The organism is Kitasatospora sp. McL0602 (assembly GCF_052076145.1).
In the GTDB taxonomy this organism is placed as follows: Bacteria; Actinomycetota; Actinomycetes; order Streptomycetales; family Streptomycetaceae; genus Kitasatospora.
This window is the reverse complement of the sequence record NZ_CP197246.1, coordinates 1,014,590-1,071,446: the sequence shown is the minus strand read 5'-3', so window position 1 is coordinate 1,071,446 and position 56,857 is coordinate 1,014,590. Positions and strand designations below refer to the sequence as shown.

Annotated in this window: 50 protein-coding genes (2 of these 50 cut by a window edge); 30 read left to right on the top strand and 20 right to left on the bottom strand. The window is 73.5% G+C overall.

Annotated features, from left to right (window positions below; translation table 11 throughout):
* Nucleotides 1-467 carry the 3' portion of an oxidoreductase gene (locus ACR68M_RS05050; RefSeq protein WP_441249192.1) on the top strand. The gene continues 430 nt to the left of window position 1, outside the view, so only the last 467 of its 897 coding nucleotides appear in the window; its start codon lies beyond the left edge, outside the window; the stop codon is at nt 465-467.
* A 79-nt stretch (nt 468-546) separates the two neighbouring features.
* Nucleotides 547-1,491, top strand: coding sequence for a hypothetical protein (locus ACR68M_RS05045; protein ID WP_441249191.1), 945 nt, complete (start codon nt 547-549; stop codon nt 1,489-1,491).
* Between the two features lie 31 nt (nt 1,492-1,522).
* On the opposite strand, the gene ACR68M_RS05040 is transcribed toward ACR68M_RS05045, so the two are convergent.
* The gene (locus ACR68M_RS05040; RefSeq protein ID WP_441249190.1) at nt 1,523-2,887 is read right to left on the bottom strand and encodes a cation:dicarboxylate symporter family transporter; all 1,365 of its coding nucleotides are present in this window, start codon (nt 2,885-2,887) and stop codon (nt 1,523-1,525) included.
* A gap of 139 nt (nt 2,888-3,026) precedes the next feature.
* On the opposite strand from ACR68M_RS05040, the gene ACR68M_RS05035 reads away from it, so the two are divergent.
* Nucleotides 3,027-4,748, top strand: a complete 1,722-nt coding sequence (locus tag ACR68M_RS05035) for a sensor histidine kinase (RefSeq protein WP_441249189.1) — start codon at nt 3,027-3,029, stop codon at nt 4,746-4,748.
* Nucleotides 4,745-5,434 carry a response regulator gene (locus ACR68M_RS05030; protein ID WP_441249188.1) on the top strand — a complete coding sequence of 230 codons (690 nt, stop codon included), beginning with the start codon at nt 4,745-4,747 and terminating at the stop codon, nt 5,432-5,434. Before ACR68M_RS05035 ends, ACR68M_RS05030 begins: the two co-directional genes overlap by 4 nt.
* An 18-nt stretch (nt 5,435-5,452) precedes the next feature.
* Here ACR68M_RS05030 and ACR68M_RS05025 read toward each other — a convergent pair whose 3' ends face one another.
* The gene (locus ACR68M_RS05025; protein WP_441249187.1) at nt 5,453-6,040 is read right to left on the bottom strand and encodes a class I SAM-dependent methyltransferase; all 588 of its coding nucleotides are present in this window, start codon (nt 6,038-6,040) and stop codon (nt 5,453-5,455) included.
* A 138-nt stretch (nt 6,041-6,178) separates the two neighbouring features.
* On the opposite strand from ACR68M_RS05025, the gene ACR68M_RS05020 reads away from it, so the two are divergent.
* The 4 genes from ACR68M_RS05020 to ACR68M_RS05005 all read left to right on the top strand — a co-directional run bounded on the left by ACR68M_RS05020 (nt 6,179) and on the right by ACR68M_RS05005 (nt 11,560).
* The gene (locus tag ACR68M_RS05020) at nt 6,179-7,546 is read left to right on the top strand and encodes a diaminobutyrate--2-oxoglutarate transaminase family protein (RefSeq protein ID WP_441249186.1); all 1,368 of its coding nucleotides are present in this window, start codon (nt 6,179-6,181) and stop codon (nt 7,544-7,546) included.
* Nucleotides 7,543-9,021: a pyridoxal phosphate-dependent decarboxylase family protein gene (locus tag ACR68M_RS05015; protein ID WP_441249185.1), complete on the top strand. Its 1,479-nt coding sequence runs from the start codon at nt 7,543-7,545 to the stop codon at nt 9,019-9,021. Before ACR68M_RS05020 ends, ACR68M_RS05015 begins: the two co-directional genes overlap by 4 nt.
* Nucleotides 9,022-9,522: 501 nt before the next feature.
* Nucleotides 9,523-10,326 carry a tRNA-dependent cyclodipeptide synthase gene (locus ACR68M_RS05010; protein WP_441249184.1) on the top strand — a complete coding sequence of 268 codons (804 nt, stop codon included), beginning with the start codon at nt 9,523-9,525 and terminating at the stop codon, nt 10,324-10,326.
* A 40-nt stretch (nt 10,327-10,366) separates the two neighbouring features.
* Nucleotides 10,367-11,560: a cytochrome P450 gene (locus ACR68M_RS05005; protein WP_441249183.1), complete on the top strand. Its 1,194-nt coding sequence runs from the start codon at nt 10,367-10,369 to the stop codon at nt 11,558-11,560.
* 105 nt (nt 11,561-11,665) lie between these two features.
* On the opposite strand, the gene ACR68M_RS05000 is transcribed toward ACR68M_RS05005, so the two are convergent.
* A complete protein-coding gene (locus ACR68M_RS05000) occupies nt 11,666-12,463 on the bottom strand; it encodes an inositol monophosphatase family protein (protein WP_441249182.1) in 798 nt (265 codons plus the stop codon).
* Between the two features lie 159 nt (nt 12,464-12,622).
* Between ACR68M_RS05000 and ACR68M_RS04995 the strand changes: the two genes are divergently transcribed.
* Both ACR68M_RS04995 and ACR68M_RS04990 read left to right on the top strand, forming a co-directional pair.
* Entirely contained in the window at nt 12,623-13,396 is a 774-nt protein-coding gene (locus tag ACR68M_RS04995; protein ID WP_441249181.1) for a DUF2278 family protein, read from the top strand.
* Between the two features lie 63 nt (nt 13,397-13,459).
* Complete coding sequence (locus ACR68M_RS04990; RefSeq protein WP_441249180.1) at nt 13,460-14,068, top strand: GNAT family N-acetyltransferase; 609 nt, start codon at nt 13,460-13,462, stop codon at nt 14,066-14,068.
* Nucleotides 14,069-14,091: 23 nt separating this feature from the next.
* Here ACR68M_RS04990 and ACR68M_RS04985 read toward each other — a convergent pair whose 3' ends face one another.
* From ACR68M_RS04985 to ACR68M_RS04975, 3 genes are all read right to left on the bottom strand, one after another.
* Entirely contained in the window at nt 14,092-15,036 is a 945-nt protein-coding gene (locus ACR68M_RS04985) for a LamG domain-containing protein (protein ID WP_441249179.1), read from the bottom strand.
* 66 nt (nt 15,037-15,102) lie between these two features.
* Nucleotides 15,103-16,329, bottom strand: coding sequence for an MFS transporter (locus ACR68M_RS04980; protein WP_441249178.1), 1,227 nt, complete (start codon nt 16,327-16,329; stop codon nt 15,103-15,105).
* A 136-nt stretch (nt 16,330-16,465) separates the two neighbouring features.
* Nucleotides 16,466-17,302, bottom strand: a complete 837-nt coding sequence (locus tag ACR68M_RS04975; protein WP_441249177.1) for a MerR family transcriptional regulator — start codon at nt 17,300-17,302, stop codon at nt 16,466-16,468.
* A 184-nt stretch (nt 17,303-17,486) separates the two neighbouring features.
* Here ACR68M_RS04975 and ACR68M_RS04970 point away from each other — a divergent pair, with 184 nt between their 5' ends.
* The 4 genes from ACR68M_RS04970 (at nt 17,487) to ACR68M_RS04955 (ending at nt 22,590) form a co-directional block, all read left to right on the top strand.
* Complete coding sequence (locus tag ACR68M_RS04970) at nt 17,487-19,046, top strand: flavin-containing monooxygenase (RefSeq protein WP_441249176.1); 1,560 nt, start codon at nt 17,487-17,489, stop codon at nt 19,044-19,046.
* Entirely contained in the window at nt 19,043-19,984 is a 942-nt protein-coding gene (locus tag ACR68M_RS04965; RefSeq protein WP_441249175.1) for an alpha/beta fold hydrolase, read from the top strand. Before ACR68M_RS04970 ends, ACR68M_RS04965 begins: the two co-directional genes overlap by 4 nt.
* Nucleotides 19,984-20,871, top strand: a complete 888-nt coding sequence (locus ACR68M_RS04960) for an SDR family oxidoreductase (protein WP_441249174.1) — start codon at nt 19,984-19,986, stop codon at nt 20,869-20,871. The genes ACR68M_RS04965 and ACR68M_RS04960 overlap by 1 nt, the downstream gene beginning before the upstream one ends.
* Before the next feature lie 192 nt (nt 20,872-21,063).
* Entirely contained in the window at nt 21,064-22,590 is a 1,527-nt protein-coding gene (locus tag ACR68M_RS04955; RefSeq protein ID WP_441249173.1) for an FAD-binding oxidoreductase, read from the top strand.
* Here ACR68M_RS04955 and ACR68M_RS04950 read toward each other — a convergent pair.
* Nucleotides 22,587-23,690, bottom strand: coding sequence for an acyltransferase family protein (locus tag ACR68M_RS04950; protein ID WP_441249172.1), 1,104 nt, complete (start codon nt 23,688-23,690; stop codon nt 22,587-22,589). The genes ACR68M_RS04955 and ACR68M_RS04950 overlap by 4 nt on opposite strands.
* Nucleotides 23,691-23,737: 47 nt before the next feature.
* Nucleotides 23,738-24,250: a hypothetical protein gene (locus ACR68M_RS04945; protein ID WP_441249171.1), complete on the bottom strand. Its 513-nt coding sequence runs from the start codon at nt 24,248-24,250 to the stop codon at nt 23,738-23,740.
* Between the two features lie 271 nt (nt 24,251-24,521).
* On the opposite strand from ACR68M_RS04945, the gene ACR68M_RS04940 reads away from it, so the two are divergent.
* Nucleotides 24,522-25,295: an SDR family NAD(P)-dependent oxidoreductase gene (locus ACR68M_RS04940; protein WP_441249170.1), complete on the top strand. Its 774-nt coding sequence runs from the start codon at nt 24,522-24,524 to the stop codon at nt 25,293-25,295.
* A 123-nt stretch (nt 25,296-25,418) separates the two neighbouring features.
* Entirely contained in the window at nt 25,419-27,287 is a 1,869-nt protein-coding gene (locus tag ACR68M_RS04935; protein WP_441249169.1) for an ABC transporter ATP-binding protein, read from the top strand.
* Here ACR68M_RS04935 and ACR68M_RS04930 read toward each other — a convergent pair.
* Entirely contained in the window at nt 27,260-27,928 is a 669-nt protein-coding gene (locus ACR68M_RS04930) for a lysophospholipid acyltransferase family protein (protein ID WP_441249168.1), read from the bottom strand. The genes ACR68M_RS04935 and ACR68M_RS04930 overlap by 28 nt on opposite strands.
* Before the next feature lie 237 nt (nt 27,929-28,165).
* Here ACR68M_RS04930 and ACR68M_RS04925 point away from each other — a divergent pair, with 237 nt between their 5' ends.
* The 4 genes from ACR68M_RS04925 (at nt 28,166) to ACR68M_RS04910 (ending at nt 33,259) form a co-directional block, all read left to right on the top strand.
* Nucleotides 28,166-29,761 (top strand): Na+/H+ antiporter, encoded by a 1,596-nt coding sequence (locus tag ACR68M_RS04925; protein ID WP_441249167.1) that lies wholly within the window; start codon nt 28,166-28,168, stop codon nt 29,759-29,761.
* A gap of 118 nt (nt 29,762-29,879) precedes the next feature.
* Entirely contained in the window at nt 29,880-30,413 is a 534-nt protein-coding gene (locus tag ACR68M_RS04920) for a SigE family RNA polymerase sigma factor (protein WP_441249166.1), read from the top strand.
* Between the two features lie 60 nt (nt 30,414-30,473).
* A complete protein-coding gene (locus ACR68M_RS04915; protein WP_441249165.1) occupies nt 30,474-31,697 on the top strand; it encodes a hypothetical protein in 1,224 nt (407 codons plus the stop codon).
* Nucleotides 31,698-31,996: 299 nt separating this feature from the next.
* Nucleotides 31,997-33,259: an MFS transporter gene (locus ACR68M_RS04910; protein WP_441249164.1), complete on the top strand. Its 1,263-nt coding sequence runs from the start codon at nt 31,997-31,999 to the stop codon at nt 33,257-33,259.
* A gap of 51 nt (nt 33,260-33,310) precedes the next feature.
* Here ACR68M_RS04910 and ACR68M_RS04905 read toward each other — a convergent pair whose 3' ends face one another.
* Nucleotides 33,311-33,907 (bottom strand): TetR family transcriptional regulator, encoded by a 597-nt coding sequence (locus ACR68M_RS04905; protein ID WP_441249163.1) that lies wholly within the window; start codon nt 33,905-33,907, stop codon nt 33,311-33,313.
* A gap of 120 nt (nt 33,908-34,027) precedes the next feature.
* Here ACR68M_RS04905 and ACR68M_RS04900 point away from each other — a divergent pair, with 120 nt between their 5' ends.
* Together ACR68M_RS04900 and ACR68M_RS04895 are read left to right on the top strand one after the other, a co-directional pair.
* Entirely contained in the window at nt 34,028-35,221 is a 1,194-nt protein-coding gene (locus tag ACR68M_RS04900) for a glycoside hydrolase family 1 protein (protein ID WP_441249162.1), read from the top strand.
* A 106-nt stretch (nt 35,222-35,327) separates the two neighbouring features.
* Nucleotides 35,328-36,302: an alpha/beta hydrolase fold domain-containing protein gene (locus ACR68M_RS04895; RefSeq protein ID WP_441249161.1), complete on the top strand. Its 975-nt coding sequence runs from the start codon at nt 35,328-35,330 to the stop codon at nt 36,300-36,302.
* Nucleotides 36,303-36,311: 9 nt separating this feature from the next.
* On the opposite strand, the gene ACR68M_RS04890 is transcribed toward ACR68M_RS04895, so the two are convergent.
* A complete protein-coding gene (locus ACR68M_RS04890; protein WP_441249160.1) occupies nt 36,312-38,612 on the bottom strand; it encodes a bifunctional glycosyltransferase/CDP-glycerol:glycerophosphate glycerophosphotransferase in 2,301 nt (766 codons plus the stop codon).
* Between the two features lie 570 nt (nt 38,613-39,182).
* Here ACR68M_RS04890 and ACR68M_RS04885 point away from each other — a divergent pair.
* From ACR68M_RS04885 to ACR68M_RS04870, 4 genes are all read left to right on the top strand, one after another.
* Nucleotides 39,183-40,058, top strand: a complete 876-nt coding sequence (locus ACR68M_RS04885) for a hypothetical protein (RefSeq protein ID WP_441249159.1) — start codon at nt 39,183-39,185, stop codon at nt 40,056-40,058.
* A gap of 234 nt (nt 40,059-40,292) precedes the next feature.
* Nucleotides 40,293-40,550 carry a hypothetical protein gene (locus ACR68M_RS04880; protein WP_441249158.1) on the top strand — a complete coding sequence of 86 codons (258 nt, stop codon included), beginning with the start codon at nt 40,293-40,295 and terminating at the stop codon, nt 40,548-40,550.
* 139 nt (nt 40,551-40,689) lie between these two features.
* Nucleotides 40,690-41,130, top strand: coding sequence for a YjbQ family protein (locus ACR68M_RS04875; RefSeq protein WP_441249157.1), 441 nt, complete (start codon nt 40,690-40,692; stop codon nt 41,128-41,130).
* A gap of 70 nt (nt 41,131-41,200) precedes the next feature.
* Entirely contained in the window at nt 41,201-41,419 is a 219-nt protein-coding gene (locus tag ACR68M_RS04870; protein WP_441249156.1) for a hypothetical protein, read from the top strand.
* Between the two features lie 66 nt (nt 41,420-41,485).
* Here ACR68M_RS04870 and ACR68M_RS04865 read toward each other — a convergent pair whose 3' ends face one another.
* Nucleotides 41,486-42,697, bottom strand: a complete 1,212-nt coding sequence (locus ACR68M_RS04865) for a glycosyltransferase (protein ID WP_441249155.1) — start codon at nt 42,695-42,697, stop codon at nt 41,486-41,488.
* Nucleotides 42,698-42,738: 41 nt separating this feature from the next.
* Between ACR68M_RS04865 and ACR68M_RS04860 the strand changes: the two genes are divergently transcribed.
* Complete coding sequence (locus ACR68M_RS04860) at nt 42,739-43,479, top strand: hypothetical protein (RefSeq protein WP_441249154.1); 741 nt, start codon at nt 42,739-42,741, stop codon at nt 43,477-43,479.
* A gap of 203 nt (nt 43,480-43,682) precedes the next feature.
* Here ACR68M_RS04860 and ACR68M_RS04855 read toward each other — a convergent pair whose 3' ends face one another.
* From ACR68M_RS04855 to ACR68M_RS04835, 5 genes are all read right to left on the bottom strand, one after another.
* The gene (locus ACR68M_RS04855) at nt 43,683-45,134 is read right to left on the bottom strand and encodes an amidase (RefSeq protein WP_441249153.1); all 1,452 of its coding nucleotides are present in this window, start codon (nt 45,132-45,134) and stop codon (nt 43,683-43,685) included.
* 147 nt (nt 45,135-45,281) lie between these two features.
* Entirely contained in the window at nt 45,282-46,112 is an 831-nt protein-coding gene (locus ACR68M_RS04850) for a hypothetical protein (protein WP_441249152.1), read from the bottom strand.
* Between the two features lie 234 nt (nt 46,113-46,346).
* Complete coding sequence (locus ACR68M_RS04845; protein ID WP_441249151.1) at nt 46,347-46,925, bottom strand: hypothetical protein; 579 nt, start codon at nt 46,923-46,925, stop codon at nt 46,347-46,349.
* An 89-nt stretch (nt 46,926-47,014) separates the two neighbouring features.
* A complete protein-coding gene (locus ACR68M_RS04840) occupies nt 47,015-47,653 on the bottom strand; it encodes a nucleotidyltransferase domain-containing protein (protein ID WP_441249150.1) in 639 nt (212 codons plus the stop codon).
* 48 nt (nt 47,654-47,701) lie between these two features.
* Nucleotides 47,702-48,547, bottom strand: coding sequence for an oxidoreductase (locus ACR68M_RS04835; RefSeq protein ID WP_441249149.1), 846 nt, complete (start codon nt 48,545-48,547; stop codon nt 47,702-47,704).
* Between the two features lie 67 nt (nt 48,548-48,614).
* Between ACR68M_RS04835 and ACR68M_RS04830 the strand changes: the two genes are divergently transcribed.
* Nucleotides 48,615-49,322 carry a DNA-binding response regulator gene (locus tag ACR68M_RS04830; RefSeq protein ID WP_441249148.1) on the top strand — a complete coding sequence of 236 codons (708 nt, stop codon included), beginning with the start codon at nt 48,615-48,617 and terminating at the stop codon, nt 49,320-49,322.
* Between the two features lie 61 nt (nt 49,323-49,383).
* Nucleotides 49,384-49,914: a chloramphenicol phosphotransferase CPT gene (gene cpt / locus ACR68M_RS04825; RefSeq protein ID WP_441249147.1), complete on the top strand. Its 531-nt coding sequence runs from the start codon at nt 49,384-49,386 to the stop codon at nt 49,912-49,914.
* Nucleotides 49,915-50,192: 278 nt separating this feature from the next.
* Here the strand turns inward: cpt and ACR68M_RS04820 are convergent, their stop codons facing one another.
* From ACR68M_RS04820 to ACR68M_RS04810, 3 genes are all read right to left on the bottom strand, one after another.
* Nucleotides 50,193-52,001, bottom strand: coding sequence for a CocE/NonD family hydrolase C-terminal non-catalytic domain-containing protein (locus tag ACR68M_RS04820; RefSeq protein WP_441249146.1), 1,809 nt, complete (start codon nt 51,999-52,001; stop codon nt 50,193-50,195).
* Between the two features lie 125 nt (nt 52,002-52,126).
* A complete protein-coding gene (locus ACR68M_RS04815; protein WP_441249145.1) occupies nt 52,127-55,165 on the bottom strand; it encodes an AAA family ATPase in 3,039 nt (1,012 codons plus the stop codon).
* Nucleotides 55,162-56,331 carry an exonuclease SbcCD subunit D gene (locus tag ACR68M_RS04810; RefSeq protein ID WP_441249144.1) on the bottom strand — a complete coding sequence of 390 codons (1,170 nt, stop codon included), beginning with the start codon at nt 56,329-56,331 and terminating at the stop codon, nt 55,162-55,164. The genes ACR68M_RS04815 and ACR68M_RS04810 overlap by 4 nt, the downstream gene beginning before the upstream one ends.
* Before the next feature lie 70 nt (nt 56,332-56,401).
* On the opposite strand from ACR68M_RS04810, the gene ACR68M_RS04805 reads away from it, so the two are divergent.
* Nucleotides 56,402-56,857, top strand: partial view of a hypothetical protein gene (locus ACR68M_RS04805; protein ID WP_441249143.1) — the 5' end (the start) only. Its footprint extends 495 nt past the window's final position; 456 of the gene's 951 nt are visible here — the first part of the coding sequence; the start codon lies at nt 56,402-56,404; its stop codon lies off the right edge, out of view.

Sequence of the window (56,857 nt, the reverse complement as noted above, 5' to 3'; positions counted from 1 at the left end):
CCGGTTCGATCGCCGAGCACTTCGGTGCGCTGGCCGAGCTGCGGGAGGCGGGGCTGATCCGCCATCTCGGCCTCTCCAACGTCCAGGCCGATCAGCTCGCCGAGGCGCAGGCGATCGCGCCGGTGGTCTGCGTGCAGAACCGGTACAGCGTCGACTCCCGTCCGGCCGGGTCCGACGAGCTGCTGCGGCTCTGCGGTGAGCAGGGCATCGCGTTCGTCCCGTTCTTCGCCATCGCGGGGGAGGGTCGGGAGGACGGCGCGGGCGGCGTCGAGCCCGAGGCGGTGCAGGCCGTCGCCGACGCGCACGGCGCGACTGCGGCGCAGGTCCGCCTCGCCTGGACGCTGCACCAGGGCCCGCACGTGCTCGCCATCCCGGGTACCGGCAACCCCGACCACCTGGACGAGAACATCGCCGCCGGGGCCCTCCGCCTCACCGACGACGACCTCGCACGCCTGACCGCTGCGTGACGGCTGCCGGACGGCCGCCTGATCCGAGCCTCGGCCGCGCTGCGAGCTGATCCCGCATCAGGCGCCGTACGCTGAAAATGTGATCACCTACGAGGACCGCAGGCTGCGGACACTGGCTGACCAGGAGCGTTGGACGGAGCTGCTCGGCCTCTACCGGCGGGCCAGGGCCGCCGGAGGGGTGACGGAGGCTGCACCCGCCGGGCATCTGCTCGCGTACGGGGCTCCGCCCGAGCTGGCCGCGCGGCTGTTCGATCCGGACGGCGGGCCGGGCACCGCGGCCGACGAGGCGGACCACGACGCCGGGCCGCTCTGGGAGGTGCTGGCGACCAGGCACTCCTGGCGGCGGCTGGCCCCGCTGCTCGGTCCGCCGCCGGTCCGGCGGCTGGTGCTGCACACCCGGGCGCTGCTCGGCGAGGACCTGCGGCACGGGGCCGAGCCGGACGAGGAGGGCGTACCGCTGGAGCTGGCGCCCTGGGAGATCGCGGGCTGGGACGAGCGCAGCCGGGTCCGGGAGTACCTGCGGACGGGCGGTGCCCGGCGGGCCCTGCTCGCGCTCCCGGCCGGACGGGAGGGCCTTGGCCCGGTGGAGCTTCCGGAGCCCGGGGAGCCGGTGCGGGGGCTGGCGGCGACCAGGCTGCTGGCCGCCTGCGCGCCCTGGTTGCAGGTGGTCTGCGTACGCGGCTCGGGGCCGGACGCCGCCGCGCAGCTGGCCCCGGGCGGTCGGGTGACCGGCGGGTACCTGCCGTTCGGCCAGGCCTACCCGGGGCTCGTCCAGGCCGCGTCCGACACCCCGGCCGTCGGGTCGGCCCAGGGCCGGATCGCGCTCTGGCGGGTGCTGGCGGCGATGACGGGCGAGCGGACGGTCGACCTCCGGGAGGTCACCGCCCTGGTCGCCCGGTTGCGCTGCTTCACCTGGTCCGAGCCGACCGACGAGCTCCGCTACCTCCACCTCGCCGTCGAGGACCCGGCCACCGGCCTCGCCTGGGCGATGAGCGGCTGCACCCCGGAGCCCAGCTACGTCTGACCCCGGCCCAGAGCTCGAGAGGGCCCCGGTCTCAGGCGGTGACGGTCTCCGTGGATCCCGGCTGGGCGGGGATGCCCGCCGGAGCGGCCGGGGTGTCGACCATCGTGGTCTCGTCGAAGGGTGCCTGGCCCGCGAGCACGCGGTGCAGGCGCTCGTGGTCGAGCTCCTTCGTCCAGTGGCCGATCAGGACGGTCGCGACGGCGTTGCCGGCGAAGTTGGTGAGGGCACGGGCCTCGGACATGAAGCGGTCGATGCCGACGATCAGGCCGACGCCGTCGACCAGTTCGGGCCGGTGGGACTGGAGGCCGCCCGCGAGGGTGGCCAGGCCGGCGCCGGTGACCCCGGCCGCGCCCTTGCTGGCGATGATCATGAAGAGCAGCAGCGAGAGCTGCTGGCCGAGCGACATCGGCTTGTCCATCGCCTGCGAGACGAAGATCGAGGCCATCGTCAGGTAGATCGCGGTGCCGTCGAGGTTGAAGCTGTAGCCGGTCGGGACGGTGATGCCGACGACCGGACGGCTGACGCCCAGGTGCTCCATCTTGGCGATCAGGCGCGGCAGTGCGCTCTCGGATGAGGAGGTGGAGAGGATCAGCAGGAACTCGCGGCCGAGGTAGCGCAGCAGGGCGAAGATGTTCACCCCGGCGACCAGGCGCAGCAGCAGCCCGAGCACGACGACGACGAACAGCGCGCAGGCCAGGTAGAAGCCGACCATGATCACGGCCAGGCTCTTGAGCGCGGCCGTGCCGGTGGCGCCGACGACGGCCGCCATCGCGCCGAAGGCGCCGACCGGGGCGACCCACATGATCATCGACATGATCCGGAAGACCAGCTTCTGGAGGTGCTCGACGCCGCGCAGCACGGGCTGCCCGGCCGGGCCCATCGCCTGGAGGGCGAAGCCCGCGAGCAGCGCGACCAGCAGGGTCTGCAGCACCTTGCCCTCGGTCAGGGCGGAGAACATGCTGGTCGGGATGGTGCCGAGGAGGAAGTCGGCGGTGCCCTGCGAGCCGCCCGCCGCCTGGGCGTGGCCGGATTTGGCGAGGGCCTGGGTGAGGTGCAGGCCGGAGCCCGGCTCGATCAGGTTGCCGACGACCAGGCCGAGCCCGAGCGCGACGGTGGACATCAGCAGGAAGTAGCCGAGCGCCAGCCCGCCGACCCGGCCGACCTTGGCGGCCTTCGAGACCGAGCCGATGCCCAGCACGATGGTGCAGAAGATCACCGGGCTGATCATCATCTTGATCAGGTTGACGAAGCCCGTCCCGACCGGCTTCAGCTCCTTGGCGAAGTCCGGCGCCGCCAGCCCGACCACGATGCCCGCGACCACGGCCAGCAGGACGGCGAGATACAGGCGGTGGGTGCGGTCGGGCCGTCTGGCGGCTGCTCCGAGGGTCGTCGTCACGTGCGGCTCCTTCGTCTCCTGGCGGCCCCGGGGGGAGGGCCGATTCGTACTATGGCCACTGCGGTGACGCGGGTCACGTTTACGTTCATAGAGTTCACGGCCTGCCGTGCGGCACCCCGCACGGGGCACACTGGCTGGCATGACCGCGACCCCGTTCCGCCTGCCGCACCGCCTGCCGCGCCGCCTGCGCGCGCTCGCGGGCCGCAGCCTCGCCGGTCAGCTCTTCGCCGTGCAGATCGTGATCGTCGCCGCCGTCGTCGCGGGCGGCGCCGTGCTCGGGTACCTGTTCGCGGCCGACCGCGCCGAGGTGACCGCCCGCCGCCAGGTCACCGCCACCGCCCGCGCGGTCGCCGACGCGCCGACCGTCCGGGACGCCGTCACCCCCAGCGCGCAGGGCGCCGTCGCCGGGGTCGGCCCCTCGGCGGTGCTCCAGCCGTACGCCGAGCGCGTCCAGCGCGACACCGGGGTCTCCTTCGTCACGGTCATGGACACCCACGGCCTGCGCTGGACGCACCCCGACCCGGCCCGGATCGGCAGGCCCTTCCTCGGGCACTACGAGCAGGCGCTCTCCGGCGAGGTCGTCCAGGAGACCTACACCGGCACCCTCGGCCCGTCCGTCCGGGTGGTCGTCCCGGTGCTGGACGACCGGCAGCGGGTGGTCGCCCTGGTCAGTGCGGGCATCACGGTCGAGTCGATCAGCGCCGGGCTCCGGGCCCCGCTGCTCGCGCTGGGCGGCATCGCGCTCGGCGCGCTGGCCCTGGGCGCCGTCGCCAGCTTCCTGGTCGGGGCCCGGCTGCGGCGGCACACCCACGGGATGGGCGCGGCCGAGCTGAGCCACCTCTACGACTACCACCAGGCGACGCTGCACTCCGTACGGGAGGGCCTGGTGCTGCTCGACCAGCGCCACCGGGTGGTGCTCTGCAACGACGCCGCCCGCGAACTGCTCGGCCTGCACGGCGAGTTGGACGGCCTCCCGGTCGACGCCCTCGGCCTGCCGGAGTCACTCGCCGAAGCGCTCGCCCGGCCCGCCGAGGTCCGCGACGAGGTGCACCTGACCGCCGAACGCGTCGTACTGCTCAACACCTCCCCGGTCGGCGCCGGTCTCGGTACCGTCGTCACCCTCCGCGATCACACCGAACTCCAGTCGCTCACCGGTGAGTTGGATTCGGTACGCTGCTTCGCCGACGCGCTCGGCGCCCAGGCGCACGAGGCCGCCAACCGGCTGCACGCCGTCGTCTCGCTGATCGAACTCGGCCGCACCACCGAGGCGGTGGACTTCGCCACCGCCGAACTTGCCCTCGCCCAGCAGCTCACCGACCGGGTGGTCGCCGCCGTCAGCGAACCGGTGCTCGCCGCGCTGCTGCTCGGCAAGGCCGCCCAGGCCGCCGAACGCGGCGTCGACCTCACCCTCACCGAGGACAGCCAGATCGACGACGGCGTGATGCCGCCCGGCCTCACCCCGCGCGATCTCGTCACCCTGCTCGGCAACCTCGTCGACAACGCCGTGGACGCCGCGATCGAGGCCGCCGCCGAGCGGTCTCCCGAAGTCACCGTCACCGCACGGGTGGACGGCGCCGAACTGCTGCTCCGGGTCGCCGACACCGGGCCCGGCATCGGCCCGCAGGCCGTGACGGAAGTCTTCGAACGCGGCTGGACGACCAAGAGCGGCGGGCGCGGCCTCGGTCTGGCGCTGGTGGCCCAGACCGCCCGCCGCAACGGCGGCACCGTCGAGGTCGGCCGCGACAGCGGCGCCGTGCTGACCGTCCGCCTGCCCCTCCAACGGGAACTGCCCCAGCGAGATCCCCTCCAGCGAGAGACCGTCCAGCGAGAGACCCCCCAACGAGAGCCCGCCGCACGATGATCGACGTACTGGTGGTCGAGGACGACCTCGTCGCCGCCGACGCCCACACCCTCTACGTGCGGCGCACCCCCGGCTTCCGCGCGGCCGGTACGGCGCACAGCTGCGCCGAGGCGCTGCGCCTGCTGGACCGGGCCCGCGCGGCCGGCCGCCCCGTCGACCTCGTCCTGCTCGATCTCCACCTGCCCGACGGCCACGGCCTTCAGCTCTGCCGCACGCTGCGCGCGGCCGGCCACGGCGCCGACATCATCGCGGTGACCTCCGCCCGCGAGCTGGTGACGGTCCGTCAGGCCGTCTCGGCGGGCGTGGTCCAGTACCTGCTGAAGCCGTTCAGCGGCGCCGCCCTCGGCGAGCGGCTCGAACGCTACGCCCGCTACCGGGACACCCTCGCCCGTGCCGGCCAGGCCACCGGCCAGGACGAGGTCGACCAAGCCTTCGCCGTGCTCCGCGCCCCCGACCGCACCGCCCTCCCCAAGGGCCTCACCCCAGCGACCCTCGACACCCTCGCGGCGATCCTGCGCAGCGCGGCCGACGGCCTCTCGGCCGCCTCGGTCGCAGCCACCGCCGGAGTCTCCCGGATCACCGCCCGCCGCTACCTGGAGCACCTGGTCGACACCGGCCTGGCCGTCCGCGAACCCCGCTACGGCCAGGTGGGCCGCCCCGAACTCTGCTACCGCTGGCGCGGTTGAGCCCAGTACTCGACGGGGTCAGCGCTCGGCCGTGGCGAGGAAGCGGTCGTCCGCGTCCAGGTAGCCGGTGAGCCGCCAGCCGGTGGCGGCGAGCAACGGCCGGAGGTTGGGCTCGGCGCGGAGGTCGGCGGGGGTAAGGGTGCGGCCGTGCCGGGCGGCGAGCGCGGCCCGGCCGATCGGGTAGAAGAGCGCGAGGAGGCCGCCGGGGCGGCAGACCCGGGCCAGTTCGCGGAGGTTGGCGGCCGGGTCGGGGAAGTGCGAGAAGAGACCGCCGCCGAAGACCACGTCGACGGCGCCGTCGCGCAGTGGCAGTCGACCCACGTCGCCGGTGACGAGCCACTCGCCGTGCCCGGCCGCCACCCGCAGCATCTCGGGCGTCAGGTCCAGCCCCAGCACGGTGCCGGAGGCGCCGACGGCGGCCCGCAGCAGCGGCAGCGCGCGGCCGGTACCGCAGCCCGCGTCCAGTACGAACTGCCCTTCCTTGAGCCCGAGTTCGGCGATCGCTGCGGCGTAGCGCGGCCCGTCGTCGGGGAAGCGGGCGTCCCAGTCGGCCGCTCGGGTGGCGAAGAACTCCCGGGTGCTCGCCAGCTCGCTCTCGTACGTCACCCGACGGAGCGTACGTGACCTCGGGGCCTGTCGGTCGTTGAGGGGGTGTCACTCGGTCGGGTGGAGTTCGGGGCGGCAGGGCATCGGGCGAGCTGCGGTGAGTAAGGTTAGGGTTACCTAACTCAAAGGGAGCCCGTCTTGACCCTCACTGCCGAGACCGCCGAGACCGCTGCGGCCGCCGTGCCCGGTGAAGCGATCCTGCGCCGCCAGCGCGTCCGCGAGTCGGCCGCCCGCACGTACGCCCGCTCCTTCCCGATCGTGCCGGTGCGGGCCAGCGGGATGACGGTGGAGGGCGCCGACGGCCGCCGCTACCTCGACTGTCTGTCCGGCGCGGGCACCCTGGCCCTCGGTCACAACCACCCCGTGGTGCTGGAGGCGATCCGTCGCACGCTCGACAGCGGCGCCCCGCTGCACCTGCTCGATCTCGCCACCGCCGAGAAGGACGAATTCACCAGCGCCCTGTTCGCCAGCCTGCCGCCCGCCTTCGCGGAGGGCAGCAAGGTGCACTTCTGCGGCCCGGCCGGGACGGACGCGGTGGAGGCGGCGCTCAAGCTGATGCAGACGGCCACCGGTCGGCGCGGCGCCCTCGCCTTCACCGGCGCCTACCACGGCATGACGGCGGGGGCGCTGGCCGTCACCGGCAGCGTCGCCGTCAAGTCCCCGCTGCCGAGCGGCGGCGAGGTCACCCGGCTGCCCTACCCGTACGCGTACCGCTGCCCGTTCGGGGTCGGCGCGCAGGGGGCCGAGCTCTCCTCGACGTACGTCGAGCGGCTGCTGGACGACCCCTCGGGGGGAGTGCTGCCGCCCGCCGCGATGATCCTGGAGGTCGTCCAGGGCGAGGGCGGCGTGGTGCCCGCGCCGGACAGCTGGCTGCGCGAGATGCGGCGGATCACGGCAGAACGTGGCATTCCGCTGATCGTCGACGAGGTGCAGACCGGCGTCGGCCGCACCGGCTCGATGTGGGCCGTCGGCCACAGCGGCATCCAGCCGGACGCGATGGTGCTCTCCAAGGCGATCGGCGGCAGCCTGCCGCTCGCCGTCGTGGTCTACCGCGAGGAGTACGACGGCTGGCTCCCCGGTGCCCACACCGGCACCTTCCGGGGGAACACCCTCGCGATGGCCGCCGGGGTCGCCACCCTCCGGTACGTCGGCGCCAACGGCCTGGTCGAGCGCGCGGCCCGGGTCGGCGCCAGGATGTCGGCCCGGCTGCGGGCGCTCAAGGACCGGCTGCCGGTGATCGGCGACGTCCGGGGGCGGGGCCTGATGATCGGCGCCGAGCTCGTCGACCCGAGCGGGCCACCCGACAGCTGCGGCGCCCACCCTGCCGACCCCGCGCTGGCCCGGCGCGTCCGGGAGGCCTGCCTCCAGCGCGGCCTGATCGTCGAACTCGGCGGCCGCCACGACGCGGTGCTGCGCCTCCTCCCGCCGCTCACCATCACCGATGAACAGGCCGAGGCCGTCCTCGACCGCCTCGCCGACGCCGTCGAGGCGGCGAGCGCCGCGTGAACCGCATCGACAACGACGGCCCCCTGAGCGCCACGGCCCTCTCCGGCGGCGTCGCCGGCCCGGACGCGCTGCGCCCGCTGCTCGACCTCGTCCTCACCGGCCTCTCCGTCGGCGCCGCGCACCGGGCCGGGCCCGTCCCCGCCGGAGGCCCGGAGCTGATGGCCGACCGCACCGCCGCCGCGCTCAGCCTGCTCCACGACGAGGACGCCCTGCTCCGGCTCACCGAGTTCCTCGCCTACGGCAGCGCCGACCCCGCCGACCCGGCCTGCGCCGCCCACCTGCACTGCCCGCCGCTCGCCATCGCCGTCGCCGCCGACCTCGCCGTCAGCGCCCTCAACCCCTCGCTCGACTCCTGGGACCAGGCGCCCGTCGCCACCACCCTGGAGACCACCCTGCTCGGCGAACTCGCCGCCCTGGTCGGCTTCCCGCCAGACCAGGCCGCCGGGGTCCTCACCTCCGGCGGCACCGAGTCCAACCTGATGGGCCTGATGCTGGCCCGCGACCAGATCCTGCCCACCGAGGTCGAGTTGGACGGCCTGCCCGCCGACGTGCGGCCGAGGATCATCGCCTCCGAGGCCGCCCACTTCTCCGTGCAGCGCGCCGCCGCCCTGCTCGGCCTCGGTGAACGCGCCGTCCGCAGCGTCCCCGTCGACCGCGAACTGCGGATGGACCCGGCCGCCCTCGCCGACGTCCTGGCCGAGACCACCGCCGAGGGTGGCACCCCGATCGCCGTCGTCGCCACCGCCGGGACGACCGACACCGGCGCGATCGACCCACTGCACCGGGCCGCCGACCTCGCCGCCGAGTACGGCACCTGGCTGCACGTCGACGCCGCGTACGGCGGCGGCGCGCTGCTCTCCGACCGCCTCGCCCCGCTGCTCGACGGCATCGCCCGCGCCGACTCCGTCTCGCTCGACTGGCACAAACTCGGCTGGCAACCCGCCGCCGCCGGCGTCTTCCTGGCCCGCCGCGAGCAGACCTACGCCTCGCTCGCCCGCCGCGCCGTCTACCTGAACCCCGAGGACGACGAGCAGGCCGGATACCCCAGCCTGCTCGGCCAGTCCCTGCGCACCACCCGCCGGGCCGACGCCTTCAAGATCGCCGTCACGCTGCGCACCCTCGGCCGCAGCGGGCTCGGCCGTCTGGTCGACGCCTGCCACGACCTCGCCCACGCCGCAGCCGCAGCCGTCCGGGCCGACCCCGCCCTCGAACTCCACTGCGACCCCGTCCTCACCACCGTGGTCTTCCGCTACCTCCCCGCCTCCGGCGACCCCGCCGACGCCGACCGCTGCAACGCCGAACTGCGCCGCCGACTGCTCCGGGAGGGCCGCGCGGTGGTCGGCCGCACCGAACTCCCCGGCCGGGGCCCCGGCCGAGTCCGGCTCAAGCTCACCCTGCTCAACCCCCACACACCGCCGACGGCCGTCGAGGCGCTGCTCACCGCAGTCGTCCGCGCGGGCCGCGCCGTCGAGTAGTCGGACGGTCGCGCCCCCGAATCCGCAGGAGGCGCGGGGCGCGGGCCATCCGTGAACATACCGTCTGACGCAATGTCCAGCCCCTTTCGGTCATGCTGGCGATCAGTTCAAGCCATCACCAAGATCGGGCTTGCGCACCCACCGCGCATCAGCGGTAACTTCGGGTAGCCGCCGCCACACCAGGAGCACACGGCCCCTCGGGACTAGCGGCGCAAAGGGGGCTCGCCATGCGCGCCCGTGTTCACGCCGCCACCACGGCATGTCGTCCCATGACACGCCGTCCGGCCTCACTCGCGCTGCCGTTCGGGCCGCGACCTCTCAGCTAGACCCTCTCTCCGGCACTCACCACCGGCACCCACCACCGGCCCGACCGGCGCGGCACCCTGCCCCGGCGCGGTCGTACGTCCGCCCTGCCCGCTGATCGGCCCTGGCACGGGCGTGCCCTCTTCGGCTCCCCACTCGCGGTGAGCCCCGCTCCACGCACCCATGTCCTGCACACCCATGCCTGCACACCCATGCCTGCACACCCATGTCCTGCTCCAGTCCTGCGACGCGAAGGCCCGCGCCATGAGCGACCTGCTCCTGAGCACCACAGCCAGCTCCCTCGACGACCCGCACGTACGCTTCGAAGCCCTGCCCTACTCCGGCCGCTGCCACCGGGTCTGGCAGCGTGGTGACCACCTGCTGATCGGCGTCAGCCCCGGAAACAGCTACTTCAGCAGCCAGCGGATAGCCCAACTCCTGCGGTGGGCTTCGGAGTTCTTCCGATCCATCGACATCGTGTACGCCGACCTGCATGTCGACACCCAGTTCGCCGCCGGTGGCTACAGCCCCGAGAACGCCCAGCGCCGGGCGGCCAAGGAGATCAAGACCACCCATCGCCGCATCCAGCGCGGCGTCGAGGAGGCCGCCGTGCCGGGCGTCGGTATCCACGGGCTCTCCGAGTTCCGCGACGACCCGGTGTACCAGCGGCTGCACCGCAGCGTGCTCGACGCGCTGGCCGGTGACGAGGTCTTCCGGGAGGCCACCGAAGGCATGGCCCGTGGCTTCCTCGCGGCCCGGGGCGGCGAGGTCTCGGATGCCCAACTCGCCGCCGGGGTCGCCTACATAGCAGCCGAGCTGCCGTTCTTCCTGGACACCCCGGCGCTGCTCCGGGTGTCCAGCTCGGTCTCCTGCTACCACGTCCAACTGCCGCTCACCCCAGTCCTGTTCGGCCGCACCGAGGGTCTGCGGGCACAGCCCGCGCAGGCGTACGCCGTGATCCGCCCGCTGCCCGCACTGCCGCACGCCGCCGCAGCGGCCTGAACCCACCACCACCGCCACCATCACCAGGAGTGAAAGCCCCATGATCCAGGCCGATTTCACCTTCCCGCTGTCCCGGCGCGGCGACGTGCTGCCGGAGGAGGCGCAGCTGCTCTGCGCCAAGCACCCCGTCGCCAAGGTCCGCACCATGACCGGCGACGACGCGTGGCTGGTCAGCAACTACGCCCTGGCCAAGCAGGTGCTGGAGGACGAGCGGTTCAGCCTCAAGGACACCGCCAACGCCGGCGTGCCTCGGCAGTACGCGCTGACCATCCCGCCCGAGGTGGTCAACAACATGGGCAACATCAACAGCGCGGGCCTGCGCAACGCCGTGATGAAGACCCTCTCTCCGCGCGCGGACCACGAGTTGGGCGGCTGGCTGGAGGCCGAGGCGCACCGGCTGCTCGACGTGCTCGTCCAGCAGGGCCCGCCCGCCGACCTGCGCGACGGCTTCACCGAGCCGTACTCGGCCGCGCTGCACTGCCGCCTGCTCGGCATCCCGACCGACGACTGGCGGCGTCTGATGTCGGGCATCGACCTGGCCTTCGTCACCAGCCCCGCCGTCTTCGAGGGCTCCACCCCCAACTGGTACCGCGACCTCGGCTACATGACCGCACGGCTGAACGCCGACCCCGAGCCGACCGAGGGCCTGCTCGGCCGCTTCGCGGAGCTGCGCCGCTCGCCGGACGTCTCGGACCGGGTCAGCGACGAGCTGCTGGCGACGGTCGCGCTGTCGCTCTTCGGGGCCGGTGCGGTCTCCACCTCCTCGTTCCTGCTGCACGCGATCATCCACCTCGCGCAGCAGCCGGAGCTCGCGGAGCGGCTGCGGCAGGAGCCCGCCGTGATCGGCCGGGCGGTGGACGAGCTGCTGCGCTACAACCTGTCGATCGGCGACGCGCTGCCCCGGCTGGCGATGGCCGACGTGCAGGTCGGCGAGGTGCTGATCAAGGAAGGCGAGCTGGTGCTGGTCCTCGTCGAGGGCGCCAACTACGACCCGGAGGTCTTCCCGCACCCCGAGAAGATCGACTTCGACCGGACGGAGAACCCGCACCTGGCCTTCGGCGCGGGCCGGCACTTCTGCCCGGCCTCGGCGCTCGGCCGTACCCACGCCGAGATCGCCCTGACGGCGCTGGTCTCGCGACTGCCCGAGCTGCGGCTGGCCCTCCCGGTCGAGCAGCTGGCCTGGCGGCCGGGCTTCATCAAGCGCCTGCCGGAGCGGCTGCCCGTGATCTGGTAACCCTCACGCAGTGTGGGGCCCCAAGGGGCGCGGGGAACTGCGCGATTCGGGAGTGACGGGCCCGTGCCTTCCGCTTCGCGCAGTTCCCCGCGCCCCTGGACGGTGCTAGGCCAGCGCGCCGCGGACGCGTTCCCAGGTCGCCGGGTCGGCGGCCACCAGCAGGCCGTCGGGGCCGCCCGGCGGCTCGGGCTGGTAGGGGGTGCCGTCGAGGCGGGCGCAGACGCCGCCGGCCTCGGTGACGAGCAGGCCGCCGGGGGAGTGGTCCCAGGGGAGGGTGCGCCAGTAGAGGATGAAGTCGAGCTCGTCGTCGGTGATCATCGGGTACTCCATCCCGGCGGCGCTGCGGCCGGGGGTGACCTCACCGAAGACCCGGGCGCCGGTCTGCAGCCGGTGCTGGGTGGCGGGGTCGAGGAAGCGGGTCTTCAGGACGCCCCGCCACTTCTCGGGGTCGCCGCCCGCACCGGCCCGGCTGAGCGGGCTGTCGTTGCGCCAGGCTCCGGCGCCCAGCTCGGCCGCGTACGCCGTGCCGGTCGTGGGCTGCCAGATCCAGGCGGCGACGGTCCGCCCGGCGCGGACGAGGGAGGCCATCACGGCGAAGTCGGGGTGGCCCGCGACGAAGTTCGAGGTGCCGTCCACCGGGTCGACCAGCCAGGCGGCGGGCTCCGAGAGCAGGGCCCGCGCCAGCGCGGGGTCGGCCGAGACGGCCTCCTCGCCCACGACCGGAACGGGCAGCAGCTCCCGCAGCCGGCGGGAGATGATCGCCTCGGCCTCCCGGTCGGCGACGGTGACCACCTCGCCGGGGGCCTTCTCCATCACCTCGCCGGACGCCAGTGCGCGGAACCGGGGCTCCACAGCCTCCGCCGACGCTTCGCGGAGGATCTCGGCGACCTTCTCCATCAGCATGTGCCCGCTCCCTTCGGTCGTTACCACTCTCGCACGTCGGTGCGGCCCCGACCTGCGGCGGGTCAGGTCGCCGCAGCGGGGCGCCGAGCGGAGAGTGGAAGAGGGGGCGAGCGGCCTGCCCGCCGCCCGCCGTGCGGAACGTGCCTGCGAGGGACAACCATGCCTCTGCCCAACTACGGCGTCGTCGTCGGCAGCTACCACGACTTCAACCGCGACCCGACCCACGACTTCGGCCACTGGTACCACGGCCACCTCTTCCTCGACACGCCCGAAGGCGTCTACCAGGCGGCGCTGGACGTGGACGCGCCCGCCAGTGTCGGGGTCAGCTACCGCGTCGTCGACGACCTCCGGGTCGCGGACATCGCCACCGTGCACGGCCTCCCCGACGGCTTCCACGCGCTGGCCTCGATCGGCTCCTCGGGGGCACTCGACTACGCCCGCAGCCCGATCCTCCAGGACCGGATCTGGTTCCGCTGCATCGCCCAACTCGTCGGACGTCTGCACCAGTTGGTCGGCCGCCACCCGCCGGGCGGGCCGGTGTACGGGCCGGACGCGGCCGACGACCTGGCCGAGCTGGTCCGGAAGCTGCGCGCGGAGCTGGGCCGCCGGGACATCCTCACCACGCTCTGGCCGCAGCTGCGGTTCTTCCCGTGGGTCTCCAGCGACGGCGACAACGCGCTGGACGTCCTGGTGCCCCACCTGCAGCCCGCCGCCCGGATCTACTGCTTCGGCCAGCGCTTCACCACCGGGCTCGGCGTCCACGACGTGCACTGCAACCAGGGTGACCCGCCCGGCACCCAGTGGTACCCGACGGACGGCATCCGGCAGGACGGCGCGGTCGTCTGCGAACAGGCCGACGGCAGCGTGGTGGCCTGGCAGATCAAGTTCAACACGCAGACGCTGAACACCGACGGTGCCGGGCATCCACGCTGAGGATTCTTCAGTTGATCATCTGCTCGTAGGCTTGGCCCACAGACGCCGAGCCGAGGAGCCGCTGTGACCACGATCGCCGACCCGATGTTCACCTTCCCGCTGGGCCCCGACGCGGTGCTCATCCCGCGCACGGCCGACCTCGCCGAGCCCTACCACGCGGTGCTCACCGCCAATCTGGAGCGGCTGGCCCGCTGGGAGCCCTGGGCGCTCGGGGAGAACGGCCTCGCGGACACCGCCGCCTTCATGAAGGCCCGCTCGCACGACTGGCTGGACGGAAAGATGCTGCCGGTGCTGATCGGCGTTGCCGCCGAAGGGGGCTGGCAGCTGGTCGGCAGCGCCGGCGTGAGCATCGACGCCGGTGCCCGCTCGGCGGTGGTCGGCTACTGGATCGACGCCGCGTTCGAGGGGCACGGCCTGGTGAGCCGTACGGTCGGCGCGCTGCTCGACCGCTGCTTCGGGCCGCTCGGCCTGGAGCGGGTCGGGCTCTACACCGAGACCGCCAACACCCGTAGCCGTGCTCTCGCCACCCGCCTCGGCTTCACCGAGGAGGGGGTGCTGCGCGGCGCCATCGCCTTCCCCGGGGAGCGCCGCGACCAGGTGGTGTACGGGATCCTGGCCGAGGAGTGGCGGGCGCGGCGGCTCGCCGAGCAGCCCGAGCAGCCCGAAGCCTGAACAGCCCGATCAGGCGGCGGCGGTCAGGGCCTGATCCAGGCCCCGCGGACGGGGACACCGGCCGAGCCCGTCCGGGCCAGCTGGGCGACCTTGTCCCCCGGCAGTGGCCGGTCCCAGACCTGGACGTCGGCGATCGCGCCGTCCCAGAAGTCGACCCAGTGGGCCTTGTACCGGGCCCGGCCGATCTCGATCGGGCCGGTGGTCACGAGGATGCCCGGCACCGGGGTGGTCTGCGCGAGCACCCCGTCCACGTACAGCGAGATCGCCTTGGCGGAGGCGTCGTACACGCCGGTCAGCGTCGTCCACCGGCCGGCCGCCGCCGGGGTGGGGGAGAGCGCGAGCACGCTCTTGCCGGTCGCGGCGGCGGTCTGCACCTTGAACACCCACTGGTTGTGGGCGCCGCCCGCGTAGTCCTCGCGGCCCAGGTAGAAGGAGAAGAAGCCGTCGCTGCCCTGGGAGACCACCGCCCGGGTCTCCGCCGGGGCGTCGTTCCGGACCACGGCGGAGACGGTGAAGCTCGCGGCGGTGTCCAGCACGACCGACTTGACCTCGGCGTATCCGTCGTGGACGCCGTGCGTGGTCAGCGCCGGGCCGCTGTGCCCGTCGACCGGGTCGAGCCGGTCGGAGGCGCCGAGCCGCAGGTCCTTGCTGCCCCGGGGCGGGGTGGCCGATTTCGTACCGGTGGGCTTCGTACTGGTGGGCTGGGAGGCTGGGCCCGAGGCTGTGGGCTGCGTGCGGCCGGAGCCCTGCCAGGCCACCGCACCGGCTGCGGCGCCGCCCAGGGCGAGCGCGCCCGCCACGCCGACGGCGATCCACCGCTTCCGCTTCCTGCGGCCCTCGCGTTCGTGCGCCTCGGCCATCGCGGCCCAGTCCGGCCCGCCGCCGACCACGCCGGGCTGGTGCCCGGGTGCGCCCCAGCCGCCGTTGCCGTTCTGCCCGCCGCCCACGCCAAACCCAGCACTTTCCACGGGCTGAAACTCTAGGTGACGCCGGTCGGCGCGTCGGCACCGGGTGTGACAGGGGCGGGACAACTGCTAGACCCGGACGGCCGACTCCGGGGCCAGGACGGCGAGTTCGCGGCGGCGGTAGCGGCTCTCGGTGGCGGTCAGGGCGGCGAGCAGCAGGGCGGCCAGCGCGGCAGCGGCGGTGACGCGGAAGGGGGCGGTCGGGCCGTACTGTTCGGCGACCCACCCGGCGGCCAGGGTGCCGGCCGACTGGGCGAGCGTGATCGAGCTGACGAGTGCGGCCATCGCCTCGCCGAGCCGCCCGGCCGGGACGGTCCGCTCGACCAGGCCGAACATCGTGATCATCTGCGGCGCCACCGCGACCCCCAGGCAGCCGATCGCCAGGGCCAGCCCGCCGACGCCGCTGACCGTCAGCAGTGGCAGCGCGGCGCCGAGCAGCAGGGCCGTGCCGATCCGCAGCCGCGCCGGCAGGCCCACCCGGGCGGGCAGCGCGGCTGTCGCGACCCCGGCGAACGCGCTGGTGCAGCCCAGGAATCCGTAGATCAGCCCGGCTGCGCCCGGGTGCCCGAGCTCGGTGGTGGTCGCCGTGACGCCGACCTGCACCGAGCCGAAGCACACCCCGAGCAGCGCCATCCCGGCCAGCAGCAGCGCGTACGGGGTGCTCAACAGCGGGCCGCCGGTGCGGAGTCGGGCCGGTGCGGCCCCCGGTGCGGTGGGGTGCACGGCGAACAGCGTGCCGCAGACGCCGACCAGGGCGGCGGCGAGCAGCAGTCCGGCGGCCGGGTCGAGCAGGGTGGCGAGTACGCCGATCAGTGCCGGGCCGGTGGTGAAGCTGATCTCGTCCACGGTGCCGTCCAGGGACAGCGCCGCCGACGTCAAGTCGCAGTCCCCGTCCGCGAGTCGGAGCCACCGGCTGCGGGAGAGCGGGCCGATCAGGGGCACCGAGGCGCCGATCAGGGCGGCTGCGGCGAGCTGCACCGGCAGCGGCATCCCGGCGCCGGAGGCGAGGACGAGAGCCACGATGGCAAGGGAGTTGACCCCCGCCGCGACCAGCCCGACGGTGCGCTGCCCCCGGCGGTCGGCGAGCCGGCCGACCAGCGGCCCGCCCGCCGCCTGGGCCACGGCGAGGGCCCCGGTGACGGCCGAACCCTGCCACACGCTCCCGGAGTTGTGGGTGACCAGCAGCAGGGCGCCGATCGGGCACATCGCGTTCGGCAGCCGCCCGAGCAGCGACCAGAGCAGCACCCGGCCACCGGTCAGCCTCGCGGCGGTACGGAACGTGCGGACAACAGCCATCGGAGGACGCCCCCAACGGGCCGGTCTCGGGGCGCCCGCCTCCCGTCCACCGACCCAGCAAGGTAGTAACCGTCCTGCGGGTGAGGACTCGAAGTTATCACCTGTACGCAACCGGCCGACCACAGCCAGGCGTCACTCAGGCGACCGGCCGGCCACCGCCGGGGGTGCCGCCTGCCGGTTGGTCGGCCGGCTGGCCGGGCCGTTCTTGGCACAGGCTGTGCTCGTCCACGAAGCTGCCGTACTCGGCCATCACCCGGCGGTCCATCGCGAGCGCGAACTGCGCGTCGGCGACGGTGCGGGCGAGCGGGCGGACGCGCTGGATGAGGTCGGTCAGCCGGGTGGCCTCGGCCGGGGGGAGCTCCTCGGCGTGGGTGAGCGCGCCGAGGAGCTCGTCGCGGATCAGCGTGGTGAAGACCCCGGCGACGGCGTCCGCGTAGTCCTGGGCCTTTCGGCTGGCGGCGAGGACGGCGGCGAGCGGGACGCCCTCGGCGATCAGGGCGGTGGTGGCCTCCATCAGGCGGCGGCTGACGTGGGTGATGCCGTCGTCCTCGACCGTGATGTAGCCCTGGGCGACGGACTCGGCGGTGTTGGCGTCGGTGAGTTGGTCGCCGAAGGCGTCGGCGAGTTCGGTCCAGCTCAGGTGCACGGGGGTCTCGTCCGACCAGGGTGCGGTGATCGCGGCCTGGAGGCCGATCAGCTCGGCGACGTCCTGCCCGCTCTCCCCGGCGCCGATCAGCTCGGCGATGCCGCCGAGGGTGTGGCCGCGCTCCAGCAGCTCGCCGATCACCCGCAGCCGCTCCAGGTGCTCGGCGCCGTACCAGGCGATCCGGCCCTCCTTGCGGGGCGGCCCGAGCAGCTTGCGCTCGCGGTAGAACCGCAGGGTGCGGGTGGTGATGCCGGCCGCCCGAGCGAGCTCCTCGACCCGGTACTCCTGCGCCACGTCGCTCCCCGGCGATCCGCTGATCTTCTCCACGCCGCCCAGCATAGGGCTGCCCGGCCCCGCCGAGCAGAGCCGAAACAGAGGCTGTCAGCCTCCTTCCGCGCGGGTCGCGCAGCGGCTACCCTGCCAATCGTGCCAGTGATTACTGGCGCGGTTCTAATGGACGTGGGCTCCCTGCGTGGGCTCCCCACCCCCACCCCCTCAGGAGGCCGGCCCGATGGCATCCAGCCCCAAGCGCACCAAGCAGACCGCCGAGCGGCCCGAGCCGACCCCGCACGTCCGGGTGGCGGTGATCGGCTCCGGCTTCGGCGGCCTCGGTGCCGGTGTCCGGCTGCGCCGGGCCGGGATCACCGACTTCGTGATCCTGGAGCGCGCCGCGTCCGTCGGCGGCACCTGGCGCGACAACAGCTACCCGGGCTGCGCCTGCGACGTGCCCTCGCACCTGTACTCCTTCTCCTTCGCGCCCAACCCCGAGTGGCCGCGCAGCTTCTCCTTCCAGCCGGACATCCGCGCCTACCTGGAGCGGGTCGCCGACACCTTCGGCCTCCGCCCGCACCTGCGCTTCAATGCCGAGGTCACCGAGGCCCGTTGGGACGAGCAGCGGAACCAGTGGCAGGTCACCACCGCGGCCGGGCAGTGGACGGCCGACGCCCTGGTCTCCGCCGCCGGTCCGCTCGCCGACCCGCAGATCCCCGCCGTCCCCGGGCTCGCCGACTTCCCCGGCAAGGTCTTCCACTCCTCCCGCTGGGACCACGACTTCGATCTCACCGGCAAGCGCGTCGCGATCGTCGGCACCGGCGCCTCCGCCGCCCAGATCGTCCCGGCGATCCAGCCGAAGGTCGGCAGGCTGACGGTCTTCCAGCGCACCCCCGCCTGGGTCCTGCCCAGGGCGGACCGCGAGATCAGCGGCGTCGAGAAGTGGCTGCACAGCGCGGTCCCGGCGACGGGCAAGCTGCGCCGGGCCGTGCTCTTCGGGCTGCGCGAGCTTCAGGTGGACGCCTTCGTCCGCCGCCCCGGGGCGCTGCGGCTGGTCCAGCAGCTGGCCGTTCGCAACATCGAACGCGGCGTCAAGGACCCGGAGTTGCGCGCCAAGCTGACCCCGGACTACCGGATCGGCTGCAAGCGCATCCTGCTCAGCAACACCTACTACCCGGCGCTCGCGGCGGCGAACACCGAGGTCGTCGCCGCCGGCCTCGCCGAGGTGCGCGGCTCGACCCTGGTCGACGCCCAGGGCGGCGAGCACGAGGTCGACGCGGTGATCTTCGGCACCGGCTTCCACGTCACCGACATGCCCATCGGCGAGCGGGTGTTCGGGGTGGACGGGCGCAGCCTGCGGGAGGAGTGGAAGAACGGCATGGAGGCGCTGCGCGGCTCGACAGTGCGCGGCTTCCCCAACCTGTTCTTCGTGATCGGCCCGAACACCGGCCTCGGCAACAGCTCGATGATCCTCATGATCGAGGCCCAACTGAACTACCTGATAGACGCGTTGAAGACCCTCGACGGCACCGGCGCGGCCGCCATGCAGCCCACCGCCCAGGCCCAGCGCCGCTGGAACCTCGAACTCCAGCACCGGATGACCCGCACGGTCTGGACGACCGGCGGCTGCCGCAGCTGGTACCTGGACGACCAGGGCAAGAACACCGTGCTCTGGCCCGGCTCCACCAGCAGCTTCCGCCGCGCCACCCAGCAGGTCGACCTCGCCGAGTATGAGCTCATCAAGCACACCGCCCCCGCCACCCCCGCCACCCCCGTCTCCCCCCAGGAGGTCTCCGCGTGAGTCTCGCCACCGCTCCCGCCATCGCCGCCGACTGCGTGCCGCCCGCCCCGGCCGAGGTCTACCGCATCCGCTCGGCCGACGGCCACTGGGTGCACGCCGAGGCATTCGGGCCCGAGGGCGCGCCGCTGGTGGTGCTGGCCCACGGCTGGACCTGCTCGATCGCCTTCTGGGCCCCGGTGATCCGCCAACTCACGCCCGAGTACCGGGTGGTGGCGTACGACCAGCGCGGCCACGGCGGCAGCGACCTGCCCGCCACCGCCGCCGGGTTCTCCACCGCCAAGCTCGCCGACGACCTGGAGGCCGTCGTCACCCACGTCGTCCCGGCGGGGGAGCGGGCGGTGCTGGCGGGCCACAGCATGGGCGGCATGACGATCATGGCCGCCGCCGACCGCGCCGAGGTCGCCGCCCGGACGGCCGCCGCCGTGCTGGTCTCCACCGGCGCGGGCGATCTCGTCGCCGAGCTCAAGGTGGTGCCCGCCTTCGTCCGGGGCGCCGGGCTGCGCCGGGTGCTGCACCGGCAGATCCTGGAGTCCCGGCTGCCGCTCGGGCCGGTCAACGGCGCCAGCTCGGCCGTGCTCAAGTACGCCGTGATGGGCCCCGAGACCCCGGCCGACCGGGTCGCCGCCGCCGCGCACGTGGTGCACGCCTGCCCGACCCGCGCCCGCCACCGCTGGTCCAAGGTGCTCGGCACCCTCGACGAGTACCACCAGCTGCCGAGGCTGGCCGCGCCCACCTCGGTGATCGTCGGCAGCCACGACAAGCTCACCCCGCCGGTGCTCGCCCAGCGCATCCTGGCCGCCCTGCCCGACCCGCAGGGGCTGCTCGAACTCCCGGGCGTCGGCCACATGTCACCCGTCGAGCGGCCCGCCGAGGTCGCCGCCGAGATCCGCCGCCTCGCCGCGATCGGGGCCGCCGCCAACCAGAGGAGCGCCAGCTGATGCCCGCCGCACCGCCGCTCTCCGCTCAGGTCGTCGTCGTCACCGGTGCCGCTCGCGGCGTCGGCGCCCTGACGGCGCGCAAGCTCGCCCAGCGTGGCGCCAAGGTCGCCCTCGTCGGCCTGGAGCCCGAGGAGCTCAAGGCCGTCGCCGCGCTCTGCGGCCCCGCCGCCTCGTACTGGGAGGCGGACGTCACCGACATCGAGGCGCTGACCGCCACCGCGCGCGCCATCCAGGACAGGTACGGCCGGATCGACACTGTCGTCGCCAACGCCGGGATCGCCATCGGCGGCCCGCTGCTCGACAGCGACCCCCGGGCCTTCAACCGGGTGATCGAGGTCAACCTGCTGGGCAGCGTCGCCACCGCGCGGGCCTTCCTCCCGGCGCTGGTCGAGAGCGGCGGCTACCTGCTGCAGATCGCCTCGCTGGCCGCGATCACCCCGGCGCCACTGATGGCCGCGTACTGCGCCAGCAAGGCCGGGGTCGAGGCCTTCGCGCACTCGCTGCGCGCCGAGGTCGCCCACCAGGGCGTCAAGGTCGGTGTGGGGTACCTGAGTTGGACCGACACCGACATGGTGCGCGGCGCCGACCAGGACGACGTCCTGCGGCAGATGCGGGCCCGGCTGCCCTGGCCCGCCAACAAGACCTACCCGCTCGCCCCCGCCGTCGACCGACTGGTGGCGGGCATCGCCCGGCGCTCCGCCCACGTCTACGCCCAGGCCTGGCTGCGCGGCATGCAGCCCGTCCGGGCGCTGCTGCCCACCCTCATCGCCGCCGTCGGCAGCCGCGACATCGCCAAGCTGGCACCCCAGTTGAAGGCCACCGCAGGCTCCCGGCTCCGGCCGGTCGGGGCGGGCGGCGACGCCGACACCGCCGCCCACGGCGGCTGAACCCGGGCCCCGGGCCGGGCCGGGCCGCGCCGTTCGTGACCGCTGTCGTGATCCCCGGCCGAGGGGCACGGCCGAGGGGCACGGCCGAACGGCGCAGCCCGGCAGGCCCCGGCCGGGGCCGCAGGTGACGATGGCGGCGAAGCCGGCCGCGCGGGTGGCCGGTGCGAGCGGGTCACCTGGGAGAAGCGGCACATGACGATCGACCGACGGCAGTTCCTGGCGGCCCTGGGGGCCGGTGGCGCGATGGTGGTGGCCGGGGCCCGGGGAGCGGCGGCCCGCGAGGGCCACGGCCGGCCGCCGACGGTCGACGCCTGGCCGGCGCGGGCCCGCGCCTCGGACCTGCCGCCCGACTGGCAGGCCCTGCGGAGACGACTGGACGGGCGGCTGCTGCTGCCCGACGACCAGGGCTACGGGGTGGCCCGGCTCGGCTACAACGAGCTGTACGACGATCAGTTCCCCGCCGCGGTGGCCCGGTGCACCTCACCGGCGGACGTCCAGGCCTGCCTCGAAGTGGCCCGGGGCCACGGCGTGCCGATCGCGGCGCGCAGCGGTGGGCACAGCTACCTCGGCTACAGCGTCCCGGGTGGCGGGCTGGTGATGGACCTGCGCTCGATGGCCCGTGTGCAGGTGCGGCCCGACGGGACGGCGGTGGTCGGCGCGGGCGCCCGGCTGATCGAGGTCTACGCGGCGCTCGCCCAGGCCGGCCGGCTGCTCCCGGCCGGGTCCTGCCCGACGGTCGGCGTCAGCGGGCTCACCCTGGGCGGCGGGATCGGCGTGCTGACCCGCAAGTACGGCCTGACCTGTGACCGGCTGGCCGAAGCGCAGGTGGTCACCGCCGACTCCTCGCTGCTCACCGCCTCGCCCGGCTCGGAGCCCGATCTGTACTGGGCCCTGCGCGGTGGCGGCGGCGGCAACTTCGGCGTGGTCTGCGAGTTCACCTTCCGGACGGAGCCCGCACCCGGGCTGACGGTCTTCTCGCTGGCCTTCCCCGCAGGCTCGGCCGCCTCGGTGGTCGGGGCCTGGCAGGAGTGGATGCAGGGCGCGCCGTTCGAGCTGTGGTCCACCTGCCAGATCTCCGGGGGCGAGCCGCCGAGCTGCCGGATCGTCGGCTGCTACGTGGGCACCGAGAGCGACCTGAACCCGCTGCTGGACGAGCTCTTCGCGGCGGCCGGTGTGCAGCCGAGCTCCCGCAGCGTGCAGCCGAAGGACTACCTCGACGCGATGAAGTACATGGCCGGGTGCGCCCACGACACCATCGAGCAGTGCCACCTGATCTCGGAGGGCGGCGTGCTCCCGCGGGCCTCCTTCGTGGCGGTCTCGCGGATGCTCGGCCCGACCCCGCTGGACGCGGGCCGGGTGGCGGACCTGATGGCCGGGCAGACCGGGGTGGACCTGCTGCTGGACTCGCTCGGCGGTGCGGTCGCGCAGCTCGCCCCGGACGCGACGGCCTTCCCGCACCGCTCCTCGCTGGCGAGCGCCCAGATCTACGCGAGCACCACCCTCGCCGGGCAGCACGCGGCCACCGCCACGGTGGACGCGATCCGCGACGAGCTGGCGGCCCTGGGCGCGGAGGGCGCGTACGTGAACTACATCGACGCGTCCCTGCCCGACTGGGGGAGGGCGTACTACGGCGCGAACCTCGACCGGCTCAAGGCGGTCTCGCAGCAGTACGACCCGGACGGGGTGTTCGCCTTCCCGCAGTCGGTGATGTGCGGCTAGTGCCGCGCCTGGCACCGAGGCTTTGACGTCCGGCCGGGCGGCCAGGCCCGCAGCAGCCGCTCGGCCGGGCGCTCGACGGCGTGGTGGCAGAGCGCCGCCAGCGCCGTCCCGGCCGCCAGCCAGCACAGCCAGAGGGCGGCGGACCGCCAGGGGTCGTACGCGGAGTCCCCGTACGGGCCGATGCCGAGGCTGCGGGCGGTGAGGTGCAGCAGCGGGTAGTGCACCAGGTAGAACGCGAAGGACCACTGCCCCAGCAGGACGAACGGCCGCCGCCGCAGGCCGAGCTGTGGGCGGCCGCGCAGTTCGCCGGCTGCCACGGCGGCGATCAGGACGGCGAAGCCGGGCGCCAGCGCCTGGTCCGACCACCAGTAGCCCCACCAGCCCTGCAACTGGCCCGCCCAGACGGCCGGCAGGGCGCAGCCGAGCGTGCAGAGCACGGTCGGCACGCCGCACCGGGGCCGCCACCCGCTGCGCATCGCCAGGGCGGCGGCCATCCCTAGGACGAACGCCGTGATCCGGTAGACCGGCAGCCGCAGCACGAGGATCAGCGTCGGCGTCGGCATCGGCTCCAGCTGGTGGAAGGCCAGCCACCGGTAGGCCCAGGCGGCCGCGACGGCCGCCACCGCCACGCCCGCCAGGGCACGGCGGGACAGCCGCATGCCGCAGGCCGCGAGCAGCGGGAACAGCGCGTAGAAGTAGGCCTCGCAGGACAGCGACCAGCTGACCGGGTTGCCGGCGGGTGGCCCGCCCGGCAGCCACGCCTCCAGCAGCAGGAGGTTGCGCACGACACCCGGCCAGGCCGTCGACCACACCTCGCCGAGGGCGGGCACGGCGAGCAGCGTGCCGAGCGCGAGCATCGGCCAGATCCGGGCGAACCGCCTGCGGTAGAAGACGCCCGTGGGTGTCCCGGGCTGCCACGACCAGGCCAGGACGAAGCCCGAGAGGACGAAGAAGAACGTGACGCCGCCGTCGCCGCACATCTCGGCGAACGACGAGGGCCTGCTCGCCGTCAGCTCCCAGGCGTGGCAGGCGAAGACCGCCAGCGCCGCGAACCAGCGCAGCGCGGTGAGCGAGTCCAGCCGCCCGCCCGGCCCGGACACCTCGGTGCCCGGGTCACGGACGGCGGCTGTACGAAGGGTGGCGAGGCTCAGCGCGAGCCGGCCTCGGCCACGGCGGCGACGGTCGCCTGCGGGTGGGCAACCGCGACGGTGGCCTGCGGGCGCGCTGCGGCGACGCTGGTGGCCATCGGGTGCGCGACCGCGACGGTCGCCTGCGGCTGTACGGCGGCGACGGTGGCCTGCGGCTGTACGGCGGCGACGGTGGCCTGCGGCTGTACGGCGGCGACGGTGGCCTGCGGCTGTACGGCGGCGACGGTGGCCTGCGGCTGTACGGCGGCGACGGTGGCCATCGGGCCCGCAACGGCGACGGTGGCCTGCGGCTGCGCTGCGGCGACGCTGGTGGCCATCGGGTGCGCAACCGCGACGGTGGCCTGCGGGTGCACGACGGTGACGGTGGCGTGCGGCTGCGGGGCGCCGTACTGGCCGGCGTGCGGCTGCGGCGTGGCGGCGAAGGCCGCAGCAACGTTCCCGGACAGGAAGCCGAGCGTGGCGAGGGTGGCCGTGCCGACCCCGGCCACGATCAGGCCGGCTTTGATGCGCATGGGGAATCCTCCGTCAGATGTCGCCGGGCACCCGACTCCAGGGCGGTGGGCCCGAGTCGTCCCACCGGGCGGTGTACGAACCGGCCGAGGTGACGGCCGCTGCTCGGCAGCCTAGTTGATCTCCACAGGGCCGCCCGCACCGCTGCCCGTCCGGCCCCGAGGGTCTGCCTGACCAGGCATTTCGTCTCGATCCGGGCCGGAGGTGACGGGCCGTCGGCGGGCCGGACCGTTCTGGCTGCGCGGCAGCGTTACCGCGCAGTACGGTCAACGCATGACCACTGCTCTCATCACCGGCGCGACCGCCGGAATCGGCGCCGCCTTCGCCCGTCGCCTCGCCAAGGACGGGCACGACCTCGTGCTGGTCGCCCGCAGCACCGAGCGGCTCGCCGCCTCCGCCGACGAACTCGGCCGCGCGTACGGCGTGCAGGTGGAGACCCTGGCCGCCGACCTCGCCACCGACGCGGGCATCACCGCCGTCGAGGAGCGCCTGCGCGACGGCGAGCGGCCGGTCGGCATCCTGGTGAACAACGCCGGCTTCGGCCACAAGGGGGCCTTCCTGGCGGTGCCGCTGGCGGAGGAGCTCGACATGCTCAAGGTGCACGTCGAGGCGATCCTGCGGACCACCACCGCCGCACTGCCGGGGATGCGCGAGCGCGGCTTCGGCGGCATCGTCAACGTCGCCTCCGTCGCGGCCTTCCTGCCGCGCGGCACCTACGGCGCGTCCAAGGCGTGGGTGGTGAGCTTCACCCAGGGCATCGCCCGGGATCTGGAGGGCAGCGGCGTGCGGCTGCTGGCGCTCTGCCCGGGGTTCACCCGCACCGAGTTCCACGAGCGGGCGGGTATGGGCACCTCGAACATCCCGTCCTGGACGTGGCTCTCGGCGGAGCGGGTGGTGGACGACGCGCTGCGCGACCTCGCGCACGGCCGCTCGCTGTCCGTCCCGGGCAAGCGGTACAAGGCGCTGCTGGCGGTGGCCCGGCTGCTGCCCGCCGGCAAGCTCGGCGGGGTGTCGTCGAAGGCGGCCCGCACCTACCGTACGAACTGACCCGGCTGTGCGTGCGGCCCAGCAGCGGAGAGCAGCTCATTATTAGCTTGCCTAACTATGAGCTATTCTCTGTATGCTGGGCCGTGCCGGTCACCCCGGCATCCGACCACCGGGAGGACGCCCTTGAGGCCTGAAGGCATCGAATGGACGGCGCCCCAGCGCGCCGAGGGCGAGGACCGCCCGCCCGCGCAGCTGCGCCGCATCATCGCCCTGTTCCGCCCGTACACCGGGCGGCTCGGCCTGGTCGGCCTGCTCGTTGCGGCCTCGGCCGTGGTCTCGGTGACCACGCCGTTCCTGCTCCGGGCGGTGCTCGACACCGCCATCCCGCAGGGCCGCACCGGGCTGCTCAGCCTGCTCGCCCTGGGCATGATCGCGGCGGCCGTCGTCAACAGCATCTTCAACGTGCTGCAGACGCTGATCTCCACCACCGTCGGCCAGCGCGTCATGCACGACCTGCGCACGGCCGTCTACAGCCACCTCCAGCGGATGTCGCTCGCCTTCTTCACCCGCACCCGCACCGGCGAGGTGCAGTCGCGGATCGCCAACGACATCGGCGGCATGCAGTCGACCGTCACCTCCACCGCGACCTCGCTGGTATCCAACCTCACCGCCGTCGTCGCGACGGTCGTCGCGATGGTCGCCCTCGACTGGCGGCTGACGCTGGTCTCGCTCGCGCTGCTCCCGCTCTTCGTCTGGATCAGCCGCCGGGTCGGCAGCGAGCGCAAGCGGATCACCTCGCAGAAGCAGAAGCAGCTCGCCCTGATGAGCTCCGCCGTGCAGGAGTCGCTTTCCGTCAGCGGCATCCTGCTGGGCCGCACGATGGGCCGCTCCGACTCGCTCTCCCGCGAGTTCACCCAGCAGTCGGACGAGCTCGCCGACCTCCAGATCCGCTCCAGCATGGCCGGGCGCTGGCGGATGTCGACCATCGGCATCGTGATGGCCGCGATGCCGGCCGCGATCTACTGGGCCGCCGGGCTCGCCTCCGCCGGGGGCGCGCCGATCGTCTCGATCGGCACCCTGGTCGCCTTCGTCTCGCTCCAGCAGGGCCTCTTCCGCCCGACGGTCAGCCTGCTCTCCACCGGCGTCGACGTGCAGACCTCGCTCGCGCTCTTCCAGCGCATCTTCGAGTACCTCGACCTGCCCGTCGAGATCTCCGAGGCGGCCCGGCCCGTCCGGCTCGACCACATCCGGGGCGACGTGACCTTCGAGAACGTCGAGTTCCGCTACCAGGGCGACCAGGCCGAGCCCACCCTCACCGGCATCGACCTCAAGATCCCGGCGGGCAGCTCACTCGCGGTGGTCGGCGAGACCGGCTCCGGCAAGACCACGCTCAGCTACCTCGTGCCCCGGCTGTACGACGTCACCGGCGGCCGCGTCACCATCGACGGCACCGACGTCCGCGAGCTGTCCTTCGCCTCGCTCGCCGACGCCACCGGCGTGGTCTCCCAGGAGACGTACCTCTTCCACGCCTCGGTTGCCGACAACCTCCGCTTCGCCAAGCCGGAGGCCACCGACGCCGAACTCGTCGCCGCAGCCGAGGCCGCCCAGATCCACGCCATGATTGCCGCCCTCCCGGAGGGGTACGACACGGTCGTCGGCGAACGCGGCTACCGCTTCTCCGGCGGCGAGAAGCAGCGGCTGGCGATAGCCCGCACCATCCTGCGCAACCCGCCGGTGCTGATCCTGGACGAGGCCACCAGCGCACTCGACAACCAGACCGAGCTGGCCGTCCAGCAGGCCATCGACGCCCTCGCGGCCGGGCGGACCACCATCACCATCGCGCACCGGCTCTCCACCGTCCGGCACGCCGACCAGATCGCCGTCCTCGACCACGGCCGGGTGGCCGAGCTCGGCACCCACGACGAACTCCTGGCCCTGGACGGACGCTACGCGGCGCTGCTGCGCAGGGCCGACCAGCGAGGCCTGGTGAAGCCCGAGCCCGAGCCCGAGCCCGAGCCCGAGTCTCAGGCGGCCAGCGGGCGCTCGTTGTAGACCTCGGCCGGCTCCTGGCCGGAGAGCTGCTGGATGGCGGCCATCACCTCGTCGGTGACCTGGCGGCGGGCCTTGGCGTTGCGGGCCTGGCCGTGGAGGTCGGAGAAGTCCAGCGGCGCGCCGAAACGGACCGTCACCTTGCGCAGCCGCGGAATGCGCTTTCCTACGGGCAGGATCTCGGCAGGGCCCTCCAGCGCCACCGGCACGACCGGCACACCGGCCGTCAGTGCGAGCCAGGCGACACCGGTCTTGCCCCGGTAGAGGCGGCCGTCGAGTGAACGGGTGCCCTCGGGGTAGATGCCGAAGGCCTTGCCGTCCCGGAGGATCTCCAGCGCCGACTCCAGCGAGGCCTGGGCCGAGCGGTAGGTGCCGCGCTCGACCGGCACGGCGTTGATCGCCTCGAAGAAGGAGCGGGAGAGCGCACCCTTGAGCCCGGTGCCGGTGAAGTACTCGGCCTTGGCGAGGAAGAAGACCTGGCGCGGCGCGGTCAGCGGGATGACCACGCTGTCGATGAAGGAGAGATGGTTGCTGGCCAGGATCACCCCGCCACCGCGCGGCACGTTCTCCAGGCCTTCGATGACGGGCCGGTAGACGGCCTTCGCCAGCGGCTTGAGCACAAGCTTGGTGATGAGGTTGATCATGGACCCTCCCTGGCCGGTGACTTCCCCGGGCACACACCGGGGCCGAGGTCAGACCGCAGATTACGTCATTCCGCTAGCGGCTCGCCCCCGTGACGGTAGTGCGCGGACTGCGATCCTGGTCACGCCCCGCATATGGTTGTGCGCAGAAGTGACGAGCAGTCCGGCGCGTCGCCCGGACGGGTGACGCCGCGTCGGCCGGATGACCGTAAGTGCCCAGACGACCGGAGGCCCGCACGGGTGAGTGGTGTGACAACAGTCCTGTTGCTGGTGGTGCTGGCCACCGCCGTAGCCACCGGAGCCCGGCGGTGGAGCGTCCCCGCGCCGTCGCTGCTGGTGGTGGCAGGCGTGCTGGTCGGGATGGTTCCGTTCGTCCCGAGCATCGAGGTGCCGCCCGAGGTGATCAGCGTGGCGGTGCTGCCGCCGCTGCTGTACGCCTCCGCCGAGGACATCTCCTGGCGCGAGCTGCGCGCGGTCTGGCGGCCCGTCACGGTGCTCGCGCTCGGGCTGGTGCTCGCCTCCGCCTTCGCCGTCGGCGCGGTCGCGGCCGCCGTCACCGCACTGCCGGTGTCGATGGCCTTCGTACTCGGCGCGGTGCTCGCCAGCACCGACCCGGTCGCCGTCACCGCGCTCGGCCGCAAGCTGTCGCTGCCGCCGCGCATCCAGACCCTCGTACAGTCCGAGAGCCTCTTCAACGACGCCACCAGCCTGGTGCTGTTCAAGATCGCGGTGGCGGGCGCGGTGACCGCCGGCTCCATATCACTCCCGGCCGCCGCCGGGCAGTTCGTACTGCTGGCGGGCGGCGGAGCGGTAGTCGGCGGAGCCGTCGCGGCGGTCGTCGCGTTCATCCGCAGCCGCACCGAGGACCCGGTGCTGGAGACCGTCACGGCCCTCGTCACCCCCTACGCCGCGTACGTCCTCGGCGAGGACCTGCACACCTCGGGCGTCACCGCCGTGGTCGTCGCCGGGGTCGCCCTCGGGGCGCACGGCCACCGGCTGACCAACGCGCAGATCCGGCTCCAGGTGCACGCCGTGTACGGCACGGTCGTCTTCATGCTGGAGAGCGTGGTCTTCGCGATCATCGGACTGGAGCTGCCCGGCACCATCCGCGACCTGCCCGGCGAACGCTGGAGCTGGGTCTGGCAGGCCGTGCTGATCGCGCTCGCCCTGATCGTCGTCCGGCTGCTCTGGATCGGGCCGACCGCCTGGTTCATGCACCGTCACCGCGCCCCCGCCGAGACCGCCGGCCGACCGCTGTCCTGGCGGGTGCCCGCCGTGATGACCTGGGCCGGCACCCGGGGCGTGATGCCGCTCGCCGCCGCGCTCACCATCCCGCTGCTCGGCGACGACGGCGCACCGCTGCCCTACCGCGAGCTGGTGCTCGTCCTCACCACCTCGGTGGTCGCCTTCACCCTGATCGTCCAGGGCTTCTCGCTCGCGCCGGTGGTCCGGGCCTCCGGCATCGCCTTGGAGCCCGAGGACACCGCCCGCGAGGAGGCCGAGACGGCGGGCCTGCTGCTCACTGCAGCCCTCGACCGGCTGGAGGAGATGGTCGCCACCGACGCGGTGTCACCCGTCGTCGCCGACCGGATGCGCCGCGATCTGGCCGCCCGGCTGGAGCAGGCCCGCCACTCCCACCCCGACCAGGACGGCACCCGCCCGAGCGTCGAGGACGAGGCCACCGTCACCGCCTACCGCCGCCTGCGCCGCGACCTGATCGCCGTCGAGACCGAGACCCTGCACCGCCTCTACACCGAACACCAGGTCAGCGACGCCGTCCGGGCCGGCCTCCAGCACGCCCTGGACCTGGAGGAGGCCGGGCTCGGACGGCTCTGAAACTCATCTCCCGCCACCTGTAACATCGCCCGCCCGTCATCGCGTCATCAGAGTGTCGGCCGAGGGTCGGCCAGGGTCGGCCGAGAGTGATCGGCGCGCGTGAGCAGGGGGAGAGACAGTGTCGAGGAGCCGCACGGCGCGTGAGGCCGAGTACCTGGAGTTCGCCGCCGCCAGGACGAGCCACCTCTACCGCTCGGCCTGCCTGCTGACCGGCGGCGACACCCACCTCGCCGAGGACCTGGTGCAGGAGACGCTCGGGCGGATGTACGTGCTCTGGCGCCGCAGCGCCTGGTTCACCGGCGGCACCCGGATAGACAACCCGGCGGCGTACGCGCACACCGTGCTCGTCCGCACCTTCCTCACCCACCAGCGACGGCGCAGCAGCACCGAGAGCCCCGTCGGCGAACTCCCCGACAGCCCCGGGCGCGAGGGCGACCCGGCGCTGCGCCTCACCCTCCTCGATGCCCTGGCCCGGCTCTCGGCCCGGGACCGTGCGGTGCTGATCCTCCGTTACTGGGAGGACCGCAGCGTGGAGGAGACGGCCGAGGTGATGCGGGCCGGCTCCGGCGCCGTCCGCACCCAGAGCGTCCGGGCACTCGCCCGGCTGCGCGCCCTGCTGGGCGACTCCCTGGTCGACTTCGCCGACCGCTGACCCCTGCTGCTCCTGCTTCCCTTTCTGCTTCCGCATCAGACGAGAGACGGTGATTTCGGTATGTCCGTAGAGATCGATGCCCCCCGGGGCGAGTTCGAGGACGCGTTCGTGCGCTCGCTCTCCGAGACGGTGGAGGGGTTCGAGACCGACGCGGAGCCGCTGATCGCCTCCGGCCTGGCGATCGGCCGCCGCACCCGCCGCCGCAGGCGGGCCACGGCCGGGGCGGCCGCACTCGTCGTCCTGGTCGCCGTCGGCGGCGCACTGACCACCGGCCTGCCCGGCAGCCGCTCTGCGGTGGCCCCTGCCGCGCCGAGCCCCTCCGCCGCCACCTCGGAGAAGCTGCTCAGCCCCGAGGCGCTGATCTCCAACCTCCGCCGCCTGCTGCCGCACGGCGCCGTCACCGCAGGCGCCGGCCGGGTGGACGACCCCGGCGTCAGCACCGCCGCCCGGTACGACGACGGCCACGGCGTGGCCGGGCTGACCCTGAGCGTCCTGCGGTACGACGTGCACCGCGCGTCGCAGCTCCAGCTGTGCGGCGAGGGCGACACCTGCCAGACCGGCAAACTGCCGGACGGCTCCACGTACACGCTCGTCAAGCGCAAGCCGGTCGGGGTGCTGCCGCTCGACTGGTCCGCCGAACTGATCGGCCCCGACGGCCGGCTGGTCACCCTGCACGAGTACAACGCCCCCGACGACCAGGGCACACCGGCCACCCGCGCCGAGCCGCCGCTCACCCTCCAGCAGCTCACCGACGTGGTCGCCGACCCGGCCTGGAGCCGCATCGCGCTCGCCGTCCCCGCCGCCCAGGCCGTCCGGCAGCACGGCACCGTCTCCGGTCAGCAGATCCTCGACACCCTCGCGCGCCTCCTCCCCGCCGGGCTCACCCGCCGCACCGTCGAATCCAACGAGGGCTTCGCGAGCCTCACCCTCGACGACGGCCACGGCCGCCGCCTCGTCCAGATGAACGCCGAGGACTGGGGCGACACCGCCGCCCACGAACACACCGACGAGCCCACCGAGGTGCTCGGCTGGCAGAAACTCCCCGACGGCACCCGCATCACCACCACCGAAGGCCCCGACACCCTCGCCGAGGGCGGCAAGCACCTCGTCCTCCGCGCCGTCCAGGTACTCCGCCCCGACGGCCTCCGGATCGCCATCACCGCCATCAACAGCCCCAGCCACGGCCAGAGCGCCACCCGCCCCGACCCCGCCCTCACCCTCGACCAACTGAAGACGATCGCCCTCAGCCCCGAATGGAAGCTCACCTACGAGGCAGGCGGCTGAGCGGCGAAACCCGGCCGGCCCACGATTCGCCGATTCCCGAGGTGAGACGCCCCGTGTTGACCGGAGGGGCCCCCGTGGATGGGGGTCAGCGTGTGCTCGACACCGCGCTGGTCCTTGGCGGTACGGGCGAAACCTCTCGCGGCTCCGAGGCTGCTCGGCTACCCTGCGTTCATGACTCTCTCCGGACCGCACTGACTGATCGTCAAGTCCGCCCCTGGTTGCCGGGGCGGCGCGTCGATCCGTCATGCCCGTGCGTCACCAGGCGGCCGCCGCCGGTGCGTTCACTTCCGGAGATTCCCATGCCACGCCCCGAAGGGGGCAGTGCGTCGTATCGCGCTGTCCTTGCACTGCCCTATGCCCGCAGGCTGTTCGCCGCCGCCATGCTCGCGCGGCTCTGTTATGCGCTGCTCGGCCTGCCGCTGCTGCTCGCCATGCGCGATGGCACCGGCTCGTACACCGTCGCCGGAGCCGCGACGGGCCTCGCCGGTCTCGGCACGGCGCTGCTCGGCCCGTACCGGGCCCGGCTGGTGGAGCGTCACCATGCCGCCCTGACCGCCCTCGCCTGGAGCTATGCGCTGCTGCTCGCCGCGCTGGCGGCGGCCTGCGCCGGGCGCGCACCTGTGCCGCTCACCGTCGGGCTCGCGCTCCTCGCGGGTGTCTGTCCGCCGCCGGTCGGTCCGCTGATGCGGACGCTCTGGGGTCGGCTGACGGTGGGTGAGGCCCAGCGGCAGTCCGCGCTCAGCCTGGACACTGCAGCGGAGTCGACCGTCTTCGCGCTCGGCCCGGTCGTCGGCGGCCTGCTGGCTGCCGCCAGCTCCGCGCCCGCCGTGCTGGCGGGCTGCGCCGTCGTGGTCGTCACCGGTTTCGGTCTGCTGGCGAGGGCCCTGAGGCTCGTCCCGGAGCGTACGGCTCCCGGGCCCGCCGCGAGCCGGAACCCGCTCAGGGCGCCCGGTTTCGGTCCGCTGCTGCTACTCGTGGCTGCCGCCGCAGCCGCGCTCGCCGGCACCGAGATCGCCGCTCTCGCCGCCTGGGGCAAGGTCACGGCGGGGGTGCTGGCCACGCTGTTCTCGGTCGGCGGCGTCCTCGGTGGTCTGCTGTACGGGCGCCGCTCCTGGCCCGGCCCGCTCACCCGGCGCCCGCTCGTGCTGGCTGCCGCGTGCGCCGCCTGCTATGCGCTGCCCGCCCTGCTGCCGGTCGCCCCGGCGGCCGGCGTGGCGCTGCTGCTGGCCGGGGCCTGCACCGACGTCCTGCTGATCACGGCGTACCAGCTGGTGGACCGGCTCGTCCCCGAGGGCTCCCGTACGGAGGCGGGGGCGTGGGTCAACACGGCCTACAACCTGGGGGCGGCGTTGGGCGCGGCCGCCGGAGGTGCCGTGACCGACCGTTCGGGCCCCACGACGGCCTTCGCGGGGACAGCGCTCGTGCTGACGGCTGCCGCCACCACAGCCGTGCTCCCAGGCCGCCTAGGGTCCGTCCTCAAACCCCCACGTGCGGGCCGGCGCCGGGGCACGCACCCCACTTGCCCGCCAGTGGGCAGCAGGGGCCCTGAACGACCGGCCTGATCCCCTGGGCCGACGGCGCCCCGGGCCCCGGCCGGGCCTCCCGGGGTGCCCTCACCCCTGCGCCGTGCCGTGCAGTGCCGCGAGGAGCACCTCCCGCAGCCGGGCGATGTCCGCCGCCATGTCGATGGACGGTTCGAGCAGCCACTGCACCTGCAGCCCGTCGGTGGCGGCCAGCAGCACCCGGGCCGCCCAGGCGGCGTCCGCCTCCCGCTCCTGCGGTGCGCCCGCCCGGCCGTCGGCCAGCGCTCCGGTGTAGCGGGCCCGCAGGGTCTCGTACCGCTCGGTGAAGAACTCGTGCGCCGGGTGGCCCGGCTCGGCCCCGGCCGCCGCCAGATCGACGAACAGTTTGACCAGCCCGGGTGTCCGGGCGTTCTCCGCGAGCAGGTCGGGGCGCCACAGCGACTCCTCCTCGCCGTAGCGCTCGGCCGCCGCGACATCCCGGGCCGCCAGCACGGCGGTCAGCAGCGCCTCGCGGCTGCCGAAGTGGTGCAGCACCCCGGCGTCGGTCAGACCGACCCGTTCGCCGATGTCGCGGACCGACACGCCCCGGCTGCCCGCCTCCGCGTAGGCCGCCAGGGCGGCGTCGAGGATCAGCTGCCGCTTGGCCGCGCTCTTGGCATAGGGGCCCCGGGGGCCACGCGTACTCACCTTCGCACTGTAGCCGGGCACCCGTTTCTTCAAAACCTTGCTTCACTAGGTTTTCAGATTTACCGTGGCAGGACCGGACGGTTCCCACCCCGCCCGCCCCCACCCCAAAGGACCCCTGCCATGCTCGCCTGCGCCCAGGGCACCCCCTTCCCGGCCGGATTCCTCTTCGGCGCCTCCACCTCCGCCCATCAGACCGAGGGCAACAACACCAACAGCGACCGGTGGCCGCTCGAACACGGCGGCGCCCTGCTCCCCGAGCTCAGCGGCGACGCCGCCGACAGCTACCACCGCTGGCCCGTCGACATGGACCTGCTCGCCGAACTCGGCTTCACCGACTACCGGTTCGGCATCGAGTGGGCCCGGATCGAGCCCGCCCCCGGCCGCTTCTCCCGGGCCGCCCTGGCCCACTACCGCCGGATGGTCGACGGCTCCCGCGAGCGGGGCCTGCGCCCGATGGTCACGCTGCACCACCTCACCGTGCCGCGCTGGTTCGCCGAGCGCGGCGGCTGGCGGGCCCCGGACGCCGTCGAGCGATTCGCCCGGTACGTGGCCGCCACGGCACCCGTCCTCGGCGAGGGTGTCGAGTACGTCTGCACCGTCAACGAGCCCAACGTGGTGGCCGCCTTCGCCGCCGGGGCTGCTGTCACCTCCCCGCCAGTCGGCCTCCCGCTGCCCGACCCGGAGCTGACGGCCGTCCTGATCGAGGCCCACCGGGCCGCCGTCGCCGAGCTCAGGGCGATCTCCCCGCAACTCAAGGCCGGCTGGTCGGTGGCGAGCCAGGTCTGCCAGGCCGTCCGGGGAGGCGCGGCGGCCACGGCTGCCTACCGGCGCCCCCGCGAGGACGTCTTCCTCGAAGCCGCCCGGGGCGACGACTGGGTCGGCGTGCAGGCGTACACCCGCACCCGGGTCGGCCCGGACGGGCCGCTGCCGCCGCCCGCCGGGGCCGAACTCGCCCTCAACGGCTGGGAGTTCTACCCATCCGCGCTGGGCGAGGCGCTGCGCCACGCCGCCGCCGTGGTCGGCAACGTGCCGATCGTCGTGACCGAGAACGGCATCGCCACCACCGACGACGAGCGCCGCATCGCGTACACCCAACAGGCACTGAGCGGCCTCGCCGAGGCACTCGCCGACGGTCTCGACATCCGGGGCTATCTGCACCGGAGCGCCCTCGACACCCACGAGTGGGGCACTTCCCGGCCCACCTTCGGCCTGATCGCCGTCGATCCGCGGACCTTCCTGCGCGCCCCCAAGCCCTCCGCGCGCTGGCTCGGCCGGATCGCCCGCAGACGCACTCTCCCGGCGTGGCCGTTCTGACGCTGCGCCCAGAGCCGTCCGGGCGGTTCTCCCCGACTCGCCGCCCGCGCTGCCGTCGCCGCTGCGGGCCGGGGGACACGATCCGTCCGAACCGAGAGGAATCTCCATGCCCGAGCAGCAGCCGATCCGGCCCGACGCACCCCTGCTGCCGCCGGCCTACCTGCCGCCGCCCGCACCGGTGGTCGCGGCCGACGGGAGCCGCCGCTTCGACGGTGCCACCTACGCGGCGGTCTCCGGCTACCGGCCGCTGCTACTCGACATCCACCTTCCGCCGCGCGGGCCCGAGCCGGTACCCGTCGTCCTCTGGATCCACGGCGGCGGCTGGGCCGAGGGCGACCGCCGCTACCCGCCGCCGACCTTCCCCGCGGAGCTACTCTTCGGGGCCTTCCTCGCCGTGGGCCTGGCCGTCGTCTCGCCCGACTACCGGCACAGCCTCGAAGCCCCCTTCCCCGCGCAGCTCCACGACGTCCGCGCCGCTCTCCGCTACGTCCGGCACTTCGCCGCCGACCTCGGCCTCGACCCCGGCCGGATCGGCCTGTTCGGCGAGTCGGCCGGTGCCCACCTGGCCGTCCTGGCCGCCCTGGCCCCGGCCACCTCCCCGGCGGGCCTCGACCTCGAAGGCGATGCCGGCGTCACCGGTACCGTCGACGGCGGCCTGCGGGCCGTCGTCGACTGGTACGGCCCGGTCGAGATCGTCACCGCTGCCGCCGCCTTCCCCGAGGCCCTGTGCCATCCCCCGGTCGGCAACCCGCTCCACGCCCTGCTCGGCGGCAGCCCGGCGGACCGCCCCGAGATCGCCGCGGCCGCCAACGCGATCGACTACGCGGACCACCCGGTCCCGCCCTTCCTGATCATCCACGGCACCGCCGACCAGGTCGTCCCGTACCACCAGAGCGAGCTCCTCGCCGAACGCCTCCGCCCCCACACCGAGGTGGAACTGGTGACCGTCCCTGGCGCCGACCACATCTTCATCGGCGCCCCCGACCCGCGCGCCCTCCTCGACCGCACCGTCTCGTTCCTCGCCCACCACCTGAAGGGCGATGGTGACGGCGGCTCGGCAGGATTCGTGGGTCAGCTCTGAAGACGACCGCTAGGACTTCGACGAGCTGCTCGACAGCGGAGCTGACGCCGAGGCCGATGTCGTGCCGCCGCCCAGCTCCTCGTGCCCCTGGCGGGCCCCCGGGCTCACCGGGAAGACCTTGCGGACGACCCGCTCCGCCGCGTGCCCGTCGTCCCAGGGGCAGAACCGGTCCCGGAAGGCCCGGCGGGCGGCCGGGGCCGGGTCGCCCGCGAGGAGGGCCTCGGCGAGCTCGGCCGGGTCGGTGGCGACCGCGCCGGGGGGAGCGGCGAGCAGGTCGAAGTAGACGCCCCGGACGCGGCGGTACTCGTCCCAGTCGGGGGCGAAGACGACGATCGGGCGGTCCAGGACGGCGTAGTCGAACATCATCGACGAGTAGTCGGTGACCAGCACGTCGGCCGCGAGGTAGAGGTCCTCGACGGTCGGGTGCGCGGAGACGTCGACGATCGCCGCCGAGCCCTCACCGGCCGTCAGGTCGCCCGGCCCGCCGGTGTGGAAGTAGTGGGTGCGCACCAGCAGGGTGTACGAGGGGCCGAGCGCGGCGGCCAGCTCACCGAGGTCGGCCAGCGGTACGTACCCGCCCTGGCCCTCCCGGTGGGTGGGGGCGTAGAGGACGGTCCGCTGCCCGGGTGCCAGGCCGAGCCGTTCGCGGACGGCGGCCGTCTCGGCGGCCGTCGCGAGGGCGAGCCGGTCGTTGCGCGGGTAGCCGGTCTCCAGCATCTCGTACCGGCCGGGGAAGGCCCGGCCGAAGTGCTCGCTGGTGTGCGGGTTGGGGGAGACCAGGTAGTCCCAGCGCCCGACGGCCTCCAGCAGCCGGTCGAAGTCCATGCCGTCGGCGGCGACCGGATGGTCCCTCAGGTCCATGCCCATGGTCTTGAGCGGGGTGCCGTGCTGGGTCTGGAGGTGCACGGTGCCGGGCCGCTTCGCCATGGTGTGCGGGAAGTTGACGTTGTTGACGAAGTACTTGGCGGTGGCCATCGCCCGCAGGTAGCCCGGCGAGTTCAGTAGCACGTACGGCACCCCGGCGGGCAGCGTGGCGGCCTGGGCCCTGGTCTCGACCACCCAGACACCGCGAACCTGCGGCGCCAGCTCGCGCGCCTTCTCGTAGATCGCGGCGGGGTTGCAGGCGTAACCCCGGTGCCAGTACGCGGCGTAGACGGCGAGCTGCCCGTCCAGCGGCAGCCGCCGGAAGGCGTTGTACGCGGTGAAGCGGGCCCCGCTGCGCACTCCACGGCGCAGCACGGGCGCGACGGCGCGGGCCTGCCTGCGCAGGGCGCGCGGGAGGCGCCCGGTGCGGCGCAGTTCGCCGTACGCGCGCCGGGCGCCGATGGCGGCCAGCCGGTACTGGATGCCGCGCAGGCCGCTCGGGTAGCGGTACCCCGCAGGGCGGTGGCGGCCGATGTGGTCGGCGATCCGGGCGAAGAAGTCGGCGCGCAGGCCGGTCGGCACCAGCCCGGGGGTGTCGTAGACCGTCAGCGCCTGCTTGACGGTGCGGTCGAAGACCAGCCGCGCGGTCAGCGGGTCGACGGGCCGTCGGGCGAGGAAGGCGAAGATCGCGTCGTACTGGGCGAAGGCGTCCGCGTGCTTGGGCGAGGCGGTGTTGGTGATCGCCCCGGGGCGGCCCCGGCGGTAGTTGTAGCAGGGGCGGTCGAGGTAGCGCAGGCGGCCGGCGGCCAGCAGGGCGGGGTAGGTGACCGAGATGTCCTCGTAGTAGCCCCGGCCGAAGGAGACGTCGAGGCCGAGCAGGTAGTCGCGGCGGAAGATCTTGTTCCACACCGCCATCACGGTCTGCAGCAGCGCCGGGTGCTGGGCCGCCGTGCAGCCCCCGACCAGCGGGGAGCCGCGCAGCAGGTGGCGCCAGGGGTTCGGTTCGCTGCTGCCGTCGGGGTAGTGGTGGCTGAAGTCGGTGAGCAGGACGTCGGTGGGCTTCTCCCGACTCTCGGCCTCGCCGTCCTCGCGCAGTGCGTCGAGGAGGGCGGCGACGGTGTCCTCGGGCAGCCAGTCGTCGCTGTCGACGAACCAGACGTACCGGCCGGTAGCCTCCGCCAGTCCGGCGGTGCGGGCGCCGCCGAGGCCCTGGTTCTCGGCCAGGTGCAGGACGCGCAGCGCGGGGTTGCGGGCGGCGTACGCGTCGAGAAGCGCGCCACAGCCGTCGGGTGAGAGGTCGTCGACCGCGATGATCTCGACCTCGTCGAGCGCTGCGTCGGTGCTGCCCGGCCGCCCCGGGCCGGTGAGGCCGAGCGAGTCGAGGCAGCGCGGCAGGAAGCGCTCCACGCCGTGGACTGGCAGCACAATGCTGAGGAGAGGACTCACGCTCGTTTCACTCCGCGAAGGGTCCTGGGTTTCGGCAGGTCGCCCGGTGGAGGACACTCTACCGACCTTGGATGAACTGCCGGTTCGCGCCCGTGGGTGACCGAGTGAACGCCTTGCGTGGAGGTCGCGTGGAGGGCGGGTGGAGGCGTAGGTCGGCCCGGGGGTGCGACCGCCGGTGCCGCGCCGTGCGAGCGGCGACACCGGCAGTCTGGTTGGCGACCGGACCGACCCTCAACGGTCGGCCGCCGTCCGTCCACCAGGGAAGCCGGGCCGCCGCAACGTCGAGACGGCCGGACAGTGACTTGCCCTGGTGTCGGAAGTACTGACGATCGCTTCTGTGGCCGTTGGTGTTCAGCTGTCGAAGCGGATCTTGGTGCATTGTGCCGCACTGGGTCGGGAGCTCCCGGCCTTCGTGCGTCCTTAGAGATATTGCTTGTAGGTTTCGACCGCGTCAATCCCTCGGATGTGTTCAATTCCTGAAGCCTGTCAGGGTCATTGCCGGAGGGCGCCCCGGCTCCTATATTGACGCGAAGTCTCATAAGGGTAGCCGCCACCCCCGCAGGAGTCTCCGTGAGCCAGCAGCCCCAAGCCCACCGGCCGGTCAGCCGGGCCCTCAAGGCGCTGATGCTGGCACCGCTGGCCTTCGCCGCCGGCTGCACCTTCCTTGCCCTCACCTTCTTCAGCGGCAGCACCGCGAGCTACTTCGCCTGGCCGATGAGCGGCCCCACCGCCACCCTCCTCGGCGCGGCGTACGGCGGCAGCGCCGCCATGCTCGCCCTCGCCCTGCGAGCGGGGGAGTGGGTCAAGGTGCGCGTCGCCACCGCCACCAGCGCGCTCTTCATGCTGCTCATGCTCGGCGCCCTCCTGGCCGGGCACGGCACCCTCCAACTCACCGGTGGCACCCTGGTTGCCGTCCTCACCGCCTGGGGCTGGCTCGGCGTCCACACCGTCGCCCCGCTGATCGGCCTGGCCGCCCTCGCCGCCCAGTGGCGCACCCCCGGCGCCGAGCCGCCCAGGCCGCCCCGCCTGCCCGGCTGGGTCGCCGCCCCGATGATCGGCAACGGCACCGTCGTCACCGCCGCCGGAGCAGTCCTCTACGCCTTCCCCGACGCCACCGCACGCCACTGGCCCTGGACGGTCACCGCACTCGACGTCCGGGTCCTCGGCGCCTGGTGCCTCACCTTCGGAATCGCCCTGCTGCTCAGCGTCCGAGAGGCCGAACTCCGGCGCGTACGCAGCGGGATGGCCGCCCTGGTCTGCACCGGGTCGTTCGGCCTGCTCGGGCTCCTCCGGTACGGCGACCGGATCAGCTGGAGCTCGCCCGGCGCCTGGGCGGTGCTGCTCGTCCTGCTCTCCTTCACCGGCCTCGGCCTCTCCGGGTACGCCGCCTCCGCGCTCCTCGACCCGCCCGAGCCACTGGTGGTGCGCCCCACGCGCACGGCCTGAGCTGCACGCCGGTCCGTGCTGCCGGCCTCCGACTCCGGGTTTGATCCGGGCTCCGCGCCGCACGCTGATGCGCAGTCGTGACCGAGGCCACGGGATTCTGGTGAAGCGTCAGTTCGCTTCGCACGATACGGTGGCAGAACACCAGGACGGTTGCGCGAAGGCCGTCTCTCACGGATAGTCTTCGCCTCACGGCCCTGGCGCCTCGTAGGGGTGGGAAAACTGATGGAACACGTCATGCAAGTGCGGAGTCGGCCCCGGGTGCCGGCGATCCAGTGCGGTGTCGGCGCGACCGGCCGTCGGATCGAACGTCACCTGGCCGTGCTCGGAGCACCGGCGATCTCGGTGGTCGAAACCACCGAGGCACTGGGGCTCATAAGGGAGCTGACGCCGCGAGGCGTGAGCACCCACGCAGCTCCGCGCCGTACGGCGCGGGTGCTGCTGCTGGCGCCGCTGAGGCGGCTGAAGCGAAGCCTGTTCGGCGGGCGCGGCTAGGGCCCACCGGCCTCGGCCAACCGACCCGATGGATCCAACAGTCCATCGGGTCTGTGGCATGCCCGGCTCCGGTCAGCCCTCCCGCCGCCCGCCGTGGTGTCGGCTGCACCGGCCCGCCGCTCTGGGCCAGGATGGGCCCATGGCGGACAACACCTCCCACACCAGCACTTTTCACACCATCACCTTCGAACTCACCACCGGCAGCCAAGAGGTTGCGCTCGACATCACCGACCGCTGCGCCGCGTTCCTCGACAGCACGGCACCCGGACGTGACGGACTCCTGAACATCTTCGTCCCGCACGCCACCGCCGGGATCGCCGTGATCGAGACCGGCGCGGGCAGCGACGACGACCTGCTCGCCGTCCTGCGCGACCTCCTCCCGGCCGACAGCCGCTGGCGGCACCGCCACGGCACCCCCGGCCACGGCCGCGACCACGTGCTCCCCGGCCTGGTGGCCCCGCACGCCACCCTCCCCGTGGTCGGCGGCCGGCTCGCCCTCGGCATCTGGCAGTCGATCGTCCTGATCGACACCAACGGCGACAACCCCCGGCGCACCGTCCGGCTCTCCTTCCTGGGCTGACAGCCGGGGCGACAGCCGGGGGCCAGTCGGGCTGATGCTGGGCCGGCGGCCAGGCTGGCAGGATGGGCGCATGACGGATGACACCCCGAGCTCCCGCCCGGCCCCGAGCTGCGACCTCGTACCGACCATCGACCCCGTCCTCGCCCTCACCCCCGCCGAGGACGACGGCCCGCGCGCCGACTGCGTCCACTGCGGCGAGCCCACCGAACTCCCTGCCGACCACCCCGGCCTCACGCTCTGCCCCGTCTGCACCTGGCAGGAGGCCCAGCGCATCGCCTGCTCCGGCTGACCCCGGTGGTTCCCCCCACGGCCCGGCCGGTACGAACGAGGCTGCTGCTCGGCGCCCGCGCCTCGGCTATCCGCCGTACCCGGTGGCGATGTGGGCGAGCACCGCGGCGGCGCCGTCCTCTTCGGCGATGTGGCGGCCGAGTTCGGCCGCGCGGTGGCGGTGGGCCGGCTCGGTCACGCAGGCCGTGATCGCGGTGCCGAGGGATTCGGCGGTGAGATCCTCGAACGGCACGGGCCGGGTAGCAACTCCCAGCCGGTGGAGCCGGGCTGCCCAGAACGGCTGGTCGGCCATGACGGGCACCGGTACGGCGGGCACTCCGGCCCGCAGCCCCGCCCCGGTAGTTCCCGCCCCGGCGTGGTGCACGACGGCGGCCGTGCGTGGGAAGAGCCAGTCGTGCGGGACATCCCCGATCGCCAGGACGTCGTCGCCGCCACCGCTCAGCCCGGCCCACCCCGCCTGCACCACCGCACGCACCCCCGCCCGCTGCACTGCTGCGGCCACCAGCTCACCGAGCCGTTCCCCCTGGCCCGGTGCCATGCTGCCGAACCCGATGAAGACCGGCGGCGGGCCCGCCTGGAGGAAGTCGACCAGATCGGCCGGAGGACGCCAGCCGTCCGGCCGGGACGGCCACCAGTACCCCGTCACCTCGACCTGGGACGGCCAGTCGGCCGGCCGCGGCACCACCAGAGGGCTGAAGCCGGCGAAGACGGGCCGGGGGTCCCCTCCCGGCGGCGGGCCTGTGGGCAGCCCGAGGCGGTCGCGCAACCGGGAAACGGCACCTGCGAACAGGCCGTCCCGACCCCGCACCACCGCCTGACCCGCAGCCAGGTAGCCCTCCGGCCCCGAGCCGTCGGTGTCCGCTGCGCCGGGCAGCGCGAACTCCCTGGTGGCGACCGCCGGTACGAGGTGGGTGTCGATGACGGGGACACCGAGAGCCTCACCGGCCGCCTGGCTCAGCGGCGCCGGAGCGAAGGCGGTGAGCACCAGGTCGGTGCCGTCCGCCACGGCCGTCGCCACACCGTCGGCGAGGCCGTCGACGTACGCCCTCGTCAGCGCCCGAGCCTCCTCCCGCGACCCTGCCTGGGCCCAGCCACGGATGAGCTCCTCCGGGTCTCCCGGCAGCGGCCGATGCTCGAGGCCGCACCCGCCGACGAGGGCGGCGAACAACTGATGAGCAGCCACGGCGACCTCGTGCCCGGCATCGAGCAGGCGCCGCCCCAGCCCGGTGAACGGCGCGACGTCTCCCCGGGAACCGGCGGTGATGATCAGAATCCTCATCCGGCGATTCTCCTCGTACAGGGTTGCTAGTGTCGGACCCCATGTCAGAGGATCGTGGATCGCACCAGGTCGGATCGTTGACGGCGCGGGCGTTGGTACCGGGGTCGGGGTCGGGGTCGGGGCTGGTCACGGCGGCCGATGTCGAGCTGTCCGTCCGGAGTGCAGTCACGGCGCTGACGAGCGCCTTCTCGGCGGACTGGCGCGTCCCGGCCGGTGAGTTGGCGTGGGACTGCTGGGAGACCTTGGAGCACACTGCTGACGGGCTGTTCGCGTATGCGGCGCAACTCGGCCCGGAGCGACCGCCGTTGGACGGCTTCGTACCGCTGCGTTGGCAGCGTGACCGGCCGGACGGGCCGCCCAACGTGGTGTTCGTGGACCGTGCCGCCGGCCCCGCCGGGCTGCTGCAGGTCCTGGAGACCGGCGGTGCGCTGCTGGCGGCCATGGTCCGAACCGTGTCCCCGCAGGTCCGGGCCTTCCACGCCTACGGGGTGTCGGACCCCGAAGGGTTCGCCGCGATGGGGGTGGTGGAGACCCTGGTGCACACCCACGATGTCGCCGCAGGTCTCGCGCTGCCCTGGACCCCGCCCGCCGACGTGTGCGACCGGGCCCTGGCCCGGCTCTTCCCCGAGGCGCCCACGGACACCGACCGGTGGCCCACGCTGCTCTGGGCCACCGGACGCGCCGAGCTGCACGACCACCCACGGCGCGCCTTCGAAAGCTGGCACAGCGCTCCGCTGGGGGACAGGGCTCCGGTGATCGAGAACCGCCCGGTTCCCGGCTGATTCGGGCCAGGGCGGCGGTGCGCTCGCGGGCGGCGCTCGCGCTGCGGCGGCCCGCAGGCTGGACCACCGCAGCCCTACCGCCGCCGTTGTCGCCAGCGACGGCGGGCAGCAGCGTCCCGTCGTCCAAGGGGAGGCGGGCGAGACCAGTTCTGTGGCCTCGACCGCCGGCTCGCCCATCCTCGACGGACGTCCGGTGGTCGGCCCTACTCCGGTGCCTGGAAGCCGCCGATCTTCTGCTCGAGCAGTTCGGCCAGCCGCAGCGGGGTGCGGTCCTCGAACATCGGGCCGATGAGCTGTACTCCCACCGGCAGGCCGTCGGAGGCCCGGCCCGCCGGTATGGCGGTGGCGGGCAGGCCGGGCATGGTGGCCAGGCCGGCCCAGACGAGCTGGTCGAAGTACGGGTACTCGACGCCGTCGATGTCGATCCGGCGTGCCAGCGGATTGGGGTCGTGGTCGTGCGGGAACGCGGGGGTGGGCGTGATCGGGCACACCACCACATCGAACTCCGCGAACAGTTGCCGCCAGCCGTGGCGGTGCAGTTCGCGGCGGTGGTTCGCCTGGAGCCAGTCGCCGTGGCTGAACACCATGGCGCGCAGCCGTGCCGCGTCGAGGCTCTGGTCGTCCGCGCCCAGTCCGGCGACGCGGGCCCGCAGCTGATCGTACGAGTCGACGGGAAAACGTGCGACGGAGCCCGAAACCAGCAACTGGCTGTAGACCGTCCCGGCCTCGGCCAGATCGGGTAGCAGCGGACTGTGCCGTTCGACATGGGCGCCGCCGTCGACGAGCGCGTCGGCGACTCGCTTCACGCCGGCCCGTACCGCCGACCCGGTTGGGATGAGCGGATGTTCGTCGAGGATCAGCACCCGGAAGTCGCTGAGCCGTTCGTGGCGCGCGGGCGGCAACCTCAACTGGTGCGCCACGCCGAGCGTCAGCGGATCCGGTCCGGCCATGACGTCGAGCAGGAGGGTGAGGTCGCGGGCGGTGCGCGCCATCGGACCGACGACGGCGAGGTCGAGGTCGACCGGCAAGGCCGGTGCGGTCGGCGGGACCATCCCGCGGCTGGCCGCCAGCCCGAGTGTCGGCTTGTGTGCGTAGACACCGCAGAAGTGCGCGGGGGTGCGCAGCGAACCGCCGATGTCGGAGCCGATCGACAGCGCGCCGAATCCGCACGCCAGAGCCGCCGCTGATCCGCCGGAGGATCCGCCCGGCGTGCGGGCGTGGTCCCACGGGTTGTTGGTGGTGCCGTAGATCTCGTTGAAGCTCTGGATGTCCTGCAGCCCCAAGGGCACATTGGTCTTGCCGAGGACCACCGCGCCTGCTGCCCTGAGCCGCGACACCTGCACCGCATCCTCGGCCGGCACATAATCCCGGTGTTGCGGCATCCCCCAAGTCGTCGGCATCCCGGCGACGTTGTAGGACTCCTTGACCGTCACCGGAATACCCAGCAGCGGCCGGTCCTCGCCGCGGGCACGCGCCTGGTCGGCGTCACGCGCGGCGGCCCGCGCGCGGTCGAAGTCCGGCACACAGATCGCGTTGACCGCCTTGTCGTCCCGCTCGATACGGGCGATCGCCTCGTCGGTCAGTTCCGCCGACGTCACTTCACCGGCACGCATCGCGGCTGCCAACTCTTCGGCTGTCTGAAAGCTCCATTCCATGAATCCGACCATAATGTCCTCTCGAACAGGCCATGAAATGATGGTTCGCGCAATGGAATTGATGCCTCAACTCGTCATGTGTTCTCCGCCGACAGAGGATTCGCCCGACCGCCGACCAGGCGATATGGCGCGGGGGTCTCTGGAGCTTCAGGAGGCTGTGAGGCGTCCGAGGGTCAGGGCGGCCTTGGCGTCGTGCAGGGCAGCGCGGACTCGGGCGATGCCGCCGGGGGTTGCTGCTGCGCCGCCGCCGACCCCGAGCGGGCGTGGGTGGAGGCCTGCGCACGGGCCGCAGAGGCCCGGCTTTGCTGCCGGGTCATGGCACTTGGGGCATTCGGGGCGCTGGGGTGGTGCGGGCGGGGCCGGGGCGGGTGGCATTTTGTGGGTCAGCCGGTGGCGGAGGACGGCTGCGGGGGAGTGCACGGTGGTGGGCAGGCCGGGGAGCAGGGCCTGGGTCAACTGGGTGATGTTGCTGCCGCGTTCGAGCCACTGGGTGACGAGCGGGGCGAGTTTCAGGGCTTCGGCTTCGCCCAGGTGCAGGCGTGGTTCTGGCCGGATGACCCGGAACAGTGTCGCGATTGCTTCGCGGGCGTGCTGGGTTTGCGGGGTGGGGAGGGTGGGTTCTTCGGCCGGGTTCTTTTTAGGAGGGGTGTCAGGGTGGCCGGTGGTCGCGTCACCGGGGGTCGGACGGGGGACATCCGGCAGGTCCGGGCGCTGCGGGGTGTCGTAGGCGTGGGCCTCGCTGCGGATCGTGCCGTCGGGCATCCGGACTCTGACGACCCGGTAGTACCCGGCTTCGGTGAGTTCTTTGAGGGCTTTGCGGATCGCGCCGCGCCCCTGCGGGCTGGTGTCGGCCATCGAACGGCCGTCCTCGCGTCGGCCGTCGGGGCGCGAGAGGAGGTCGGCGAGCAGGCCGCGGGCGGTGTAGCTGAGCCGACGGTCCTGGAGGAGCCCGTTCGGCAGGACGGTGAATGAGCGCACGTGGGCGCTACGATGTACACGCATTGGGAGTTGCTGCTCCTGCTGTCGGGCCCCGGGGTGTTGGCGCACCGCCGGGGTCATCTCTGTCTGCTCTGCGCTACGTAGCGTAGTGCACCCACCCTTGCACGGGTGGCGGATTCATCGGGCTTTCTCGACCAAACTGCCACGCCACGCCGATGGTTGAGCGACTCCGGCCGCCCCCGAGGTCGAGCGGTTCACTACGAAGAGTGAACATCATCCAGTGCTGCAGGTGGTGTTGAGGGTCTGGATGTCACTGTTCGTCCTGCTGACGGCGGCGGCGTAGTCGTCGGCGATGGCGCCCTCCAGGATGAAGCGCATGGTGCTGAAGTCGCCGGAGAGAGCAACGATGACCGTGTAGGCCGCGCCGCCGTCGGTGGCCAGGCCGGCTCGCATCATGCCCTGGTAGGCCTGGGAGGCGGCCGCGTCCTGGCTGGTTCTGGTCGGGCCGACGGTGCGGTTGTAGGTCCGGATCACGGCGAGAGCCTCGTCGCAGCCTGCCGGGAGGAGCGGCGGCAGGGACAGTGCGGGGGCCGGTGAAGGGGCGTGCGGCGTAGGGGAGATGGCGGGGGAGGAGGCGGAGGGGCTCGGCGCGGGCTCCGGGGGAGCGGTGGTGGCCGGGGTTGAAGGCGAAGCCGGGGCTGGCGAAGGGGCCGAGGGGCTGGTGACCGGCAGGAGGTAGCCGGGCTTCGGCGGAGGGCCGGGCCTCGGGGCGACGTACGCCAGGAAGGCGACCAGGGCGGCGACCACCCCTGCGACTGCCGCGACCGCGCCCCACTTCGCTTCAGACCCCACGGCGACTCCCCCGAAGTGCTCGCAACTCGCCCGGCTCGCCGGCATCTTGAGGGTAGCGTCAGGGCAGTCCGCCGGCAGGTCCCGAGGGGCTACCCCGCCAGCGTCGCCAGCCAGGGGTGGCCGGGGTGCACGCGCTCCAGCCAACCGCTGAGGGCGTCCCGCCGGGCCCGGCTCAGCAGCGGCAGCACACCGTCGAAGTCCGCCTGGTCCTTGGGTCGCGTCGCCTTCGCTTTGAACAGCAGCACCAACTCCGGTGCCAGGTAGGGGATTCCGTCCGCCGTCCGTTCGATGATCGCGTCGTACGGCAGTCGCAGGCTCGCGTCCCGGCGGCAGATCCAAGTCCCGCCCTCGTGCGGTTCGCGGAAGACGTCGAACAGGAACCGACCGGTTTCCGGCTCCCGCAGCCAGGTCTGGTGGGTGGCTGCCAGTGCCTCGGCCCCAGCTGCCGGCCAGACCCGTCCCGAACCCGCCGCATCGAACACGTACTCGGGGAAGCGGCCCCGAATCGCCGGAAATCCCGCTGCGGGCACCGCGATCTCCAGATCGCCGTGCGGCCGCGACTGCCTCCCACGGAACAGATCCAGCGCCCAGCCTGCCGCGATGCACCAGGTGGTGCTGACCCCGCTCAGCCGCTCCGCGACCTGCTCGGGACGCCACGCCTGTGCCCACCGGGCGTCCAGCTCCTCCGCACTGTGCACAACGCCGCCGGGCGGCAGGGATTCGGTCATCGTCACAACCTACTGCCGCAAGCTACTGCCGCAGCCCGAAGCGGTCGGTCAACCTCGTAGGTCGGCGAGGTCCTCGTGGCTGAGGTTGAGGTCGTTCGCAGCGATGTTCTCCTCCAGGTGATCGAGCGAGCCGGTGCCCGGGATCGCCAGCACCGAAGGGGACTTCGCCAGGAGCGAGGCGATCCCGACCTGTGCGGCGGTCGCGCCCAGGCGCGCTGCGACCTTGTCGAGTCGTTCGGTCGCGGGCGGGCCACCGACGCCGCCGCCGAGCGGGAAGAACGGCACGTACGCAGTGCCGCCTTCCTCGCATTCCGCGAGCAGCCCCGCATCATCGGTGTACCGGTTCTGAACCGCCGAGACGGGCGCGATCGTCCGGGCCTCGGCGAGCTGGGCGGCGTCGACGTTACTGACGCCCAGGTGCCGGATCAGCCCCTCCGCGCGCAACTCGGCCAGCACCGCGAACCGTTCGGCGATCGACTCGCCGCCCGGTCCGGTCATCCCGCCGACCCGCAGGTAGACCAGATCGAGCCGGTCCAGCCCGAGGGAGCGCAGATTCGCCTCGACCAGGCCGCGCAGCTGGTCAGGTGTTGCCTGCCCGCTCGGCACACCGTCCGGCCCGCGCAGCGGCCCGACCTTCGTCGCGATCACCAGGTCGTCCCGGTACGGGGTCAGCGCCGTGCGGATCAGGTCGTTGGCCCAGACCGCTCCCCTGCCGTAGAAGCCCGCCGTGTCGATGTGGTTCACGCCCAGTTCCACCGTGCGCCGGAGCACCGCGACGGCGCCCTCCGGCGGTCGCGACGGGCCATCAAAGCTGTTCATCACCAGGCGCATTGCGCCGAAGCCGAGCCGGTTGATGGTCAGGTCTCCGCCGAGGGAGAAGGTCTTGATCGTCATGACGCTCATGGTGTCCGCCGCCACGATGCCCAGCCATGGCGTGACAGCTTGCTGCCACACTGGCGGGATGCGAAGCGAACAAGTCTATTCCGTCCAAGGGGACGCGGAGTTGATCGCGCGTGCAGGTCATCTCTTCGAGTCCGTGCAGACCGAGTTCCTGTGCGCCGCCCGGGATCTCAAGACCTGGTCGCAGCCGGAGGCCAGGGCCGCGATCCGGAACAGGTGGCGGGCTGCGGCTTCCTCGGACTTCACCACTCGTAAGCTGCTCAGCCCGGTCGCGCTCGCCGACGAGGAGGCCCGCGCGCACCTGCGGCTGGTGCAGAGCAAGGGCGCTCTCGTACGGATCAGCGGCTCGCTGCTGCCGCACGAGACCATCCTCCTCGACCGGCGGGTGATGATCCTGGCCGGACAGGAGACCCACGCCGGCCGCGAGTACACCGTGACGACGTCGCCGATCCTGGTCGAGGGCGTCCACTCGCTCTTCCGCGCGATCTGGGACACCGCCGTCGACCTCGACGCCTACCTGCGCAGCGACGTCCCGCACCTCGATGCCGACGGTCGCATGATCCTCGACGCGCTCGGTTCGGGACTCACCGACGAATCGGCGGCCAGACGGCTCGGGGTCTCGCTGCGAACCTATCGGCGGCGGGTGGCCGAGCTGATGGCCAAGCTCGAGGCCGACTCCCGCTTCCAGGCCGGGCTGCGTGCGGGCGAGTTGGGGCTCTCCGGCCAGGCGCGTGGTGGCCTTCCCCGGTCAGCGGTCAGCACGCCGTAGTGCTCAGGCCGGTCAAAATCGGATTGGGTCGGTGCTCCGGCGCCTCTACTGTGGGGCGGTGATGACCCAGGTGATCGTGCTCAACGGTGGTTCCAGCTCGGGGAAGTCCGGCCTCGCCCGGTGTCTGCAGGCGGTCCTGCCGGAGCCGTGGCTGGCCTTCGGGGTCGACACGTTGATCCAGGCCATGCCCGCGTCGATGAGGGCGTCGGAGGCGGGGATCGAGTTCGCTCCGGACGGCGAGGTGGTGGTCGGGGCCGCGTTCCGGGCACTGGAGGAGGCGTGGATCGAGGGGATCACCGCGATGGCCCGCGCGGGTGCTCGGGTCGTCGTCGACGAGGTGTTCCTCGGCGGAGCGGCGTCCCAGCAGCGGTGGCAGAAGGCTCTCGGCGGGTTGCAGGTGCTGTGGGTCGGCGTCAGATGCGAGAGCGCGGTCGCTGCGGGCTGCGAGGTCGCACGAGGTGACCGGCTCACCGGGATGGCCGAAGCGCAGGCAGAGCTGGTCCACCAGGGGGTGTCCTACGACCTGGAGGTGGACACGACGCATACCGAGGCCCTGGAGTGCGCGCGGATCATCGCGGCGCAGGTCCACTGATCTCGAGATACCCGGCGCGTCCAACGGGCGTGCACACGCGACGCGCAGCCCTGCCGTTCGTTGGTCCGTCTCGCCGTGGTCGAGCTCCATCGCGCCGTCTTCGACACTCGGCCCGCGAACATACCCGCCAGGCCCAGAGGCCAACCCCGAAGGACTTACGAGTCGGCCACTTGGGCCGGCGCCCCCAGACCGGCCGGACCCGACGGCGGGGTGTGCCAACGGCCCGCCGCGGCGCTGCGGCGGGCCGTCCGACTCCGAGGGCGTTGCGAGCTCTTCGCTCAGCCGAGCGGCAGCTCCAGCCGGGCTTCGCCGACGCTCGGCGAGGAGATGAAGGTGGTGCTGCCGTCCGTACCGGTGAACTCGTACAGCTCGTCGCGGCTGTTCACGACCAGCGTGAGGCGGTGGCCGGTCGGCAGGTCGTAGGCGGCGGGCTGAAGCTGCCAGGCGACGGCGCGGTCCTCATCCGCAGTCAGGTTGTACGCGGTGAACGGCTCGTGCGTGATGATCCGCGCGGTGCCGTCCGGGGCGACGTCGAACAGGTAGGCCACCAGGGTGGCCGCGTCGGCCGTGCTGCGGACGGCCAACCGCAGCGTCGCGGTGCCGCGGATGCGCCGGGCCACACCGCCCTGCCCGTCCAGCGGCTCCGAAGACCAGACCAGCAGCTGCGGCCGCTCGAACTTGGCCAGCTGGTATTCCAGGGGGTTGCCGAACCACTCCTTCTGCCCGGTCTTCAGGATCGCCTCCATCGCGGTGGCGGAGGTCAGGCTGCCGGCGGTGAAGTCCCGCTCCCAGCCGGGCGTCGGCTTCTCGGTCAGGGCGCCGTCGCCGGAGCCGCCGGTGCCGGTGAGGTACCAGACCTCGCTGCTGCTGGTGACATCGCCCCACGACGGGCTCGTCTCGCGGCGGGCCGGGGTGGTGATCCGGTGGCTGCCGCCGGGGACCGGGGCCGTCTTGTAGGTGAACATGACCTGGTTGTTCACCTCCGGCCAGTCCGGGACCTCGTTGTCGACGCCGAGCAGGTAATGGTCCAGCCAGGCGTACGCCTCCTGCATCGGCGTCCGCAGCCCGGGGAACGGCAGGCCGCTCACCAGCCCGGCCAGGCCTGCGCCTTCGGGTGCACCGTGGTTGCCGATCCACATGTTCAGCCGCTTCGGCACCTGGAGCCGGGCGAACGTGTCGACCATCGACTGGGCCGGGAACAGGCTCTCGTGCCAGGTGTTCGAGATGAAGGTGGGGGTGCCGTTGTTGTTCGTGTGCTCCACGTACGTCTGCGGGGACCGCTCGGCACCCCACTCCACCACCGCCTCGGTGGCCGCACCGTTCAGGAAGCCCTCGAAGAGCTGGTAGGTCGCCGGGTCGAACTTCTCCTCCCGCTCACCGCCGGTGAAGTCCAGCAGCAGCTCGGCCGCCTTGATGTGCCGGGTGCCGTTGTCGTACAGGCTGGTCGCGAGGTTCCCCCAGGTGCTCAGCGCGACCACGGCGGCCACGCGGTTCTCCGGGTCGTGCGCGGCGACCAGCTGACTGATGCCGGAGCCGTAGGACTCGCCGAGGAAGCCGATCCGGCTCGGGGTGAAGTACTCCTGCGCGTAGTTGATCACGACGGAGCCGTCGGCCCAGTCGCTGGGCCCGCCGACATCGATGAAGCCCTCGGAGGTGGACGGCCACCCCGGCGTGCCGAGGCCCCGGGGGGTGTAGGCCAGCACGTGGTAGCCGCGCAGCGCCAGCGAGACGTAGGAGTACATGAACGGCAGCCAGCCGTACGGGCTCCAGCCCGCCGGCATGATCACGACCGGGTGCGGCTCCCCGTCGTTCAGCTTGATCGAGAAGGCCGACAACTTGATCTTGCCCGACTGGATGTGGGGGAAGTCGACGATGGCCCGCTGCTGGACGTCGGCCACCTCACCCGCGATCTCCACCGGGAGCTCGCCGACCGCCTCGCCCTGGAATGCCGCGAGCAGGGCTCGGGCCACGGCGAGGACCGCCGGGCTGGGGTTGAGGCCCGCACCCTCCCACATGCCGTTGGTCGCAATGTCGGTGAGCGTCGCGTCGGTGATCGACGGGATCGGCTCTCCACCAGAACTAGCCATACGAACCACCCTTTTCATGACTGCCGGCGGCGCACCTTGAGGGCGCCATCCAGGCGCATCATGTTCCGAGGGGGCGGAGTTAAACTGACACGGCGTCAGCTGTCATCCGATCGAGTGGACATGCGTCAGAATCGCTCTCCGATCGGGCGGAGGGTGGAGCCTCGGCGGCCCTTGCGGACCAGCAGTTGGGCCGGGACGCGGGAGCGCAGGTGGGGGACGTGGCTGACGATGCCGACCGCGCGGTCGCGCTCGCGGAGGCCGTCCAGGACGTCCATCACCTCCTCCAGGGTCTGTTCGTCCAGACTGCCGAAGCCCTCGTCGACGAAGAGGGTGTCGAGTGGCATGCCGCCGGCCTCGTCCGTCACCACGTCGGCCAGGCCGAGGGCCAGGGCGAGGGAGGCGAAGAAGCTCTCGCCGCCGGAGAGCGTCGCGGTGTCCCGCTCGCTGCCCGTCCAGGCGTCCACGACCCGCAGGGCCAGGCCGGAGCGGCGGTTGCCGGAGGCGCGGTCGTCGCTGTGGACGAGGGTGTAGCGGCCGCCTGACATCCGGACCAGCCGGTCGCTCGCCGCCGCCGCGACCTGCTCCAGCCGGGCCGCCAGGACGTACGACTCCAGGCGCATCCGCAGCTGGTTCTCCGTCGAGGTGCCCGCCGCCAGGGCGGCGAGCCGGCCGATCCGGTTGAACAGGTCCAGTGCGGGGGCCAACTCGGCGGTCAGGGCGGCGAGTTCCTGGCTGATCCGGGCCAGTGCGGCGGTGCGCTCGCGGGCCGCGCTCTCGGCGGCGGCAGCCTGCCGCAGCCGCGCGGTGGCGGCCCGCAGGCGGTCCTGCGCACCGGGCAGATCGGCGGCGGCCAGCGCGGCGGCCGCCACCAACTCCGGGTCGGCCAACCGGGCCTCGGCCGAGGCCCGAGCCGCCCGCAGGGACTCCAGCCGGGCCTGCAGCGCCGTGCGTTCGCCCGCGGGGAGCAGCGCCGAGCGCGCCTCCTCGGGACCGTCGAAGCCCGCCGCCCGCGCGGCTGCCAGCAACTCCCGCTCCGCGTCCGCGAGGCGGGACTGCGCCTCCGCCAGCCCACGGGCGGCGGCCAGCGCCGCCCCGAGCGTGTCCGCCTGCGCCGCGAGTGCCGCACCACGGGCGGCGACCGAGGGCGCGTCGCCGCGTGCCTCGGTGACCCGCCGCCCCAGCTCCGCGCGTTCGGCGGCCAGCGTCACGAGCTGCGCGGACAGCGCGGCGCCGCGCTCCCCGGCCTCCCGCAGCCGGGCCTGCCGCTCGCGCTGCTCGGCTTCGAGCCGGGCGATCCGGTGCGCCGTCGCGCCGAGCCCGTCGGCCGCGCCCAGTGCCTCGCGGCGGGCCGCCTCGGCCGCGCCCAGCTCGGCCCGCAGCTCCGCGACACCGAGGCCCCCGGCGGCGCCCGCCGCCTCGGCCTCCGCCACCCTGAGCGCCGTCAGCGCGGCCTCGGCGGCGCTGGATGCCCGTTCCGCGCGGGCCTGTTCGGCCAGGGCGCGGTCCTCGTCCGCCGCGCTGACCTGGGCGCCCGTCGGCCGGGCCGGGGCCGGGTGCACCGCCGAGCCGCAGACCCGGCACGGCTCGCCCTCGCCCAGCTGCGCCGCCAGCTCGGCGGCCATCCCCGCGAGCCGCCGCTCGCGCAGCTCCAGGCCGAGCGCTCGGGCGTCGAGTGCGACCCGGCGGAGCGTCAGCAGCTCGCCCTCCGCCTCGGCGACCTGCCCGCGCAGCCCGTCCCGCCGCTGGGCGGCGGCCAGTCGATCGCCCAACTCTGCTCGCTGTACGTCTAGTTGCTCGACCCGAATCCCGGCCGCCTGAGCCCGCTCCTGCTGCTCCTGGAGCACCCGCACCCGCGCGTCGTAGTCGACCAGCCACTCCCGGGACTCCTCGGCCAGCTCCTCGGCCCGGCTCTGGTCGGTGGTCAGCTGCGCGGCCTGGCGCAGCAGCGCCTCGTGCCGCTGCTCGTCCGCCCGCGCCGCGGCGAGCCGGCCGAGCTGCTCGCGGATGCCCCGCTCGGCCTCGGCGAGGTCCTCGATGCGCTGACTATCGCCCCAGCCGTCGCCCGGACCGCCGCCCCGGCCGTCGCTCTGGTTGAGAGCGCGCAGAGCTGCCGTGCGCAGGCCCGCCTCGCGCTGGGCGTTGTCGCGCAGGCGCAGCAGGGACTCCACCCCGAGGGCGGCCTGTGCGGCCGACAGCCGACGCTCGGCACGGGAGCTCTCCTCGGCGCCCCGGGCCAGCTCGGCGGCCTCGGTGACGGCGGCGCGGTGACGGCGCTGGCGGTCGGCGAGCTCACCTGTCCGCTCCTGCCACTGCTGGGCGGCCGTCTGCTCCGCCTCGGCGGTGCCGAGCGCGCAGTGGGCGACGGCCAGCTGCTCGGCGGCCCCGCCGCGCAGGATCGCGGCCCAGGCCGGCAGGGCGTCGGCCGGCCCGGCCACGCCCGCGTCCTCGGCGGGCACCCAGTCGTCCAGCGGTTCCGCGCCCGGACCGGCGGCCTCCGCCGCCCGGCTGGCCAGATCACGCAGCCGCAGCCGCCCGGCGGCGACGGCCGCCTCGTGCCTGCGGCGCTGCTCGGCGAGCCAGCGCTCGACCTGCTCGAAGCGGCCGGTGTCGAAGAGCTGGCGCAGCAGCGCCGCCCGCTCGCCCGCGTCGGCCCGCAGGAAGCGGGCGAAGTCGCCCTGCGGCAGCAGCACGACCTGGCAGAACTGGTCGCGGCTCATCCCGATCAGCTGCCGGATCTCCTCCCCGGCCTCCTGGTGCGAGCGGCTGACGGCCCGCCAGCCCGGCTCCCCGTCACCGGCGTCGGCAGCCCACTCGCGGAGCAGGGTCTGTGCCTTCTCGGTCGTGAAGCCGCTGCCCCGGCGCTTGGGGCGCCGCTGCTCGGGCGAGCGGGTGATCTCCAGCCGCCGCCCGCCGAGGGTGACCTCCAGCCGCACCTGCGTCGGCACGTCGGCCTCGGCGTGGTCGCTGCGCAGCGGGTTGCCCCGGCGCGAGCCGGGGACCTCGCCGTAGAGGGCGAAGCAGACCGCGTCCAGCACGCTGCTCTTCCCGGCCCCGGTCGCGCCGCGCAGCAGGAACAGCCCGGCGGCGGCCAGCTCGTCGAAGTCGACGTGCTCGGTGCCGGCGAACGGGCCGAAGGCGGTGACCGTCAGCTGATGCAGTCTCACCGGGGCAGCTCCTGCTCGTGGTCGGCGCTCTGCCGGACGGTCTCGAACGCCTCGCGCAGCCAGCGCAGCTCCAGCTCGTCCGGCTCGCTCCCCGGGCGGACGTGCCGGACGAAGCCCTCGGCGACCTCCAGATCCGGCCTGCCGCTGACCCGGGACGCGTACGAGGGGTGCTCGGTCCCCGGGGTGTGCTCGGGGTCGAAGAGCAGCTGGAGGGTGTGCGGGAAGCGCCGCCGCAGCTGCTCCATCGGCTCGGCCGGGCGAGCCGGGTCGGTCAGTGTCGCCTGCACCCAGGCCTCCTCGTGCACCGCCAGCGCCTCGTCGGCCAGCAGGTCGGCCAGCCGACCGCGCAGCACGGCCAGCGGGCGGGGCTGCGGGCAGTCGACCCGGTCGGCGGTGACGGAGCCGTCGGCGGCCAGGTCGACCAGCCACATGGTCTTGCGGTGGTGCACCTCGGAGAACGAGTACGCCAGGGGTGAGCCGCTGTAGCGCAGGTGCGGGGCGAGCGTCTGGCAGCCGTGCAGGTGGCCCAGCGCGGCGTAGTGCACGCCGTCGAAGACCCCGGCGGGGACGGCGGCCACCCCGCCCACGGTGATGTCCCGCTCGCTGTCGCTCGGCTCGCCGCCGACGACGAAGGCGTGCGCCAGCACCACCGCCCGCGTCCCCGCCGGCCGTGCGGCGAGGTCGGCCCGGACCCGGGCCATCGCGGCGGCGATCACCTGCTCGTGCCCGCCGCGCTCCAGGCCGAACCGCTCACGGGTGAGGGCCGGCTCCAGGTACGGGAGCCCGTAGACGGCGACCGGGCCGTGCCGGTCGGCGAGCAGCACCGGCACGGCGCAGCCGTCCGGGTCCGTCCGCAAGTGGATGCCGGCGCGGTCGATCAGCCCGGCGCCGACGCCGAGCCGCCGGGCGGAGTCGTGGTTGCCGCTGATGAAGACCGTCGGCACGCCGAGCTCGGCCAGCCGGTGCAGCACGTCGTCGAACAGCCCGACCGCCTCCAGGCCGGGCAGCGCGCGGTCGTACACGTCCCCCGCGACGAGCACCGCCTCGACCTGCTGCTCCCGGACGACCGCCACCAGGTGGTCGAGGAAGGCGCGTTGGGCGTCGTGCAGGCTCTCCCGGTGGAAGGAACGGCCGAGATGCCAGTCGGAGGTGTGCAGAAGTCTCACGCACCGAGTATCACAGCAGCCTCCGACAATCCCTCCCGTCGCCCGCCCCCGCTCGGTGACACTGCGTCGAATGTCAGTCACGGTAGGTATGTTCGGCGGCGTCGGTGGCAGCGCCGGCGCGGGTGGCCCGGCGTCGGCCGGGCCCGTCGAGCAGGGAGAGTTCATGGCGAAGAAGCGCAGGCCCGAGCACGGCAGGGAGCGGACCAGGTTGCGCGCCCCGGGCGGGCCCGGCCGGGCGCCGCTGCGGCAGCCCGTCGCGCTCGCGGTGGCGGCGAGCACGGCGGACTTCGCGAGCCTCGGGCGGCACGGCCTGTTCGGGTCGGCCGACTACGCGTCCTACCTGGAGCAGACCGAGGTGCAGCTGCGGGTGCTGCACCGGCACGGCGTCGACGTGCACCTGCGGGTGCTCGCGCCGGTCGACTTCGAGGACTTCTGCGAGGAGCACCAGCTCGACCCGGCCGACCCCGTCGCCCGGGTCGCGTACGCGGCCGACCCGGAGCTCGCCGGGGAGCCGTTCCGGTACGGC

Excerpts from the sequence above, each read along its gene's own strand:
- cpt (WP_441249147.1), top strand. The coding sequence starts at position 49,384 with ATGACCCAGGTGATCGTGCTCAACGGTGGTTCCAGCTCGGGGAAGTCC.
- ACR68M_RS04865 (WP_441249155.1), bottom strand. The coding sequence starts at position 42,697 with ATGAGGATTCTGATCATCACCGCCGGTTCCCGGGGAGACGTCGCGCCG.
- ACR68M_RS04835 (WP_441249149.1), bottom strand. The coding sequence starts at position 48,547 with ATGACGATCAAGACCTTCTCCCTCGGCGGAGACCTGACCATCAACCGG.
- ACR68M_RS04970 (WP_441249176.1), top strand. The coding sequence starts at position 17,487 with ATGGCATCCAGCCCCAAGCGCACCAAGCAGACCGCCGAGCGGCCCGAG.
- ACR68M_RS04940 (WP_441249170.1), top strand. The coding sequence starts at position 24,522 with ATGACCACTGCTCTCATCACCGGCGCGACCGCCGGAATCGGCGCCGCC.
- ACR68M_RS05000 (WP_441249182.1), bottom strand. The coding sequence starts at position 12,463 with ATGCTGATGGAGAAGGTCGCCGAGATCCTCCGCGAAGCGTCGGCGGAG.
- ACR68M_RS04960 (WP_441249174.1), top strand. The coding sequence starts at position 19,984 with ATGCCCGCCGCACCGCCGCTCTCCGCTCAGGTCGTCGTCGTCACCGGT.
- ACR68M_RS04840 (WP_441249150.1), bottom strand. The coding sequence starts at position 47,653 with ATGACCGAATCCCTGCCGCCCGGCGGCGTTGTGCACAGTGCGGAGGAG.
- ACR68M_RS04955 (WP_441249173.1), top strand. The coding sequence starts at position 21,064 with ATGACGATCGACCGACGGCAGTTCCTGGCGGCCCTGGGGGCCGGTGGC.
- ACR68M_RS04820 (WP_441249146.1), bottom strand. The coding sequence starts at position 52,001 with ATGGCTAGTTCTGGTGGAGAGCCGATCCCGTCGATCACCGACGCGACG.
- ACR68M_RS04910 (WP_441249164.1), top strand. The coding sequence starts at position 31,997 with ATGCCACGCCCCGAAGGGGGCAGTGCGTCGTATCGCGCTGTCCTTGCA.
- ACR68M_RS04855 (WP_441249153.1), bottom strand. The coding sequence starts at position 45,134 with ATGGAATGGAGCTTTCAGACAGCCGAAGAGTTGGCAGCCGCGATGCGT.
- ACR68M_RS04870 (WP_441249156.1), top strand. The coding sequence starts at position 41,201 with ATGACGGATGACACCCCGAGCTCCCGCCCGGCCCCGAGCTGCGACCTC.
- ACR68M_RS04945 (WP_441249171.1), bottom strand. The coding sequence starts at position 24,250 with ATGCGCATCAAAGCCGGCCTGATCGTGGCCGGGGTCGGCACGGCCACC.
- ACR68M_RS04900 (WP_441249162.1), top strand. The coding sequence starts at position 34,028 with ATGCTCGCCTGCGCCCAGGGCACCCCCTTCCCGGCCGGATTCCTCTTC.
- ACR68M_RS04875 (WP_441249157.1), top strand. The coding sequence starts at position 40,690 with ATGGCGGACAACACCTCCCACACCAGCACTTTTCACACCATCACCTTC.
- ACR68M_RS05010 (WP_441249184.1), top strand. The coding sequence starts at position 9,523 with ATGCCTGCACACCCATGCCTGCACACCCATGTCCTGCTCCAGTCCTGC.
- ACR68M_RS04830 (WP_441249148.1), top strand. The coding sequence starts at position 48,615 with ATGCGAAGCGAACAAGTCTATTCCGTCCAAGGGGACGCGGAGTTGATC.
- ACR68M_RS04930 (WP_441249168.1), bottom strand. The coding sequence starts at position 27,928 with ATGATCAACCTCATCACCAAGCTTGTGCTCAAGCCGCTGGCGAAGGCC.
- ACR68M_RS05030 (WP_441249188.1), top strand. The coding sequence starts at position 4,745 with ATGATCGACGTACTGGTGGTCGAGGACGACCTCGTCGCCGCCGACGCC.
- ACR68M_RS05005 (WP_441249183.1), top strand. The coding sequence starts at position 10,367 with ATGATCCAGGCCGATTTCACCTTCCCGCTGTCCCGGCGCGGCGACGTG.
- ACR68M_RS04915 (WP_441249165.1), top strand. The coding sequence starts at position 30,474 with ATGTCCGTAGAGATCGATGCCCCCCGGGGCGAGTTCGAGGACGCGTTC.
- ACR68M_RS04860 (WP_441249154.1), top strand. The coding sequence starts at position 42,739 with ATGTCAGAGGATCGTGGATCGCACCAGGTCGGATCGTTGACGGCGCGG.
- ACR68M_RS04980 (WP_441249178.1), bottom strand. The coding sequence starts at position 16,329 with ATGGCTGTTGTCCGCACGTTCCGTACCGCCGCGAGGCTGACCGGTGGC.
- ACR68M_RS04895 (WP_441249161.1), top strand. The coding sequence starts at position 35,328 with ATGCCCGAGCAGCAGCCGATCCGGCCCGACGCACCCCTGCTGCCGCCG.
- ACR68M_RS04995 (WP_441249181.1), top strand. The coding sequence starts at position 12,623 with ATGCCTCTGCCCAACTACGGCGTCGTCGTCGGCAGCTACCACGACTTC.
- ACR68M_RS04880 (WP_441249158.1), top strand. The coding sequence starts at position 40,293 with ATGCAAGTGCGGAGTCGGCCCCGGGTGCCGGCGATCCAGTGCGGTGTC.
- ACR68M_RS05035 (WP_441249189.1), top strand. The coding sequence starts at position 3,027 with ATGACCGCGACCCCGTTCCGCCTGCCGCACCGCCTGCCGCGCCGCCTG.